This window comes from Arthrobacter sp. NPDC056727, assembly GCF_042790555.1.
Classification (GTDB): domain Bacteria; phylum Actinomycetota; class Actinomycetes; order Actinomycetales; family Micrococcaceae; genus Arthrobacter.
Genome location: NZ_JBHTZA010000008.1, coordinates 60986 through 118656, shown reverse-complemented (window position 1 = coordinate 118656; position 57671 = coordinate 60986). Strand labels below are relative to the sequence as shown.

Sequence of the window (57671 nt, the reverse complement as noted above, 5' to 3'; positions counted from 1 at the left end):
AGCCCGCTGCATAGCCGTCGCCCGCGAAGATGTGCTGGAAATAACCCGTCCGGTACCGCGGCGGAATCAGCGGATGCGCCACGCCTGCCGCGGCCAGCGCCTTCGCTTCGAACTCGAGGGCGTCCTCCGGTACGCCGTCCGCCTCCAGGACATGCCAGGCCAGATCCAGCAGCGCCGCGCCGAGGTACTCCGTGGTGGCGAACCCCTCGCCCCACAGGCGGGACTCGTTGAGCCGGTCGACGACGTCCTGGGCCAGGGGCTCCCCGGTGGCGTGGTGGCGGGCGTAGTTGGCCAGCACCTCCGGCCACATGATCCACATTTCGTTGACCTGGGACGGGTACTCCACGAAATCCCGCGGCACCGACGTGCCGGAGAAGCGTGGGTAGGTGACGGAGGAGAACAGTCCGTGCAGGGCGTGACCGAACTCGTGGAAAGCGGTGCGCACCTCGTCCAGGGTGAGCAGCGTGGGCTCACCCGCGGGCGGCTTGGAGATGTTCAGGTTGTTGATGACCACGGGCTTGGTGCCCAGCAACGCCGACTGGTCCACCAGCGAATTCATCCACGCGCCGCCCCGCTTGGTTTCGCGGGTGTAGTAGTCGCCCAGGAACAGCCCCAGCTCTGTTCCGTCCGCTTCCCGGACTTCCCAGATCCGGACGTCCCCGTGGTAGCCGGAGAGGTCCGTGCGCTCATGGAACGTGATGCCGAAGAGCGAGGTGGCCGCGAAGAACACGCCGTCTGTCAGCACGCGGTCCAGTTCAAAGTACGGCCGGAGGGCCTGTTCGTCCACGGTGTACCGGTCCCGCCGCACCTTGGTGGAGTAGTACGCCCAGTCCCAGGCCTCCAGCGGGTGTCCGGCGCTCTCGGCCAAGGCGGCCGCCTCGGCGTCCGCGTTCCGGACAGCGGCCGGTGCCAGCCGGTTCAGCATGGACCGGACAGCGCCGAAATCCGGAGCGGTCTGCCGGTCCACCACCAGCTCGGCGTAGTTCGCGAATCCCAGCAGCGCGGCCTTTTCGCCCCGGAGCCTGACCATGGATTTCACGAGGTCCAGGACGTCCAGGTCACCGCCGGAGCTGCCGCGGGCCACGGACGCTTCGAAGAGCCTCCGGCGCACGTCCCGATTGTCCAGTGCGGCCAGGGCTGGCTGGTTGCTGGGCTGGATGAGCGTCAGGAGGAACTTGCCCTCGTGCCCGGCCACGCGGGCTGCTTCCGCGGCGCTGGCAATCTCGTCCTCGGGGAGGCCGGCGAGGTCGTTTGCGTTGTCCAGCAGCAGCGCTGCGGACTTCATGGCCTCCTTGACGCGCTGCCCGAAGTCCGTGCCCAGCCGGGACAGCTCGGCGTTCAGGGACCGCAGCCGGTCCTGGCCGGCGTCGTCCAGCTGGATGCCCGACTGGCGGAACTCCTTGAGGTATTCCTCCACAAGCCTGGCCGACTCTGCCTCCAGGCCGGCGGTGTCCACGGCGGCGAACCGCTCGTACAGCGCCCGGTTGAGGTAGACGGCATCCTGATGGGCGGCGAAACGGGGCGAGAGCTCGGTCTCCAGCTTCCTGATGGCCTCGGACGCGTCGGCCGAAACCAGGGTGAAGAAGGACGCCGCCGCGCGGTCCAGCAGCCGTCCGGACTTCTCCATGGCCAGTACGGTGTTCCCGAAGGTGGCCGGTTCGGGGTTGTCCACGATGGCCTGGATCTCCGCCAGATGTTCGGTGAGCCCGGCGTCAACCGCCTCGGCGTAATGGGCGTCGTCGATGTCGGCAAACGGCGGCAGCCCAAAGGGCAGGGTGCTGGGGGACAGGAGAGGATTGGTCATGAAGCAACCCTTTCATGCAGCCCAATACTGCACAATGCCCGGAAGCCGCTGCCTAGCGCGGGCGGCGGGCCGCGTGCTCCCGGGCCAGGACGGCGTAGCGGTCATCCGGCTCACCGGGTGTGAAGGTGCCGTACTTGCGTTCGACGGCGGTCCGGATCAGAAAGTCGGCAAGGGCCGGGTTCTTGGGCAGCAGGGAACCGTGCAGGTAGCTGGCCACGATGTTGCGGTATCGTGCGCCCTCGTGGCCGTCGCTGCTGTTGTTGCCCGTGCCCTTCGCCACCATCCCCAGCGGTTCGACGCCGGGGCCCAGGGTGGTCTGGCCGCTGTGGTTTTCGTAGCCCAGCACCTCGCCGAACTCCGCGGTGGTGACCCTGACGTTGCCGATCAGCCGCTCATCCGTGCCGTGGGTCTCCACGTCCAGAACTCCGATGCCCGGAATGACCGGACCGGAGCGGGTCTTGAAGAAGCGGCCAAAGAGCTGGTAGAGACCGCAGATGAGGAGCATCGGCGTGCCGTCCTCGGCCATCCCCTTGAGAAGGCCCGCCCGGGACTGCAGGTCGTCCTGGATGACGAGCTGGCCGCTGTCCTGCCCGCCGCCGCCCAGGATGATGTCCACGCTGTCCGGGAACTCGTCACCCACGTTGTATTCGAGCAGTTCGGGCGTGTAGCCGTGCCATTTCAGGCGCTGCTGGATCACCAGGGCGTTGCCCCAGTCGCCGTAGATGTTCATGTCCCGGGGGTACAGCTGCAGGACCCGGATGGTGCCCTTTGGTGCGGCAGTTCCGGCGGCCGAATCGGGGGTCAAGAGACCACCTCCACTGTGGTGATTTTGGACAGCTCACGGCGGATTGCGAGCATCGCGGTGTAGGTGCAGAAGACGCGCTTCGGCTTGCCCTTCCCCTTGCGGATGAAGTCGGCCAGCGCCGCCGGGATGTCGGTGTCCGCCGCCCCGATCCGCACCTCGTCGTACTGCAGCCGCAGGGCCATGTCGTACGCCCGGGAGCCGGTCAGCTGGTCCACGCCTTCGGCCCGCAGCGAGTCGAAGTCCACGTCCCACAGCCAGGACATGTCGCGGCCGTCCGCGTAGTTGTCGTTGATGGCGATCATGGTGGCGTAGCCGCCCGAGGGGAAGGACTTCAGGCCCAGCCGGAAGCCGCTCGGGTTCTTGACCAGCACCAGGTCCAGCGGGAGCCCGTCCACGGTGAGGCTTTCGCCGCGTCCGAACGCGGGGGCCACCTCGGACAGTGCCTTCAGCAGGGTTCCGTGGTCCGCCGTGGCAGCGCCGCCGCCGCAGATGCTGCGGGCCAGGGCCAGCGCGGCCGCTGCGTTGAAAATGTTGTAGACGCCGCGCAGCTTCATCCCAGTGGTGACCGTGACGCCGTCGTACTCAAAATCGGCGTCATCGGCACCCACCCGGCGGAGGACGACGTCGGCTTCCGGACGTTCCGGCACCGCAGGTGCGGGGCTGCCGGGCCCGGCGCGGAGTTCATCGTCGCTGGGGAAGGTGCCCAGCAGGGAATCATCGAGGCCAAAGTAGAGGACCTCGGGGCCGTGCAGCGTATCGGCGATCCGGGCCACCCGCGGGTCCTCGCGGTTCAGGACGACGGTCCCCGTGGTCTTGGAGGCGATGTGCTGAAGGAGCTGGGCGGTCTTGTCGATCTCCCCGAAGCGGTCCAGCTGATCGCGGAGCACGTTCAGCAGGAGGCTGTAGCGCGGAGGGACACGGTTGACGAAGTGCACGGCGTGGGCCTCGTCCAGTTCCAGTACGGCGACGTCGGCGTCGAGCCGTCCGCGCCAGTCAACGTCGCCGAGCAGGGCGGCGGCCACACCCCGGGTGAAGTTGCTTCCCGTGCGGTTGGTGAACACCTTCAGGCCCTGGCTCTCCAGCAGCTCCACCACCATCTTGGTGGTGGTCGTCTTGCCGTTGGTGCCGCTGACCACGGCCACGCCGTGGGGAAGGGTGGACAGGGTCCGCTGCATGAAGCCGGGATCGATTTTTTCGACCACCAGGCCGGGGAATGCAGAGCCTCCGCCCCTGAGCCGGGAAACCCGGCGGACGAACTTGCCGAGCGGAACGCTGAGGGAAAACATGCTCTGTAATATATCCCAGCAGCGGCATGCAATGCGGCGGGCGGCAGCCGGCGGGGACGGAGGCACGCGCCCGGGACACTATGCTGTTTAGATGACCAACTCCCTTTCCAGCGCCCTTCCGCGCCCGGCCGGCGTGTCCGAAAAACCCGGTGCCGGCCTGCGCATCGGCGTTCTGGCGCTCCAGGGCGACTTCCGTGAGCACCTCCGCGCGGTTGAGGCTGCCGGTGCCGCCGGCGTCGGTGTCCGACGCCCCGCGGAGCTTGACGGACTTGACGGGCTCATCATTCCCGGCGGCGAGTCGACGGCCATCGACAAGCTTGCCCGTGCCTTCGACCTCGCCGGGCCGCTGCGCCAGCGCATCGCCGACGGCCTCCCGGTGTACGGCTCCTGCGCGGGCATGATCCTGCTGGCGCATGACATCGCCGACCCCGCTGCCGACCTCGCCGGCAATCCCCAGCAGACGTTCGGCGGCCTGGACATCACAGTGCGCCGCAACGCGTTCGGACGGCAGCGCGAGTCCTTCGAAACCGACCTCGACTTCAAGGGCCTGGAGTTCAGCGCCACCGAGCACGGCGTGGCGCCGGTTCACGCAGTGTTCATCCGCGGGCCCTGGGTTGAACGCGTGGGACCGGGCGTTGAGATCCTGGCCCAGGTGGAGCCTGCCGACCCGGAGCACGCCTCCCACGCGGCCGATCTGCAGGGGACGGCTAGAATTGTTGCAGTGCGTTCAGGCCAGCTGCTGGCCACCTCCTTCCACCCGGAAGTGACGGGGGAGAAGCGCGTGCATGAACTTTTTATCCGCATGATCAGAGGAGAAGCGTAAAGCATGTCAGGCCACTCCAAATGGGCAACGACCAAGCACAAGAAGGCCATCATCGATAGCCGCCGCGCAAAGTCGTTCGCCAAGCTGATCAAGAACATCGAAGTCGCGGCCCGCATGGGTGGCCCCGACCTCGCCGGCAACCCCGGACTCGAACTGGCCGTCACCAAGGCCAAGAAGACCTCCGTTCCCAACGACAACATCGACCGCGCCATCAAGCGCGGCGCCGGGCTCACCGGTGAAGTGGTTGACTACACGGAGATCATGTACGAATGCCGCGGGCCGCAGGGCTCTGCGCTGCTGATCGAGTGCCTTACCGACAACAAGAACCGCGCGGCATCCGAGGTCAGGCTTGCCATCTCCCGCAACGGCGGCACCATCGCCGACCCCGGCTCCGTGAGCTACCTGTTCACCCGCAAGGGCGTTGTGACGCTGCCCAAGAACGACCTCACCGAGGACGACGTCCTCATGGCGGTGCTCGACGCCGGCGCCGAAGAGGTCAAGGACAACGGGGACACCTTCGAGATCCACTCGGACCCGAAGGACCTGCAGGCCGTCCGCGACGCGCTCAAGGAAGCCGGCATCGAGTACGACACCGACGAGGCCGAGTTCGTGCCCTCAATGGAGGTGCCGCTGGACCTTGACGCCGCGAAGAAGTTCATGAAGCTCGTGGACGCCCTCGAGGACCTCGACGACGTCCAGAACGTGTACAGCAACGCTGACCTCAGCGACGAAGTTCAGGCAGCCCTGGAAGCCGAGTGATTTCCCGCGTAGCGTGCCGGGGCAGTTACACGTGACGCTGCGCGTACTGGGCATTGACCCCGGGCTGACCCGCTGCGGCATAGGCGTCGTCGACGTCGAAAAGAACCGCCGGGCCACCATGGTTGCCGTTGGCGTCGTGGGAACGTCCGCGGAGGAGACGCTCGACCAGCGGCTGCTGGTGATCGCCCTCGCCGTCGACGAGTGGCTCGACCGCTATGAGCCGGACGTACTCGCGGTGGAACGTGTGTTCTCGCAAATGAACGTCAGCACCGTCATGGGCGTGGCGCAGGCCTCCGGAGTCGTCATCGCCGCCGCTGCCCGGCGCGGCATCCCCGTGGCGCTGCACACGCCATCGGAGGTGAAGGCGGCGGTGACGGGCAGTGGTTCCTCGAACAAGGAAGCGGTCACCAAGCTCGTCACCAAGATCCTGCGGCTGGACGCTCCGCCGCGCCCCGCGGACGCGGCGGACGCCCTGGCCCTTGCCATTACGCACGCCTGGCGGGCCGGCAGCGGTGCGTCGACGGCCACCAGCGGTGCTGGCCCCACCCGCGGTTCAGGCGGCCAGTCACTGACGCCCGCGCAGCGCGCCTGGGCCGAGGCGGAGGCCAAGGCGCGCCGTGCACGCTGAATGTCGCAGGGCCTTGCTAGGGTATTCGTAGATATGTTCGGATAGTCGGTTTTTGCCGGCGCAAATTCAGGAGCCCCGGCCTTGATTAGTTTTCTCCGCGGAACCGTGGCGCACGTCGGACTGTCCACCGCCGTCATCGACCTCAACGGCGCCGGCATGAGCGTGCAGGCAACTCCCCAGACGCTCAGCAAGCTGCGGACCGGCGAGGAGGGGAAGCTTTTCACGTCCCTCATCGTCCGGGAGGACTCCCTGACCCTGTTTGGTTTCGCGAACGACGACGAGCGGGAAGTTTTCGACGTTCTGCTCAGTGTCAGCGGTGTGGGCCCGCGGCTCGCCCTGGCCGTCCTTGCCGTGCACGATCCGGAAGCGATCCGCGTGGCCGCGCACACCGAGGACAGCAAGACCTTCACCAAGGTCCCTGGCATCGGCCCCAAGGTGGCCGGCCGCATCGTCCTGGAACTCGCCGGCAAACTCGTCCCGCACGGCACGTCCGCGCCGTTGGGGGCTCCGGCGGCTTCTGCCGAAGAGCTCTGGAAGCCGCAGGTGGTGGCCGCCATGACCAGCCTGGGCTGGTCTGAAAAGGACGCGTCGGGCAGCATCGACAAGGCCCTGGCGGACGCGCCGGACCTCGCCGGCGAGGGCAACGTTGCCGAGATCCTTCGCACCACGCTGCGCTGGCTCGGCCAGGACGGCGCCCGGGCGGGCAACAGGGTAGGCAGCCGTGGCTGAGCCGTCCCTGGTCGCCGGAGGAGAGGAGCCGGAGGAGCGGGCCATTGAGGCGGCGCTCCGGCCCAAGAACCTTGACGACTTCGTGGGCCAGCACAGGGTCCGCAAGCAGCTTTCCCTGGTGCTGAAGGCTTCCCGGATGCGCGGGCGCAGCGCGGACCACGTGCTCTTTTCCGGTCCTCCGGGACTGGGCAAGACCACCCTCGCCATGATTGTCGCCTCGGAGATGAACGCTCCGCTGCGGATCAGCAGCGGCCCGGCCATCCAGCACGCCGGTGACCTCGCAGCGATTCTCTCCTCGCTCTCCGAGGGTGAAGTCCTTTTCCTCGATGAAATCCACCGGATGTCCCGCCCGGCCGAGGAAATGCTCTACATGGCCATGGAGGACTTCCGCGTGGACATCGTGGTGGGCAAGGGAGCCGGTGCCACGGCCATTCCGCTGGAACTGCCGCCCTTCACACTCGTGGGAGCCACCACGCGTGCCGGGCTCCTGCCCGGGCCGCTCCGGGACCGGTTCGGGTTCACCGGCCACCTGGAGTTTTACTCGGTGGAGGAGCTGGAGCTCGTGCTGCGCCGGTCTGCCGGCCTCCTCGACCTGAAGGTGAACTCGGCCGGATTCACTGAAATCGCCGGCCGGTCCCGCGGCACGCCCCGCATTGCCAACCGGTTGCTGCGGCGGGTCCGGGACTGGGCGCTGGTGCACGGCATAGAACAGATCGACGCCCGCTCCGCTTCGGCCGCGCTGGACATGTACGAAGTGGACAAGCGCGGTCTGGACCGGCTGGACCGTTCCGTGCTGGAGGCCCTGATCACCAAGTTCGGCGGCGGCCCGGTAGGCCTGTCAACCCTGGCCATCGCCGTGGGGGAGGAGCCCGAGACTGTGGAAACGGTGGCTGAGCCGTATCTGGTCCGGGAAGGGCTGCTGGGCAGGACGCCGAGGGGGCGGATCGCCATGGCCCCGGCATGGACCCACCTCGGACTGGTGGCACCGGCAGGCGTCTTTGGCCAGGAAGCCCTGGACCTTTTCGACGCCGGCCGGGGAGATGAAGAATCGTCATCTGAATGGGTTTCCAGCACCCAATAGCAGCGCCCTCCCAGCTTTTCCCTCTAGACTGGAAAGACGCTCGGCATGTCCGGGCTTTGTTTCCGTGTCCCGCTCCGGCGGGCCGCCCGCGGCCGGTCTCCCGTGTCCGGGCGGGCAGCCCGGGACAAAGCGGACGTTGCTGTCAACCAGCTACGTAAGTACAGAACGGAAAAATCCTCTTGGATCCAATGACAATTCTGCTGTTCGTCATGCTTGGCGTGTTCATCTTCATGATGTTCCGCCGCAACAAGAAGACCCAGCAGCAGCAGGCAAAGCTGCAGTCGGAGTTCGCTCCCGGCGTTGAGGTCATGACCAGCTTCGGGCTGTTCGGCCGCATCGTGTCGATCGATGACGCGGAGAACAAGGTGGTCCTGGAACTGTCGCCGGGCAACCTGGCAACCGTCCACCGCCAGGCCGTAACCAAGATCGTGGAGCCTGCCGCCGAAGCCCACGCTGTTCCCGACGACGCCTCAGCCCTGACCGTCGAGGATTCGCTGGCCCGTGAAGACGAGCTGCCCACGGAAAACAAGGCGGGCACGGCCAACGAGACTCCGGATGAAACGCTCAAGCGCCTCAACGATGAGGGCAAGAAGGACATCTAGTCCGCCGCTTCCGCACAGTACAGCCGCTTCCGCACAGTACAGCTGTCTACGGCTGCGGAGCCGCCGGATGCAACATTCTCGCTCCGGCGGCCCTCCGCAATTAATAGAAAGATAGGCAATGGCACGAACTGGCCGCAATAAACCATCCCTTCGGGTGCTGGTCTGGCTTGGCGTAATCCTGGCTGCCATGACGGCCGTCCTCGCGGGCGGCACGATGTCCGGGGTGGCCAGCTGGAGCCCGAAGCTTGCCCTGGACCTGGAGGGCGGCACCCAGATGATCCTGGCACCCAAGGTTGAGGGTGCCTCGGACATCAACGAGGAGCAGCTGAACCAGGCGGTGGCCATCATCCGCCAGCGTGTGGACGGCTCCGGTGTGGCCGAGGCCGAGATCAGCACGCAGTCCGGCCGCAACGTGGTGGTGAGCCTTCCCGGCACCCCGTCCACGGAGACCCGCAACCTCATCCAGGCCTCCGCGGACATGAACTTCCGCCCCGTCCTGGTCACGGGCGCAGGCGCAGCGGTACCCGCCGCGCAGCGGACACCCGCTGCCCAGCTGCCGAAGCCGACGGCCAAGCCGACGAACGCCAGCGATTCGAACTGGATCACCGCGGACATCCAGAAGCAGTTCGAAGCGCTCGACTGTGACAACCCGGCCCAGGACAAGCAGGAACGTTCCGACCCGGCCAAGCCGCTGGTCACGTGCGAGCCTGCCACAGACCAGACCCCGGCCATCAAGTACATCCTCGGACCCGTCGAGGTTAAGGGCGTGGAGATCCAGGGCTCGACGTTCCAGCTGCAGCAGGGCGCCCAGGGTGCCGTCACCAATGAATGGGCTGTGAACATCCAGTTCAACGCGGAGGGCACGGCCAAGTTCAAGACGGTCACCGAACGCCTCAACCAGTTCTACGTTGCCGCCGGCGGTGAGACCGGCGCCGACCCCAAGTCGCAGTTCGCCATCGTCCTGGACGACCAGGTCATTTCCGCCCCGCGGTCCCAGGCCGTGATCACCGACGGCCGCCCGCAGATCACCGGCGGCTTCACGGAGAAGTCCGCCAAGGCGCTGTCCGACCAGCTGCGGTTCGGTGCCCTGCCCATCAGCTTCGACATCCAGAGCGAGCAGCAGATCTCGGCCACCCTTGGCGGCGAGCAGCTCCGGATGGGTCTGCTCGCGGGCCTGATCGGCCTGCTGCTGGTGGTTGTCTACTCGCTGTTCCAGTACCGCGCGCTCGGTTTTGTCACCATTTTCTCGCTCGTGGTGGCGGGTGCGCTCACCTACCTTGCCATTGCCATTCTCGGCTGGACCGAAAACTACCGGCTGTCCCTCGCCGGCGTCGCCGGCCTCATCGTGGCCATTGGCCAGACAGCTGACTCGTTCATCGTCTACTTCGAACGCATCCGCGATGAGCTCCGCGAAGGCCGTGGCCTGGTGTCGGCAGTGGAGAACGGCTGGAAGCGGGCCAAGCGGACTGTGCTGGCGTCCAAGGCGGTCAACCTCCTGGCCGCACTTGTGCTGTACTTCGTGGCCGTGGGCAACGTGCGGGGCTTTGCCTTCACGCTGGGCCTGACCGCCATCGCCGACCTCATCGTGGTGTTCATGTTCACCCACCCGACCCTGCAGCAGCTGGCCAGGACCCGGTTCTTCGGCGAAGGCCACAGGTTCTCCGGCCTTGACCCGGAGCGCCTCGGCGCGGTTCCGCTCTACCGCGGCGCCGGCAGGCTCCGCAGTCCCGAGGACAAGCCGTCAGTGGTGCGCGCCAAGAACACCGGTGCCGCGGCTGAGGCTGAGCGCCGGATGACCATCGCTGAACGCCGCCGCGCGGAGCAGCAGGAGCAGCTCGCCGGTTCCTCCAAGGGCCCGGCCAAGGAGGGCAAGTAATGTCCAGTTTCGCGAAATTCGGTAACGAGCTCTACACGGGCCAGCGTTCCTACGACTTCGTCGGCGCCAAGAAAATCTGGTTCATCGTGGCCGCCGTCGCGGTTGCGCTGTCCATCCTGATTCCGGCTGTCAAGGGCGGTTTCAACCTGGGCATCGAGTTCCGTGGCGGTTCCGAGTTCACGGTATCCAACGTCAAGACCACCGAATCATCAGTGGGCGAGAAGGCGGTCCACGACGTCGTTCCCGGCAGCGTTCCGCGCGTCGCGAACGTCGCCGGCACCACCATGCGGATCCAGACGGACAAGCTCTCCGACAACGAGACCCTCAAGATCAAGGAAGGCCTCACCAAGGCCTACGGCGTCACCGACAACGAGGTGACCTCCACTTTCGTGGGACCCACCTGGGGCGCCGACGTGACCAAGCAGGCCCTGATCGGCCTCGTGGTCTTCGTGGCCCTGGCGACAGTCCTGATGGCCCTGTACTTCCGGACCTGGAAGATGTCGCTCTCGGCCATCATCGGCATGCTGGTCACGATGTTCATCACCGCCGGTGTCTACGCCCTCAGCGATTTCGAGGTCACGCCGTCGGCGATCATCGGCTTCCTTACGGTGCTCAGCTATTCGCTGTATGACACCGTGGTGGTGTTCGACAAGATCCGTGAGAACACGGCCGACATCGACTCCTCCACGCGCCGTACCTTCGCCGAGGAAGTCAACCTGGCAGTCAACCAGACGCTGGTCCGGTCCATCAACACCATGATGGTTGCCATCCTTCCGGTCGGTGCGATCCTGTTCATCGGGGCCGGGCTGCTGGGTGCCGGAACCCTGCGCGACCTTTCGCTTGCCCTGTTCGTCGGGATCCTGATCGGCACGGCGGCGACGATCTTCATTGCTGCGCCGATGTATGCCTGGCTGCGCCAGGGCGAGGCGCCGCTGGTCAAGCAGGCGCAGCGCGTGAAGCAGCGCCGCGCGGATGTTGCTGCCAAGGCTGCCGCTAACGAGCCGGCGAAAGCCTAAACACACCGCACCAGACCGGATGCCGTCACCGCGACGGCGTCCGGTCTTGCGTTAAGCGCGCTTTTGTCTCGCCGGCCCGCCGGGAGCCGGACGGGAACCCGGTGATGGACGCGGTTATCGGTCGGGTGCGGAGCGGGAATACACTGGGATAATTAAACGGGTCGTGAGGGGTACTTCATTGGAAGAAGGTTCGACGACGGCGCCAACGGCAGCCGGAGGCAACGGTCCGGGCCAGGCACAGCAGACTGGTCTGGTGGCAGGCGGGCGCCCGGGACCGGGCGTGCCCGTGGACAGCTCCGGTGTCCGGCCCACATTCCCGGGCCGGCGTGAGCGCACCAGGTCCCGTTTGGCGCGGCTGACGGGACGAAGCACGGCGACCTACTCGCCCATCCTGGAGCCGCTGCTGCGGACGGTGCGGGCGAACAACCCCAAGGAAGACTTCGACCTCATCCAGCGCGCGTTCGTGGTCGCGGAGCAAAGCCACCGCGGCCAGAAGCGCAAGAGCGGTGACCCGTACATCACGCACCCCGTCGCCGTCGCGACCATCCTCGCCGAGCTGGGACTCAGCGGCACCACGCTCGCGGCGGCGCTGCTCCATGACACCGTGGAGGACACGCCGTACACCCTTGAGGACCTCCGGGCCGACTTCGGTTCCGAAGTGGCCATGCTGGTTGACGGCGTCACCAAACTGGACAAAGTCAGCTTCGGCGAGGCTGCCCAGTCCGAGACCGTCCGCAAGATGGTCGTGGCCATGGCCAAGGACATCCGCGTCCTGATGATCAAACTTGCGGACAGGCTGCACAATGCACGCACCTGGCGGTTCGTCTCGGCGGAGTCGTCGGCCCGCAAGGCCCGGGAAACGCTCGAAATCTTCGCGCCGCTGGCACACCGGCTGGGCATGAACACCATCAAGTGGGAGCTCGAGGACCTGTCCTTCGCGGCGCTCTACCCCAAGGTGTACGAGGAAATCGTGCGCATGGTGGGCGACCGCACCCCGGAGCGCGAGAAGAGCCTCAGCGTGATCCGCAACCAGATCGCCGACGATCTGCGCACGGCACGGATCAAGGCCACGATCACCGGCCGGCCCAAGCACTATTACTCGATCTACCAAAAGATGATCGTCCGGGACAAGGACTTCGACGACATCAACGACCTCATGGGCGTCCGGGTCCTGGTGGACTCGGTCCGCGACTGTTACGCGGCCCTGGGCACCCTGCATTCGCGCTGGAACCCGCTGCCGGGCCGGTTCAAGGACTACATCGCGATGCCGAAGTTCAACATGTACCAGTCCCTTCACACCACGGTTATCGGCCCCGGCGGCAAGCCGGTTGAAATCCAGATCCGCACGCACGAGATGCACCGCCGCGCCGAGTACGGCGTGGCAGCGCACTGGAAGTACAAGGACCAGCCGAACCGGACGGCCACCGGGCCCGGCAGCCCGCGCGACGGCGACATGGGCTGGCTGCGTTCCCTCGTGGACTGGCAGCAGGAGACCTCCGACCCCGGCGAGTTCCTAGACTCCCTCCGGTTCGAGATCAACGCCCGCGAAGTGTTCGTGTTCACGCCCAAGGGCGAGGTCATGGCGCTGCCCGCCGGATCGACTCCGGTGGACTTTGCCTATGCGGTGCACACCGAGGTGGGCCACCGCACCATTGGGGCCCGGGTCAACGGCAAGCTCGTCCCGCTGAACAGCGAGCTCAACCATGGCGACTGGGTGGAGATCTTCACCTCGAAGGCCGAAGGCGCCGGCCCCAGCCAGGACTGGCAGCACTTCGTCAAGAGCGCCCGGGCACGCAACAAGATCCGGCAGTGGTTCAGCAAGGAACGCCGCGAAGAGGCGATCGACCGCGGCAAGGAGCTGCTGACCCGCGCCATGCGCAAGCAGAACCTGCCGCTGCAGCGCCTGATGACCCACGACGCGCTGGCTGCTGTGGCCGAGGACTTCAAATACGTGGACATTGCCGGGCTGTACGCCGGCGTGGGCGACGGACACACTTCGGCGCAGTCCGTCATGGAGAAACTCGTCGAGAGCCTGGGCGGCAACGAAACGCCCGACGACGACCTCACCGAAGTCAGCATCCCCACCCAAGTCAGCAAGGCCCGGTTCTCGGACTCCGGCGTGGTGGTCCGCGGCGTCGGCGACGTCTGGGTGAAGCTGGCCCGCTGCTGCACCCCCGTCCCGCCGGACCCGATCCTCGGCTTCGTGACGCGCGGCTCGGGCGTGTCGGTGCACCGGACGGACTGCACCAACGTGGCCGGACTCAAGGACCAGCCCGACCGCATTGTCGACGTCGACTGGGCGCCGACACAGTCGAGCGTTTTCCTCGTGGAGATCCAGGTGGAGGCGCTGGACCGGAAGTCCCTGCTGTCCGACGTGACGCGGGTGCTGTCCGACAACCACGTGAACATCCTCGCGGCCAGCGTCCACACGTCCACCGACCGCGTGGCCATCTCAAAGTTTGCCTTCGAGATGGGGGACCCGAAGTATCTCAGCCACGTGCTCAGCGCTGTGCGGAGGATCGACGGGGTGTTCGACGTCTACCGGACCACGGGCAACCGCCGGAGAGGCTAGCAGCGCGAGCTTCTCCAGGGCCGCATTCTTGTGCGGCAGGCGGGGCATCGCCTCGACCGCCAGGACCAGGAGCCGGAGCCTGACGTCGAGTTCGGGCTTCTCCAGCAGCAGCCGCAACGCGGGAACTGCCCGCTCGGCGTCCACATGCAGGGCGATGTCCAGTGCTGTCCGGAGCGGACTCGATACCATCAGGCCGCCCAGGCTCACGACGTCGAACGGTCCCAGCCGGACCTCGTGGAGTGTGCAGCCCCGGGTGTTGCGAAGGCTGGAGATCCGGCGTTTGGCGTCCACCAGCAGGGCCAGCCGGTCCGGTTCACGGGCACAGCCATAAATCCAGGCCGCCGTCATCCGTCCCGCCACCACCCGCCGGCGGACCGGTGCCGGCACCCCGTAGGCGGCGGCCCGTGCCCGCAGCTGCGGGGAGGCCGCAGCCCCGGGAACGGTGTAGCCGTGCTGGTAGAGCTGCGTCAGCACACCGTCGGCCGCCATCGACTGAAGTTCGGGCCACGTGAACGGCAACCCCGGCGAATAGAGCTCCAGCAGGTGTACGGGGGAGTCCGGCGGGGAATCTGCTCCCTGGGAAACGGGAGCCTGGGAGAACGGTGCCATTCCGTCATCCTGCCGGACTTGGCATCAACGGGTAAGGCCCCGCCCCGGCTATGTGGATAACCGGAACGGGGCCTGTACTGGCGGTGCCTAGGAGAGTTCGCTCGCCGAACGCTGGATCTGGTCCAGCCACGCCTGGCGGGCTTCCAGGGCTTCCCTGGCCGCCTTGATCTTGCGCTGGTCGCCGGCCTTCTCTGCCTCGGCCAGGTCATCCTTCAGCCCGGCGATGGCGGATTCAAGCTGGCTCAGGGCGCTGTTGGTGCGGGCCTTGGTCTCCGGGTTGGAGCGCTGCCACTTCTCGTCCTCGGCCTGGCGGACTGCATCCTCGATGCGCCGCAGGCCGGCCTCGATCCGGCCCATGTCCGCACGCGGGACCTTGCCTGCCTCTTCCCAACGGTCGTGGATGGCCTGCAGGGCCTTCTTGGCAGCGGCGATGTCCTTGACCGGAAGGATGCCGGAGGCCTCCTCGAGGAGGGCTTCCTTGACCTTGAGGTTGGCCGCGTATTCCTGGTCGATCTCGTCATTGGCGGCCTGGCGGGAGCTGAAGAAGACGTCCTGCGCGGCGCGGAACCGGGCCCACAGGGCATCGTCATCCTTGCGGCTGGCACGCGGGGATGCCTTCCACTCGTCCATCAGCCGGCGGTATTCCCCGGCGGCGAAGCCCCAGTCCGTCGAGGACGACAGGCCCTCGGCCTCGGCAATCAGCTTCTCCTTGGCGGCCTTGGCCGCCGAGTTGTTGCTGTCCAGCTGGGAGAAGTAGGCGCGGCGATGCCGGTCGAAGACGGTCCGGGCGGCGCGGAAACGCTTCCACAGTGCGTCCTCGTTGCTGCGTCCCAGCCGTACGCCGCTCTTCTGCGCGGCCTTCCAGCTCTCAAACAGCTCGTTCATCCGCGCGCTGGACGTTTTCCACTGAACCTGGGCCGGGTCCGTGCCGGAGATCGCTTCGGCCTCGGCCACGATGGCCTCGCGGGCGGCCAGTTCGGCGGCGCGGACGGCGTCGTGCTGGGCCTTTTCCGCCTTCTCAAGCTCGGTGATCTGCGTGGAGAGGGTGTCCAGGCGGCCCTCAGCGGAACGGATGTCACCCACCATGTTCCGCTCGGCGAGCTGCTCTCGCAGGTGCGTCACGGTCTTCTGCATGTCAGTGGTGGGTGCCTTCGAGGCCACACGCTGTTCCAGCAGCACAACCTGGGCGACGACGTCGTCATACTTCCGAGCGAAGTAGGCCAGGGCCTCGTCATTGCTGACGTCCGGGTACTGCCCGACCGGGTGTTCTTCGCCGTCGATGGTCAGGAACACGTGGCCGTCGCCCTCAACGCGGCCCCAGCGGGCGGCTTCGGCCAGCGAGGTGGCGGGCGGTGCCTGCACCGGTGTCACGGTGGCAGCCGGACCGGCCTTGGGCCGGGCAGCAAACGCTGCGGGCGTGGGCGCGGGCCGGGGTGCCGGCGTGGGACGCGGTGACGGTGCGGATTTTTCCTCCGCAGCCTCCGGCTCCGGGCTGGGGGCTTCCTGTGCCGCTTCTTCGGGCTGTGCCGCCTCTTCAGGCTGGGCGGCGGCCGCTGGCTCGCCCGCCTGCGCAGGCTCGGCTGCGTCCACGGACTGTGCTCCATCCACAGATTCGGGGGAAGCCTGGACCTCGGTCACTTCGGCTGCTGTTTCGTCGGATTTCTGACTGTCTGTCACCGCTAAAAGTCTTTCGCTTGGAGGAAAATACTCGTTCATAAGTCGCCCGTGGCCGCTGGCGCCGCAGGGGTTCCTACTTCAGAGAAAACGAGTCTATCGTGACTGCTTGCGCAGGCGCGCCGTCTGTGGCACTTTGGCCGGTCTTAAGACCGGCAGCCGCAATCTTCGTTACGACGTCCAGGCCTGAGGTCACCTTGCCCACGACGGTGTAGCCGCCGGCGGAGTCGGCCGGGATGACGGTGTCCTTGTACACGATGAAGAACTGCGTGCCGTTGCCGTAGGCGTTGTTGCCGGTGCGGGCCACCGCGATTGTGCCGGCCGGGTACTTGTTGTCCGCCGGCGTGTTCTCCAGCGGCCCCCACGTGTAATTGGGGTCGCTCTGGCCGTCGCCGGTCTTGGAGCCGCACTGCAGGACGCCGAAGTTCTCGGCGGTGGTGAGCCGGTGGCAGCTGACGCCCTTGTAGTAGCCCTCGCCGGCCAGGGACTTGAACACCGCGGCTGCCTGCGGGGCCTTGGTGCCGTCCAGCTGCACGCCCAGCGTGCCGCTGTTCAGCTTCAGTGAGCCCGTGAACGTCTTGCCGGCCGCCGTCGCAGGCTTGGGGATGTTCGCGGCGTTGGTCTGCGCGGCCGTCGGAGTGGCGGACGCAGAAGGGGCGGCGGACGGCGTGGCCAGGCCCGCCTCGGCGGCGGCGAATTCCTCTTCGGTCGGGTTCCCGGCGAATACTGTCAGTTGAAGCACGACGGCGAGCAGCACCGCCGCGGCCCCCGCACCTCCCGCTACCAGATTGTCCCGCTTGCGGCGATTCTCCTGGTCACGTCGAAGCTCGCGTTTGGCTTCCATCTGCTGGATGCGCCGCTTGGCTTCGCGTGTTTCGCGTGGACTGGCCGCCACGGGTCCTCCTCATCGATCGGACTGCCGGGCCGGGCAAGCCCCTGAAGGCACCCCCGGCAGCAGATTGGAACTGCGGCAGCCCGCCAGAGCCCGGCCCGCCGCATTAGAGATGCAGGCGCCGAAAGCATAAACTGACTGCCGCACATAAGTTTATGCAGAAGAGGCTGGACTCCCGCCGTTGCCGCCGCCGTTTGATTTAAATGGCGACGCGGAACAGAGCGCAGCGACCCCGGCCTTCGTTTACCTGAGGAGAAACTCCACCATGGCACGCACCGCCTCCCTGTCCGGTTTCCCCGAGTGGCTTCCCGAGGAGCGGCTGGTGGAGCAGCATGTCCTGGACTCGCTGCGGCGCACCTTTGAGCTGCACGGCTTCACCTCGATTGAGACCCGCGCCGTGGAAACCGTGGGGCAGCTGCTCCGCAAGGGCGAGATCGACAAAGAGGTGTACGGCCTGAGCCGGCTGCAGGATGAGGAGGGCGAGGAAGCCAAGGGCAAGCACGACCCGCACGCCCTCGCCCTGCACTTCGACCTGACCGTGCCCTTCGCCCGGTACGTCGTGGAAAACGCCGGCTACCTGGCATTCCCCTTCCGCCGCTACCAGATCCAGAAGGTCTGGCGCGGCGAGCGCCCCCAGGAAGGCCGGGCCCGGGAGTTCACGCAGGCGGACATTGACGTGGTGGGCGACGGCGAGCTGCCCTTCCGCTACGACGTCGAGATTGCGCTGGTCATCGCCGAGGCCCTGGGTGCCCTCCCGATTCCGGAGTTCCGGCTGCGGATCAACAACAGGAAGCTCGCCGAGGGCTTCTACCGCGGCATCGGCCTGACCGACACCGCCGGAGTGCTGCGCAGCATCGACAAGCTGGAAAAGATCGGCCCGGACAAGGTGGCCGAGCTGCTCAAATCCGAGCTCGGCGCCACCGACGAGCAGGCGCAGGCCGCCCTGAAACTGGCCAGCATCCGGACCGAGGACACATCCTTCGTGGCGCAGGTCCGCTCGCTCGGTGTGAGCGACGACCTCCTCGAGGAGGGCCTGAACGAACTCGAACAGGTGATCGAAGCTGCCGTAAAGCGGGTTCCGGGCAAGGTCGTGGCCGACCTGAGCATCGCCCGCGGACTGGACTACTACACCGGCACCGTCGTGGAAACCGTCCTGGTGGGCCACGAGCAGCTCGGCTCGATCTGCTCCGGTGGCCGCTACGACGCCCTCGCCAGCAAGGGCAACCGGAAGTTCCCCGGCGTCGGGCTGTCCATCGGCGTGACCCGCCTCGTCTCGCGCATCCTCAGCCAGGATCTGGCCAAAGCTTCGCGTTCCGTGCCCACGGCGGTGTTCGTGGCGCTCACCTCGGACGAGAGCTGGGGAGAGGCCCAGGATGTGGCCACGGAGCTGCGCAGCCGCGGCATCGCCGCGGAAGTTGCCGCCAAGGCGGAGAAGTTCGGCAAGCAGATCAAGTTCGCGGACCGGCGCGGCATCCCCTTCGTCTGGTTCACGGATGAGGACGGCAAGCACCAGGTGAAGGACATCCGCTCCGGCGAGCAGGTAGACGCTGATCCGGCGACGTGGACGCCGTCGGTCGAGGACATCAATGTCCAGGTCATCGCCGCACCCGCTTCCTGAGCTGCCGGCTTCCTGAGTTAACCCAACCGGCGCTTCCGCGCGCGAAGCACAACAGCGCGCCCGGCCAGTCCGGCGGCCATGACAGCCGCCATGCCGAGTGCCGACGCCGCCGGCAGCGTGAACGCCAGGACCAGGCACCCCGCCAGCCCGGCTGCGTTGAGCCACCTGGGCGCGTGCCGGGGCCGGTCCTGCAGCGTGAACGCGGCGGCGTTCGTCACCGCGTAGTAAAGCAGGACGCCGAAGCTGGAAAAGCCGACCACTGTCAGCACGTCGGTGGTCAGCAGCAACAAAACGACGACGGCGGCCACCGCCAGTTCGGCGGTTACCGGCACCGGATGGCGCCCGCCCGCCCGGGCCAGCGGGCTGGGCAAATCGCGCTCCCGGGCCATCGCCATGGCCGTGCGCCCTACGCCGGTGATGAGGGCCAGCAGTGCACCGAGCGCGGCGGCGGCGGCACCCGCCTGGACAACCGGTGCTCCGGCGGCCAGGCCGGACTGCTTCACGGCGTCGAGCAGCGGCGCCGGGGAGGAGGCAAGGACGTCCACGGGAAGATGTGCCAGCAGCAGCGCCCCCAGCCCCAGGTAGATCACCAGGGCGCCGGCCAGGGCGCCGAGGACCGCGCGCGGAATGACCCGCGCAGGGTCCTTGACCTCCTCGCCGAGGGTGGCAATGCGGGCGTAACCGGCAAAGGCGAAGAACACCAGGCCCGCGGCGGGCAGGACGCCCCATGCGCTTCCCGGCCCAGACACGGCGTTACCGGCCTGCCCCGGCACGGCCCCGCCGTCGGACACGTGCGGTCCCAGGATGCTCGCGGTCGCCACGAAGGCAAGGGTCGCCAGCACCACGGCCAGCAGGATGCGCGTCAGGAAGGCGGTTCGGGTGATGCCCAGCAGGTTCACACCGGTCAGTGCCGCGACTGCGGCGACGGCCACGGGAGTGGCGAAACCCGGTGCAACGTACTGGCCGAAGGTCAGGGCCATGGCCGCGCAGGAGGCCGACTTGCCGGTGACAAAGCCCCAGCCCGCAAGGAAGCCGGGCCACTCGCCGAGTTGCCTCCGGCCGTAGACGTAGGTGCCGCCGCTTTGCGGGTACTTTGCCGCGAGCTGGGCTGAGGCGACGGCATTGCAGTACGCCACGGCCCCGGCCAGGGTAATGGCCACGAGAAGCAGGTTTCCGGCCAGCCGGGCCGCCGGGGCGAAGACGACAAAAACGCCGGCGCCGAGCATCGATCCGAGGCCGATGGCTGTTGCATCGGCCACACCCAGCCTTCGTTGCAGCTGCTGGTGCTTGGTCATGGCAGGGCAGGAACCTTTCAAACGGGTAAACTCGGACGGGATCGTTTCCGCAACGATCGTATTTAAACTTCATTCTGTCTTCCTTCTGAAAGGAATGCTGTGCTGCGCACACATGACCTCGGATCCCTCCGTTCCGAGCACATTGGACAAACCGTAACCCTGGCAGGCTGGGTTGGCCGCCGTCGTGATCACGGTGGTGTCGCATTCGTCGATCTGCGCGACGCCTCGGGCGTGGCGCAGGTGGTGGTCCGCGAGGAAGAGGTCTTCCACGGGCTGCGCAACGAATACGTGCTGCAGGTGACCGGAACGGTCTCCAAGCGCCCGGAAGGCAACGAGAACCCTGCCCTGGCCACGGGCGAGGTGGAGGTCATGGCGGACAAGGTGGTCATCCTCAACACCGCCGACGCGCTGCCCTTCCAGATCGACGAGCACGTCGAGGTCGGCGAGGAGGCCCGGCTCAAGCACCGCTACCTGGACCTGCGCCGTCCCGGCCCCAGCCGCAACATCCGCCTCCGGTCCGAGGCCAACCGCGTGGCCCGCGACCTGCTGCACGAAGAGGGCTTCGTCGAAATCGAGACGCCGACGCTGACGCGTTCGACGCCGGAAGGCGCCCGCGACTTCCTGGTCCCCGCCCGCCTGGCGCCGGGTTCCTGGTACGCGCTGCCGCAGTCGCCGCAGCTGTTCAAGCAGCTCCTGCAGGTGGGCGGCTTCGAGAAGTACTACCAGATCGCCCGCTGCTACCGCGACGAGGACTTCCGCGCCGACCGCCAGCCCGAGTTCACCCAGCTTGACATCGAGGCCAGCTTCGTTGAGCAGGACGACATCATCCGGATCGGCGAAAACATCGTGAAGGCCGTCTGGAACCTGATCGACGTCGAAATCCCGACGCCGATCCAGCGCATCACGTACGCCGACGCCATGGCCCGCTACGGCTCGGACAAGCCCGACCTGCGCTTCGGCCAGGAACTGACCGAGCTGACCGAGTTCTTCAAGGACACCAACTTCGGTGTCTTCAAGGCACCCTACGTCGGCGCCGTCGTCATGCCCGGCGGTGCCTCGCAGGCCCGCCGCGCACTCGATGCCTGGCAGGAATGGGCCAAGCAGCGCGGCGCCAAGGGCCTGGCCTACGTCCTCTACAAGGAGGACGGCGAGCTCGCGGGTCCCGTGGCCAAGAACCTCACCGAGACCGAGCGCGCCGGTCTGGCCGACGCCGTGGGCGCCAAGCCGGGCGACTGCATCTTCTTCGCCGCCGGCGAGAAGACCCCGTCCCGGGCCCTGCTGGGCGCTGCCCGCGTTGAGATCGGGCACCGCACCGGCCTGATCGACCCGAACGCCTGGGCCTTCTGCTGGGTGGTTGACGCACCCATGTTCGAACCTGCAGCCGCCGCGGTCGCGTCGGGCGATGTGGCCGTCGGCGCCGGGCAGTGGACCGCCGTGCACCACGCTTTCACCTCGCCGAAGCCCGAGTTCCTGGACACCTTTGACCAGGACCCGGAGTCCGCGCTCTCCTACGCCTACGATATCGTCTGCAACGGCAACGAGATCGGCGGCGGATCGATCCGTATCCACGAGCGGGACGTCCAGGAGCGCGTCTTCGAGCTCATGGGCCTGGACAAGGCCGATGCCCAGACGAAGTTCGGCTTCCTGCTGGAGGGCTTCAAGTTCGGTGCCCCGCCGCACGGCGGCATCGCGTTCGGCTGGGACCGTGTGGTGGCACTGCTCGCCGGAGTCGACTCCATCCGCGACGTCATCGCCTTCCCGAAGTCCGGCGGCGGGCACGACCCGCTGACCGACGCTCCGGCGCCCATCACCTCGCAGCAGCGCAAGGAGGCCGGCGTCGACTTCAAGCCCGAGGCCAAGAAGCCCGAAGCCAAGAAGGCCGAAGAGAGCTAGGCCGGAGTTGGCCGCATAGGCTGACGCAAAGCTTAACCGGGAGCAGGAGGCTCCCCGGATCTGGACTGCAGATACCGGGGGGCCTCCTGCCGTAGATGAAGGAGTGCCATGGGGGATACCGGGCTGCCCGATGTGGAAGCCGCCATGGATGCGGCATGGCCGGCACCGGACCGCGGGCTGTCCGGCGGCTGGGTGCTTCGCGCCGCCGCCGGTGTGACCCAGCGTGCGAATTCCATCTGGCCGCGGTCGGAGCCTGCGGGAACGCCGGAGGAGCGGCTCGCTGCGCTCCGCGACGCCCGGGCCTGGTACCGCGGCCGCCGGCTGCCGGTGATCTTCCAGGTCTTCGACACTCCCGGCAGCTCCGCCCTGAACGCCGTCCTGGACGAGGAAGGGTTCACCCGGCAATCCGAGACGCTGATCATGGTGCGTGGAGCTGATATGGTCCCAGAGGCCGGCGGGGATTCCCCGGCGGCGCGTGCCGGCGTCGAAATCACAGAGGTTCCCTCGGCGGAATGGCTGGAACTGTGGTGGTCCGTGGATGGCCGCGGCGGCCCCGCGGAGCTGGAAACCGCTAGTGCCATCCTTACAGGGTGCCCGGCCCTGTACGCCCTGGTGAGGGACGACGGCGGCCGGCCGGTCGCCGTCGGACGCCTTGCCGTTGTTACGGGCGGGACAGTTGTTAGCTGGGGCGGGCTGTACTGCATGGCCACCAGGCCCGATGCCCGGCGCCGGGGCCATGCCACGCGGATTCAGCAGGCGCTGTTCCAAGCCGGTGCGGCGCGGGGGCTGGCCGGCTACTGGCTGCTGGTGATGGCGTCAAACACTGCCGCCCGGGAGCTGTACTCCCGGGCAGGGTTCCGTGAAGTGTCCCGTTACTACTACCGGCAGGAGCGGCCGAAGCGGCACCTGACTGGCTGCTGACGCGCCGGATGTTTAACGGTGCTGGAAGGCGGGTTGCTGCGCTTCGGCCTCCCGCCGGCGTGCAATGCCTTCCAGGTATGGCGCGCCGAGCTCCCCGATGGGTGTGCCGGCAGTTTCCCGGGACCAGAACGCGGATCCTGCGGCGATGAGCATGCAGACGGTGCCGAAGACGGCCACCGGCACCCAGCCCCAGGTTCCGGGGCCCAGCAGGAGCCCCGCGATCATCGGGCCAAAGCCGGCGAGGACCAGGCCGAACTGGTTGCCCAGGGCCATGCCGGAGTAGCGGACGGGCGCCGCGAACTGCTCGGCGAAGAACGCCGGCCAGACGCCGTTGAAGCCCGAGTACAGCACCGTCGTGTTCAGGAATGCGGCAAGGAAAACCAGCACGATGTTCCCGGAGGAGAGCGCCAGGAAGTACAGGAAGATCGTGGCCGAGCAGCCGATCGCGGCGGTCAGCAGGAGGGGCCGGCGCCCGATCCGGTCGGACAGCCTGGCCGCGAGCGGCATGGCGAACATGGACAGGCCGATGGCCACGGCGTTGACGGTCAATATGGCGCCCCGGTCGAATCCGGCGCCGGCCGTGGCGTAGGCGAGTCCGAATACCGTGAAGATGGTCTGCATCACGGACATGATGGACATTCCCGCCACCCGAAGCACGTCCGCGGCCTGGAAGCGGAGCACTTCCTTGATCGGCATCGGGGCCACCTGGCGGCGTTCATGGGCCTCCTCGAACACCGGCGTTTCGTCCAGGTGCGTGCGCACCCAGTAGGCGATGGCCAGCACCACGATGGACAGCCAGAACGGGATGCGCCAGCCCCAGCCCATCATGGCGTCCCGGGGCAGCGACGTGACGGGGATGAAGACCAGCGTGGCCAGCACCATGCCGGAGGCGTACCCCGTCATCACGAAGCTGGTGAAGAACCCGCGCCTGCCTTCGGGCGAGTGCTCCAGCGTCAGGGTGGAAGCACCGGCCGATTCCGCGCCGGCCGAGAAGCCCTGCGCCAGCCGGCCCGCCACCAGCAGGATGGGCGCCCAGACGCCGAGCTGGTCGTACGTGGGCAGGAAGCCGATGCCCAGGGACGCCAGGCCCATGATGCCGAGGGTCAGCAGCAGGATCCTCTTGCGTCCCAGCTTGTCGCCGAAGTGGCCCATCACCAGGCCGCCGACGGGCCTGGCCACGTACGCGACGCCGAACGTGGCGAAGGCGCCGATCAGGCCGATGGCGGGGTCCGCGGACGGGAAGAACAGGTGGGGGAACACGAGGGCTGCGGCGGTGCCGTAGATGAAGAAGTCGTAGTACTCCAGCGTGCTGCCGAGGAAGGATGCCAGGGCGGCCTTGCGGGGAGTCTTGCGCGGAACCTGAAGCGGAGCCTGGGGTGATGGGGAAGTGGTCACGGGAATCTCCTTAAGACTGCGGTGTCTCAATGGGGGCCGGGATGGTGTCCGGGAGGTGGAAGTCCACTGCGAGGATCTGCCGGCTGTTGGGGAACGAGTACGCCTTCAGCGGCTCGTGCAGGGGGTGCGTGTTGTACACGGCGATGTCCTCGACGCTGTCGAAGTCGGCCACGATGGCGTAGTCGAAGGAGCGTTCGGTGTTGAGGACGTCCGGGCCGTGGCTGAGGCTGAGCATGCCGGGGATCTTTCCGGCCATGTTGTTGAGTCCGTCAATCCAGGCCTGCCGGTCGGCAGGCGGGAAGCCGGGCTTGAATTTGAAGAGCACGGTGTGGCGGATCATTTCAGGCACCGGCCTCGACAAGCTCGGCCACTGTGGACGTGTACTCAGGGGACTGGCCGGCCAGCATGCGTCCGGCGAGGTACCCCATGGTCATGATGGGACCAAGGGTGGCGCCGGCGCCGGGGTAACCCGCCGCGTAGGCGTTTTCCGTGGTGTTGCCGGCCGCGAACAGGCCCGGGATGGGGCGGTTGTCGACGTCGAGCACGCGGGCCGAGCCGTCGGTGGCCACGCCGCCGTTGGTGCCGAAAGCGCCGTTCACCACCTCCAGCGCGTAGAACGGTCCGGACTCGAGCGGGCCCAGCGAGGGGTTAGGCCATGGGCAGCCGTCATCGCCCCAGTACTTGTCATAGGCGCTTTCGCCACGGCCGAAGTCCGGGTCCTCACCCTGGACTGCGTACTGGTTGAAGCGGGCCACGGTGGCTTCCAGGTTTTCCGCCGGAACGTTGATTTTCGCGGCGAGTTCGGCCAGCGTGGGCGCCTCGATGAGGTAGCCGGGCGTCGGCTGGCCTGCGCGGTGGGCCAGGATGCCGTACCGCTCAAGGTAGCCGTGGTCCACGATCACGTGCGCCGGGGTGTTCAGCGTGCGGTTGGCGGCGGAGTCCCAGGACTGCAGGCTGCGGGCGAGGTCGTTGTAGTTCTGCGACTCGTTGGCGAAGCGGCGGCCGTGGCGGTTCACCATGATGGACCCCGGGCCCTGCCGTTCGAACCGCAGCAGCGTGCCCACCGGCTGGCCGTCACGGGTGTCGCCGGTGACGGACATCGGCGCCCACCAGGCTTCGCGCGTGCCGCGGGTCTGGCCGCCGATACGCTGCGACATCCGCAGCCCGTCGCCGGTGTTCGAGGGCGGCGAGCACATCGTGTACAGCCGGGACGCGAGCATCGAGTCGGCGAGGGCTTTGTCCCATTCGAAGCCGCCGGTGGCCAGCACCACGCCGTCGCGGGCATGGAACGCTTCACCGCTTTCCAGTTCGACGCCGGTCACCCGGCCGCCGTCGGCCAGCAGGCGGTGTCCGCGCGCCCCGGTGACCAGGGCGGCTCCGTCTCGGACCAGGCTGGCGAGCAGCATGGAAACCAGCGCCTGCCCCTTGGCAACGAGACCCTCGTCCTGTCGCCCGGCCAGGTCATCCCACGGGAACTTGGTGAAGGCGCCCCACTCCTCGTATTCCTGCATGGTGAAGGGGGCGCGGCCGTCACTGCGCACGTGCTCCCGCAGGCCGCCCAGCGCTTCGGCGCTGTTGAACAGCTCGGGCTCCACAGTCCGGCCGCCCGCCACGGCCCCGGGCAGGTCCTGCCGGTAGTCGGGGAAGTTGTTGAGGAAGATGAAGCGGACGCCGCACTCGTCCTCGACGAAACGGAGCATCTGGTCGCCGTAATTCAGCGCCGCGTCCAGCAGTTCCTCGCGGCCCCTTCCGCGGGCGACGGCCCGCACGTACTCGGCGGCTGCAGCCTTCGAATCGGAGACTCCGGCCTTCCGTGCATGGTGGTTGTCCGCCACCCACAGCATGCCGCCGGACACAGCGGACGTTCCGCCGAGCAGTCCGCTTTTTTCAAGCACGACGACGGACTTGCCGGCGCGGGCGGCGGTGGCCGCCGCAGTCAGTGCCCCCGCACCGGAACCAACGACGACGACGTCGTAACTGTCCGCGGGGGTGCCGTTGACGAATTTCATGGGGTGTTGCCTTTCAGGAGGAAAGATAAAGGATGCTGCGGCCGGTGCCGCAAAGGGGCAGCGCCGTCAGACAGCGGTGTAGCCGCCGTCGATGACCAGCTCGGAGCCGGTGGTGAAGCGCGATTCGTCCGAGGCCAGGTAGAGCACGCCGTAGGCGATCTCGTCCGGTTCGCCCTGGCGGGGGAGCGGGTTGGAGCCCACCAGCTGCTTGTAGTAGGCCTCGGGACCGATGTCCGACTGTTCGGCAGAGCGGCGGCTCATCCTGGTGTTCATGGACCCGGGATGGATGGAGTTGACGCGGATCCCGTAGCCGCCGTAGGCCGCCGCATCCGACTTACTCAGGAGCCGCACGGCGCCCTTGGTGGCGTGGTACAGGGGCACGTTCCGGCCGCCGGTGAGGCCGTGGATGGAGGAGAAGTTGATGATGCTGCCCGTGCCCTTCTCGATCATGCCCGGCACCACATGCTTGGTCATGAGCCAGACGCCCTTGACGTTAACGTTGAAAATCGTGTCGAAGTCCGCCGTCGTGGCGGTGTGGGACGCTCCTGCCGGGCCGATGATGCCGGCGGCGTTGACCAGGATGCCCGGGGTGCCCAGTTCGTCGCGGACCCGGCGGACGGCATCGGCGACGCTCTCCTCACTGGTGACATCGACGTCGTACTGGCTGACGCCTGAATGGGAAGCGGCGGGGATGCCGGCAACGTCCAGGCTGGCAACCTTCGCCCCGTGTTCGGCAAGGAGGGCGGCGGTGGCGCTGCCCAGGTCGCCGCGGCCTCCGGTGACAATGGCGGTCTTGCCGGCCACCCGGTTCTGGATGGGATTCATGTGGTGCTCCTCGTGGTCCTGCAGCCTCGTCGCTGCTTCCCAGCCAGCGTGGCAGGGGGCCTGTGAGCGGAACCACACGATTACCGATGAACGGCAAAGCCGGCTTTAGTGGCTTTGATCAGTGACTTTGGCGAAGAGTGCCCTTCAGCTCGCCGCGCCAGCCCAGGGCGCGGGAGATCCCGCGCGCCGCGGCCATGAGCACGGGCACCCGGGCCGGCGCGTTCTCCTCGTTGCGCGGCACCACCACGCTGAGCGCGGCGCGGACGGTGTTGCCGGGGCCGAACACGGGAACGGCGATGCCGCTGGATTCCGGCACGATCACCCCGGGCATGGCGGCGAAGCCGCGCTGCCGGATCTCGGCCAGGTGGCGCCGCAGCGCAGCCGGCTCGGTCAGCGTCGTCTCGGTGAACTTGGTGAGGGGCCGGGCGAGGAATGCGTCCTGGTAGGCGGCGGGGGAGTGGGCCAGCAGCACCAGGCCCGAGGACGTGGCGTGGACCGGCAGCCTGCCGGCGATCTTGGTGATGTCCACGATGGTCTTGTCCGAGCCGAGCCGTTCGATGTACAGGACCTCGTCCGAATCGAGGATGCCCAGGGTGGTCGAGTGCTGCACCACCGCCTGGACGTCCTCCATGAACGGCAGGGCTGCTTCCCTCAGGCCCAGCATCTTGGAGCCGCGGGAGGCGAGTTCCCACATGCGGGTGCCGATGTGGATGTCCCCGCCGGGCTCGCGTTCCAGCAGCCGCTCGAGCAGCAGGTCATTGACCAGCCGGTAAGTGGTGGTCACCGGCAGGCCGGTGCGGCGTCCGAGTTCGGCGACGCTCATGGCGGTGTGCCGGTCGTCAAAGGCGCTCACGATCTTCACGAAGCGGCCGATGATCGATTCGCCGGATGCGGAGTTGGCCACTGTTCCTCCTGTCGATTCCCGCTCAATGGTAATCCTGCTCCCGGCCGGCCGGCCCACCGGCTCTACTGGGGGTTTGTCAGTCAAGCGCCTGCCGCCGCAAAGGAGTGGCCTGCAGGCAGAACGGAGCAGGAACCATGGCAGAAACCGCGAAGACAGCGGTCTGTGACGTCCTCGTCATCGGATCGGGTGTGGCCGGGATGGCCGCTGCATTGAAGGCCGCCGCGCAGGGATTGAGTGTGATCGTCGCGGAAAAGGAGCAGTACTTTGGCGGAACCACCGCCATCTCCGCGGGCTGGGCCTGGGTCCCGGGCAACAAGCATGGCGTGGCACAGGGCGATACGCGTGAGGACGCCGAGACCTACCTCAAGCACCTGGCGCCGGAGACGTACAACGAAGCAGGAGTGCGGAACTTCCTGGACACCGTGCCCGAAGCGATTTCCTTCTTCGAGAACGAAACCGAGGTGAAGTTCACCTACCCGGAGAAGGCGCCGGACTACCAGATGGACCTGCCGGGGGCGAAGCTGTCCGGCCGGGCCATCCTGCCGCAGGACGTGGACGCACGGGTTCTCGGGGACAAGCGGCTCCTGATGCAGCCGTACATGAGCTCCTACACAGTCTTCGGCTACATGCCGCAGGTGGGGCCGGACATCAATGAGTTCTTCCACGTGAACCAGTCGGTCAGGTCCTTCATTTATGTCGCGAAGAAACTGCTGCGCACCTGGGCCGACGCGGCCCGCTACAGGCGCCCGGTCCTCCGTTCCAACGGCAACGCCCTGATGACGCGCATGGTCAGGAGCGCCGACGACCTCGGGGTCCGCCTGTGGAAGTCCTCACCGGCGCTGTCCCTCACCAGGGACGACGGCGGCACCGTCACCGGTGCGGTTATCGGCGGAGAGCACTCCGTCACCGTCACCGCACGGGCCGGCGTCATCCTCGCCGCCGGCGGCTTCTCCGGCAACAAAGAACTGCGGCAGCAGTACTTCCCGCACGACGCCGGCGGAGACGACCACTTCACGCCCACCGTGGGCCATGGCGGTGACGCCGCCACGCTGGCCATGCGCGCCGGCGGATACATCGACGACTCCGTCTTCAGCGTTGGCTCCTGGGCGCCGGTGACGGTGTTCAGGTACCTCAGCGGCGCACAGCGGCTCTTTCCGCACCTGCGGGCCATCGGCCTGCCCGGGCTGATCGCCGTCGACCGCCACGGAAAACGCTTTGGCAACGAGGCCCTGAGCTACCACGACTTCGGCGGGGCCATGATCGGGCACAACAAGGGCGAGGACAAAACTTTCGGATACGTGATCGGCGACGCGAAGACCATGCACAAATACGGCATCGGCTATGCCAAGCCCTGGCCCATGCCCCGCGGCTACTTCTACCGGACGGGCTACCTGGTGAAGGGGAACACCCTTGCCGGGCTCGCCGGAAAGCTCGGCATCGATGCCGCCGGCCTGGAATCCACCGTGGCCGGCTTCAACCCGGCGGCGGAACTGGGCGAGGATCCGGCCTTCGGCCGCGGCTCAACCCTCTACAACCACTTCCGCGGCGACCTCGAGCACAAGCCGAACCCCAACCTCGCGCCGGTGGGCAAGGGGCCGTACTACGCTGCGAAGATCCAGATGGGTGACCTCGGCACCTTCGCCGGTCTCGGCGTCAACGAAGACTCCGAGGTGGTCACGGCTGAGGGATCGGTGGTCCCCGGACTGCTGGCGGTGGGCGCAGCCGCGGTGAGCGTCTTCGGCGGCGGGTACCCCGGCTACGGCTCCCACATTGGCCCGGCCCTGGTGTTCGGATACCGTGCCGGACGGGACATCGCCAGGCTCGCGGCGGACCGGACTGGGTCGCGGCCGGCCGCCACGGTGGCTCGCTAGGCGCCGGGCCGGAGAACGCCATGGCCAACTCACCATCGGGTGAATCGGTAATCAGCCGCGTCGTGCGGCTCATGGGCGCCTTCGACCGGAACCTGCCGGCCATGACGCTCTCCGGCCTCGCCCGCCGCGCCGGCCTTCCGCTGACCACCGCGCACAGGCTGGTGGACGACCTGGTGGTCCACGGGCTGATTGAGCGGCTGCCGGACGGGAACCTGTGCTCCGGGATGCGGATGTGGGAACTCGCGGCCAGGGGATCACGCGCGCTGAACCTCCGTGAGCTGGCGCTGCCGTTCATGGAGGATGTCCAGGCAGCCGTCCACCAGCACACCACCCTGGCCGTGCTGGACCACGGGACCGTGCTGTACGTGGAGCGGCTCTCCTCGCCACACTCCAGCCTGGACGCGGCTCACATTGCGCAGCGGATGCCCATCCATGCAGCCTCGTCCGGCCTGGTGCTGCTGGCCTTCTCGCCGCCCGCCGTCCAGGCCGAGGTGCTCTCGAAGCCGTTGACGGCCGTTACTCCAGAGACCCTTACCAACGCCGGACTCATCCGCAGGCACCTGGCTGAGATCAGGCAGCGCGGATACGTGGCACTGCCGGGCATCGGCGTCACCGAATGGACAGGCATCGCCGTGCCCGTTTTCGGGCCCGGAAAGACGGTCGCGGCGGCGCTCAATGCCATCGTGCCCCGGCAGGACGCGGCGGTGCCGCTGATCGTCCCCGCCTTGCTGACAGCTGCGCACGGGATTTCCCGCGCGCTGAAAACCGCCCAGGTGAATTGAGCCCAGCTGAGATGCGCCAGGCCGGAGGGCCGGACCGGGTTTCGCAACCGATGAACGGAAGACCCGTGGGGGCGGGAGCGGCCGATCCCGCACTGTGGAGTGAGAGGCGGATCACACCGGATCACGCCGAAGCCAACCGGAAAGAAGGACGATGATGTCTGCCGCACTGACGGAAACCCTGCCTCCGTATTCGCATGAACTGGACTGGCCCGAGGGCATGGCACCGTTCAAGGTAGTCGACGACGGGACGCAGGGCGATCCGTACGGCCACTATGCGTGGATGCGGGAGAACGCCCCGGTGCTCCGGGCCCATTCACCCGTATCGGACGTCTGGTTCATCTCCCGGTACGACGACGTCCGCCGGGCCATGCGCGCACCGAAAGTCTTCTCCTCGCAGGTTGTTGATCCGGTTCCGCTGACGTTCCTGACGCTGTTCGACGCACCCAACCACACCCGGCTCCGCCAGGTGGTGGCGCAGGCCTTCACACCCAAGGCCATTGCCCGGTTCGAGGACCGCGTGCGGGAGAACGCGGAAAAGTACTTGGCACCGATGCTCGCCGCCGGCGGCGGGGACGCCGTGGACGACTACGCCATCCCGCTGAGCATGTCCACCATCAGCGCCCTGCTCGACGTGCCTGCCGGGGACTTCGAGAGGATGAAGTTCTGGTCAGACGAGACCTTCAGCTACTTCGGCCGGCTGGCCCGCAACGCCCAGGGCACCGGCACTGACGAGCAGAGCACCCTCGAGTTTTTCGCCTACCTCAAGGACACCATGGAACGGCTGTACCGCGAGGAGAGCGGCTCGGTCGGCGGACACATTGCCCGGATGTGGAAGGAAGGGCTGCTCAGCGAAAAGGAAGCCAAGGAACTCTGCGCATTTGTCTTCGTTGCCGGCCATGACACCACCACCATCCTGCTGGCCAACGCGTTCCGGATCTTCAGCGAGCATCCTGGCCTGCTGGGCCGGATCCGCCGGAATCCGGACGACGCGAACCTCTTCGTCGAGGAACTGGCCCGCTACCGCGGCACCGTGCAGCGGGCCAGCCGGATCACGACGGAGGAGGTGGAGGTGGCGGGAGTGACGATTCCCGCCGGGGCCATCGTCCGCCTGCTGCCTGCGGCAGCGAACCGGGACAGCAGCAAGTACCCCGACGGCGAGCGCTTCGACATCGACCGCAATACCGACGGCCACCTCGGCTTCGGACACGGGGTCCACAGCTGCCTCGGCGCGCCTCTGGCCAAACTCGAGGTCCTGGTGACGGTGAAGCTCCTCGCCGAAAAGCTCGGATCGGTCACCTTGGATCCGGACAGGCCCATCGAGTACGTGCGCGGCAACAACCTGACAAACTCGGGCCCGGAGCACCTGCACGTGATGCTGCAGCAGGCCAGCGCAGGGCAGTTCAACGCAGCGCAGACCCAGGCAGGGCAGTCCAATGCGTAACGGGACCGGAACCGGGACTGCAGCTCCGGTGGTCATCATCGGCGCCGGACACTCCGGCGTCGCCGTCGCTGCGGGGCTGCGGGCGAGGGGCTGGGAAGACGGCATTGTGCTGATCGACGCGGAGAACGGGCTTCCCTACGAGCGGCCGCCGCTCTCCAAGGAACTCCTGAAGGACAGTGCGCCCTATGAAGCAGCCGTGCTCCGCAAGGAAAGGTTTTATGCGGACAAAGGCATCGACCGGCTGGCCGGTGTCACCGCAGAATCCATCGACAGGAACGGCCGGACGGTACTGCTGTCCGACGGGACGCGGCAGGCATACCACCGGCTGGTGATCGCCACGGGTTCCCGAGCCCGGCCGCTGACCGTGCCGGGCGCAGGCCTGCCGGGAGTTCGATCGCTGCGGACCCGGGACGATGCCCTTGAACTCAAACGGCTGCTGGTCCCGGGAGCCCGCGTCGCCATCATCGGCGCCGGGTACATCGGGCTGGAAGTGGCCGCCGCGGCGGCAGCGAAAGACTGTGACGTCACGGTGCTCGAATTCCAGGACCGCGTGATGAGCCGGGTAACGTCGGCCCCCGTCTCGCACCACTTCGAGCAGCTCCACGGGCGGCACGGCGTGCGTTTCGTCTTTGGCGCCGCGGTCACGTCGATCGTCGGCGGCCAGGCAATCGTCGGCGGACAAAGGGCCCAAGGCGTGACCGTCGCCGACGGCACAGTCTTTCCTGCCGACGTCGTCCTCGCCGGCATCGGCGTCCTGCCCAACCAGGAGATGGCCGCGGACGCCGGCCTGGACTGCCGGGACGGCATCCTCGTGGACGAGGATGGCCGGACGTCCGATCCGGCCATCTACGCCAGCGGGGACGTTACCAGGTTCACCAGCCCTATCGACGGCGAGAGCCAGCGGCTCGAGTGCATCCAGAACGCACTGGCACAGGCGGACCGGGTAGCCGCCCACATTACCGGCCAGGTGGCCGCCGAGCCGGAGGTTCCCTGGTTCTGGACCGTCCAGCACGGTGTCCGGCTGCAGACCGCCGGAGTCCGCCGCCCGGAGGACCAGGTCATCGTCCGCGGCGAACCGTCGGGCGGGAAATTCTCGGTGGTCTATCTGCGCGACGGCCGGCTCGCCGCAGTTGACACCATCGCCAACCTTTCCGATTTCCGCGCGGCCAAGCGGCTCATAGCCCAGGGCGCCCCGATCGACCCGGCACTGTCCGCCGACCCCGCCATCCCCCTCGCCGACACCATCCCCACTAACCCCGACCATGCAGGCGCTGACCTTGCAGCAGCCCGATCCTAAGGACACCGACATGAGCAACACCGCCGTGAGCAACAACCAACTGACCGTCGTCGACCGCCAGGGCGCCATCCATGACCTTGAATGGGAGCCGGACCAGACCATGATGGAGGCCCTCCGGGACAACGACCTGCCCATCCTGGCCTCATGCGGTGGCACCGCCTCGTGTGCCACGTGCCACGTATTCCTGGAGCAGGAGGTCTTCGACACCCTGGCGGAACGCAGCGAGGACGAACTCGAGCTGCTGGTCGAGGCAGAGAGCTACCGGGAATGCGGCTCGCGGCTCTCGTGCCAGGTGGGCTTCAGCCGGGACCTGGACGGGGCCACGGTCACGCTGGCACCCGAGGACTAGGCCGGTCCGGCTCTACTTCCCCGGCGGGTCCGTCACCGTGACCCGCACCGCGCACGCGTCCGCGGCGGCCTTCTTCAGGACGGCCGCGCGGGGGTCGGGGACATCGAGGTAGGCCAGGCGGGGCAGGTTTGCCCAGGGCCTCAGGGCCGGCAGCACCAGGACTTCGTCGGCCAGGGCACGGTCACCGCCCGGGAGGATGTACTCGAAGGGCCGCCCGGCAAAAACCAGCTTCGCCTGCTCCGCCACCGCCTCCACCATCGCGTCCGCCTGGTTGGCGCGGCGCCGGGCGAACCGCTGCTGCGACTGGCCGCCGGCCGCGGAACGGGACTGCACATACTTGGAGCCGGTCTTGGCGGCGAGGACGATCCCTTCGCTGGCCACCGCCACGCCGTATCCTCCCCGGCGGACCAGGACCAGGCCCACGGTACGTGGCTGGGAAGCCAGGGAAGCCATCCGCTCCACCAGGCCGGATCCGCGGCCCGGCCGGCCGTCGTCGGGCCACGGCGCCTGCAGCAACGCGGTGGCGCCGTCCGCGGCGGCCAGCCGCACGCCGTCGTCGTGGTCCTCAAGCCCCAGGTCACCATGGCTGGCAGCGAACCGTTCAACCCAGCCGGCCAGCCGCGGGCCGGCGACGAATGCGGTCCTGGTGGACGCCGCACGCCCCTGTGCTGGTTGTCCCCGTTCCGGACGGTTCCCTGGCATTGCCGGTTCCCTGCTTTCGTGGCCGGATTTTTCCTGCTGAATCTAGAAGTAGCCTATCTATGTGGATGATCTCTTTGGTTCGGCGGCACAGGACGGCGACGACGACAACGACGACGCCGGCACCTCCGGCGACTCGGCCGGTTCCGGCCAGCCCCGTTCAACCCCGTCCCGTTCCGCCCAGCCGCGCGGCCCCTTGGCCGTCCGGATGCGTCCCCGCACCGTCGACGAGGTGGTGGGCCAGCAGCATCTGCTGGGCCAGGGTTCCCCGCTGCGGCAGCTGGCAGCCGGTGCTGAAGCCGCCGGTCCGGCTGGCCCCAGCTCGCTGATCCTCTGGGGGCCGCCGGGTACCGGCAAGACCACGCTGGCCCACGTGATCGCGCGGGGTCCCGGGCGCAAGTTCGTGGAACTGTCCGCCATCACCGCCGGCGTCAAGGATGTCCGCCGCGTCATGGACGACGCCCTGACCGCCCGTGACCTGTACAAGACCACGACCGTCCTGTTCCTCGACGAGATCCACCGCTTCAACAAGGCACAGCAAGACGCACTGCTGCCCGGTGTCGAAAAGGGCTGGGTGGTGCTGGTGGCGGCAACCACGGAGAACCCATCGTTTTCGGTGGTGTCCCCACTGCTGTCCCGCTCCCTCCTGCTGACGCTCAAGCCGCTCACGGATGCGGACATCGAGGGCCTGCTGGTGCGGGCCGTCGAGGATCCCCGCGGGTTGAATAACGACGTCCGGCTCAGCGACGAGGCCTTGGAACACCTCGTCCGGCTTTCCGGCGGGGACGCCCGCCGGGCGCTGACCGCGCTGGAAGCCGCCGCCGGGGTCGCGTTCGGTGACGCGGACGACGTCGAAAGTTCTGTTAGCGGGGAAAGTGATCCCGGCCGGCCGGTCACCGTTGAGCCGGTCACCGTTGAACTGCGGCACACCGAGCGCGCGCTGGACGCGGCGGCCGTCCGCTACGACCGCGCCGGGGACCAGCACTACGACGTGGCCAGCGCGTTCATCAAGTCCATCCGCGGGTCCGATGTTGACGCGGCCCTGCACTACCTCGCGCGGATGCTGGAGGCGGGGGAGGACCCGCGCTTCGTGGCCCGGCGGATCGTGATCTCGGCCGCGGAGGACGTGGGGATGGCGGACCCGACAGCACTGCAGACGGCGGTGGCCGCGGCGCAGGCGGTGCAGCTGATCGGAATGCCCGAGGGCCGCATCATCCTGGCCGAGGCGGTGGTCCACCTCGCCACGGCGCCGAAGTCCAACGCGGCCTACATGGGCATCAACAGGGCCATCGCGGACGTGCGGGCCGGGCTGGGTGTCGGCATCCCAGCGCACCTGCGCGACGCGCACTACCCAGGGTCCAAGCAGCTCGGCCACGGCGTGGGCTACAAGTACGCGCACGATGCCCCGCATTCGGTGGCCACGCAGCAGTACGCGCCGGACGACCTCGTGGGCCGCGACTACTACGAGCCCACCGCCAACGGGGCAGAGCGGGACATCGCCGTCCGGCTGGAGCGGCTCCGGAAGATCGTCCGGGGCAAGTGACCCACGTGGTAGGATAGATCTTCGTCTGGCAAGGCACGGACGCACAATCCACCGAATTTCCGTTCGACGGGCTGTGCCCTGCGCCCAGTAGCAAAAGGCAGCGGTTGGCCGATGCTCTCCCTCATGGAGGCCAGTAACACTGACACACCGCAGATATTGGAAGGACACAAGTGGCTAACAACACTCGTGCTCGCCGTCAGGCACGCCTCTCGCGTGCACTCGGCATCGCTCTGACCCCCAAGGCCGCCAAGTACATGGAGCGCCGTCCGTACGGCCCCGGTGAGCACGGCCGTGCCCGCAAGAAGCAGGACTCCGACTACGCCGTACGTCTGCGCGAAAAGCAGCGCCTGCGCGCCCAGTACGGCATCCGCGAAGCCCAGATGACCCGTGCCTTCGAAGAAGCACGCCGCACCAAGGGCCTGACCGGTGAAAACCTGATCGAACTGCTCGAAATGCGTCTCGACGCCCTCGTGCTGCGTGCAGGCTTCGCCCGCACCATCGCCCAGGCCCGCCAGCTGGTTGTGCACCGCCACATCCTGGTTGACGGCATCCGCGTTGACCGCCCGTCGTTCCGCGTCGGCGAAGGCCAGCTCGTCCACGTGCACAGCCGCAGCGAGACCATGGTCCCGCTCCAGGTTGCAGCAGCCGGCGCACACCGCGACGTCCTGCCCGCCGTTCCGGCGTACCTGGACGTCAAGCTGGACGCCCTCCAGGCCCGCCTGGTTCGCCGCCCGAAGCGCTCCGAGGTCCCCGTGACCTGCGAAGAGCAGCTCGTCGTCGAATTCTACGCACGCTAAATTCCGGCAGCGTATACAAAGAAGCCCGTGGCAAGCGCCGCGGGCTTCTTTGTATGTAGGGTACTGAGCTTCTATAGAAGGTACTGGGCTTTATAGAAGGTACTGGGCTTTATGTAAGGTACCGGGCTTTGTATGTAAGGTACTGGGGGGACATTTGCGGCTGCGGCACCTTCGCGGCCGCCTGCCCGGTACAGTTCCACGGAGTTTCAAGGAGATGAACGTCTATGTCTGGTGGCGATATTGCCGGCCTGATCGCGGCCGGGGTATTTGCGCTCCTGGTCCTGTTGCTTGCTGTCCCCATCCTCAAGCTCGGACGGGTGTTCGACGAGGTGCGGACATCCATCCGCTCGATCAGCGACGGCGCCACCCCGCTCATGGACGAGGTCACAGCGACGGTATCCACCACCAACCAGCAGCTGAAGAAGGTGGACGGCATTGCCTCCAACGTTTCGGACGCCTCCGCGAACATCTCTGCGCTGTCCTCGCTCGTGGCCGCGACCGTCGGTTCGCCGCTGATCAAGGTGGCCGCGTTCAGCTACGGCGTCCGCTCTGCCCTCGCCACCCGCAAGAAGCCCGCCACCGGCCGCCGCAGCCGCTAACCCGCCCGGAGAACTGAAATGAAACGACTTGTCTGGATGGGAATCGGCGTGGCCATCGGGGTCATCGCGTTCCGCAAGGTCACCGAGGCGCAGTCAGCGCTGGGCCCGGAAGGCCTGAACCGGGCCGTCGGCCGGCTCGCCGATGGCTTCTACGATTTCGCCGACGCCGTCCGCGCGGGCATGCGCGAACGCGAAACGGACCTGCGCAGCGCCCTGGGCGTTGAGTCCCAGGACGTCGCCCGCCGCTAAACGCGCGAGAATTAAAACCTGCAGTGCCGTCCAACACCGGGGCTGCCTCTGAATCAAACTGTCACGCGCCCGCATGCGTGAACCAAGAAGGGTAAGTAATCAGCTCATGAAGTCGCAGGAGATCACAAAGCGCTGGGTGGACTTTTTCGTCAGCAAAGGCCACACGGCGGTTCCCTCCGCATCGCTGGTCTCCAGCGACCCCTCCCTGCTGTTCACGGTTGCCGGCATGGTTCCGTTCATCCCGTACCTGACAGCACGCGAGGAACCGCCCTACACCCGTGCCACCAGCGTCCAGAAGTGCATCCGCACCGGTGACATCGAGGAAGTGGGCAAGACCGCCCGGCACGGCACCTTCTTCCAGATGTGCGGCAACTTCTCCTTTGGCGACTACTTCAAGGAAGACGCCATCAAGTTCGCTTGGGAGCTGCTGACCACCAGCGTTGCCGAGGGCGGGTACGGACTTCCGCCGGAACTGCTCTGGGTGACGGTCTACGAAGAGGACGACGAAGCCGAGGAACTCTGGCTCAAGAACACCGGCGTGCCCGCCGAGCGCATCCAGCGCATGGGCAAGTCGGACAACTACTGGTCCACCGGCCAGCCCGGCCCCGCCGGGCCCTGCTCGGAGATCTACTACGACCGCGGTCCCGCCTACGGCGTCGACGGCGGCCCCATCGCCGACGAGAACCGGTACGTGGAGATCTGGAACCTCGTGTTCATGCAGTACCAGATCGACAACGTCCGTTCGAAGGTCGAGTTCGACATCATGGGTGAGCTGCCCAAGAAGAACATCGACACCGGCCTGGGCATGGAGCGTCTGGCCATGATTCTGCAGGACGTCGAGAACATGTACGAGACCGACCAGGTCCGCCCGGTCATCGACATGGCTGCCAAGCTCTCCGGCAAGGAATACACCTCCGCCGAAACCGAGGACGACCCGCACCACACCGACGACGTCCGCATGCGCGTCGTCGCCGACCACATCCGCTCGGCCCTGATGCTCATCGCCGACGGCGTCACACCCTCCAACGAGGGCCGCGGCTACGTGCTGCGCCGCCTCATCCGCCGGGCGGTCCGCTCCATGCGCCTGCTGGGCGTGGAACAGGCCTGCCTGCCGGACCTGCTGCCCGCCTCGCGTGACGCCATGAAGGGCGTCTACCCTGTCGTTGACACGGACTTCGACCGCATCAGCCGGATCGCCTACGCCGAAGAAAAGGCGTTCCTGCGCACCATCGCCTCCGGCACGGCCCGCCTCGAGGACGCCGTCAACGAGTCCAAGGCCGCAGGCCGCCCCCTCTCCGGCGCCGACGCCTTCACCCTGCACGACACCTACGGCTTCCCGATCGATCTCACGCTCGAAATGGCCGAGGAAGCCGGCCTGAAGGTGGACGAGCCCGGGTTCCGCAAGCTCATGCTCGAACAGCGCCAGCGCGCCCAGGCCGACGCCAAGGGCAAGAAGGGCGGCCACGCCGACCTCTCCGCCTTCCAGGAGCTGCTGGCCGAAGGCGAAACCGTCTTCACCGGTTACACCGACCTCGAGGGCGAGTCCCGGGTCCGCGGCATCCTCAGCGGCGGCAGCAAGGTCTCCCAGGCGGCCACCGGCGACGAAATCGAACTCGTGCTCGCCGAGACCCCGTTCTACGCCGAGGCCGGCGGCCAGGCAGCCGACACCGGGCTGATCACCGGCGACGGCTTCGTCGTCGAGGTCCTGGACGTCCAGCGTCCCATCAAGGGACTGAGCGTGCACAAGGCCATCGTCCGCGAGGGCGAAGTCGCCTCCGACGCACTGGTCCGCGCCGCGGTGGACCGCGAACGCCGCCACGCCGCCGAGCAGGCGCATACCGGCACTCACATCGTGCACGCCGCCCTGCACCAGATCCTCGGCCCGCAGGCCACACAGCGCGGCTCGTTCAACAAGGCCGGGTACCTCCGCTTCGACTTCGCCTGGGGCGAGGGCCTGAGCGCCGCCACCAAGTCCGAGATCGAGGAAGTCTCCAACCTCGCCATCCGGAACAACTTCCACGTGGACACGAAGGTCATGGGGCTCGCGGAGGCCAAGGCGCTTGGCGCCATGGCGCTGTTCGGTGAGAACTACGGCAGCGAAGTCCGGGTTGTGGAAATCGACGGCGCGTGGTCACGCGAGCTATGCGGCGGCACCCACGTGTCCAACACCTCCCTCATCGGCAGCCTCTCCCTGCTCGGCGAGCAGTCCGTCGGGTCGGGAAACCGCCGCGTCGAGGCCTTCGTCGGCATGGACGCCTTCCGCCACCTGGCCGCCGAGCGCGCCCTGGTGACCGAACTCACCGAAATGCTCAAGGTGCCCTCCGGCCAGTTGGCGGACCGCATCTCCGCGACCCTCACCAAGCTGAAGGCCACGGAGAAGGAACTGGAGCGGCTCCGGAAGGAACAGCTTGCGGCCGCTGCCGCCCAGCTTGCCGGAACTGCCGTGGACGCCGCCGGCGTCCGGGTCATCGCGCACGACGCCGGCCAGGTCAGCGGTGCCGACGACATCCGGGGCCTCGCCCTGGACCTGCGCAACCGGCTCGGCTCCGCAGCCTCCACGGTTGCCGTGGCCGGTGTCAGCAACGACCGCCCGGTCATCCTGGTGGCCACCAATGAAGCAGCCCGCGAAGCCGGCGTAAAAGCAGGTGCCCTGGTCCGGCTCGCCGCCGGAATCCTCGGCGGCGGCGGTGGCGGCAAGGACGACGTTGCCCAGGGCGGCGGCACTGACGCCTCCAAGGTCGGCGCCGCACTGACCGCCGTCGTCGATGCTGTCACGAGGCGCTAACAGACCGTGACTTTCTCCGCTGAGCCGCACGTCCACCCCCGGGGCATCAAACTGGGGGTGGACGTGGGGACCGTCCGTGTCGGCGTCGCCATCTGTGACCGGGACGAGATCCTCGCCACACCGCTGAAGACGCTCGACCGCAATCCCAAAAAGAATTCGGACGTCCGGGTGATTGCCGCCCTCGCCGCAGACCGCGGCGCCGTCCAGATTTTTGTGGGCCTGCCACGGACCATGAAAGGCGAGGAACACGCCTCGGCCCGCATGGCCACTGAGTATGCACAGCTGCTGGCTGACGAGCTGGACCGCGCAGGTTCTGACGTGCCGGTACACCTGATCGACGAGCGGCTCAGCACCGTCACTGCCCACCGCAGCCTTCATGAAGCTGGCATGAGCAGCAAAAATCACCGTAAAGTGGTGGATCAGGTTGCGGCTGCTGGAATATTGCAGCACGCCATCGATATGCAAAAAGCCAGGGGAACGGATGTGGGGAGCCGTGTGCGCGCGATTCCCCAAACGGGGCTGTCCGGACACGCCGCAGCAAATACTGCTGCACGGCCTGGCCCGGAAACGGAAACACGATCTTCAGAGGATGGAAAGCTATAGTGAGCCCGGTCAATAGTGACGACTCCTCCGGCGAACCCTTCGCGGACGCCGGACGGCCCCTGACACGCAAGGAGATCCGCGCCCGCGAGAAGGCCATCACCGGCGATGCCGTGCCTGAGCAGGCCTACGAGTCCGGTGAAGAGATGCACGCCGGCGTAGGTGCCTCACGGCAGTCGGAGTCCTCGGCTTCTGGTTCAGGCAATGCCCGTACGACCGCGATACCGGCCCCTCCGGCGGCCGTTCCGGCTGCAGCTGCTGTTCCGGCCGCCGAGCCACTCCCGCCCGAAGAGGTTCCCGAGGTCCCGGCCGTTCCGCCGACCATCCACGACCCCGTCGAGGATGTGGACGCTGCTCATGTGGACGCTGACGCACACGCGGACAGTGCCGTGCACGAGGACCCTGCCGTGCATGGGCATGCGGTCTCTGAGGTCCACGGGGCCCAGCCTGAGGACGCGCCGCACTTCGCCGAATTCGCCCAGGGCCACCATGCTGAGTTTGAGCCCGGCCACCATTACGAGGATGTCCACCCCTACGAAGCGGACCACGGAACGTACGAGGACCACCCGCCCTACGAACAGCAGGCCGTGGGGCACCAGCTCCTCGCCGGCGCCGAAACCGCAGCCACTGTGAACCGGCCCTCCAAGAAGGTCCGGCGGCGGCGCCGCCTGGTGGCGCTTCTGCTGACCCTCGCACTCTTCGTTACAGCCACCGTCGTCGGGGCACAGTTCCTGAAACCGCTGCTCGGAAACGACAAGCAGGCCGACTATCCCGGCCCCGGCACCGGCCAGGTCCGGGTATCTGTTGTTCCGGGCGAAGGCCCGGTGTCCGTTGCAGCCAAGCTCGAGGACGCGAAGGTGGTGGCCAACGCCGACACCTTCATGGCGGCACTGACTGCATCCGGCGGCACGCTCTCACCGGGCGAATACGACTTCAAGCAGGAAATGAAGAACTCCGACGCCGTCTCCGTGCTTCTGAACGAAGGGCAGGCGAAGGTCATGTACTTCGCCCTGAACGCCGGCCTGCGGATCGATGAATCGCTGCAGGCGATCTCCGAGGGCTCGGGTCTGTCCCTCGCCCAGCTGAAGGCACTCAGCGATTCGCCCAAGCAGTTCGGAGTGTCGTCCAAGGCCAAGAACCTCGAAGGGTTCCTCGCGCCGGGGGAGTACCGCTTCCCGCTGGGCACCACCGCCAAGGAGATCCTGACCAAGCTGGTGAAGGCCACCCAGGATGAGCTGAAGGCCCAGGGCGTGACGGATGCCGCCAAGCAGTACGACGTCGTCACCGTTGCCAGCATCGTACAGGCAGAGGGCGGCCAGGCCGAGTACAAGGACGTGGCAGGCGCCATCTACAACCGCCTGAAGCCCACGAACACCGAAACCAACGGCCTGATCCAGTCGGACGCCACGGTCACCTACGGCCTGGGCAAGAAGACCTTCCACATCGACGAGGCCGAAAAAGCCGACAAGTCCAACCCGTACAACACGTACGCCATCCAGGGCCTGCCCGCCGGGCCCATCGGATCGCCGGGTAAGACCGCCATCGACGCGGCGGCCAAGCCGAACAAGAACGATTACCTGTACTGGGTGACCATCAACCTCGACACCAAGGAAACGAAGTTCTCCAAGACGCTGGCCGAGCACAACGGCTACGTCGAGCAGTACAACGCCTGGTGCGAAGCCCACCCGGGCCGTTGCGTATGAGCCTGCGGGCAGCCGTCCTGGGGCACCCCATCGGCCATTCGAAATCACCGGCGCTCCACCTGGCCGCCTATGCGCGCCTCGGAGCGGAGATCGGCTACACCGCCATCGATGTGACCGAGGAGTCGCTGCCGGCGTTCATGGACACCGTCCGGGCCGAGTCCGGCTGGCGGGGTCTGTCCGTCACCATGCCGCTAAAGAAGGCAATGGTGGCCGAGGTGGACGAGGTCCGCGGCGTGGCCCGGGTCTTGGGCGTCATCAATACGGTCGCGTTCGAAGGCGACGGGGCGTCGGCCCGGCGCATTGGCTACAACACCGACGTCGCCGGGATCGTGAACGCCCTCCGCAACGCCGGCGCAGCCGACGGCCCCTCGGCGGTCATCCTTGGCGGCGGCGGAACGGCAGCCGCGGCGGTGGCAGCGCTGCAGGAGCTCGGCGCGGTGTCCGTGGACGTGTACGTCCGGAACACCGCGCGGGCCGCGGAAGCCAAGGCGGCTGCGGGAGGGCTCGGCATGGACATCTCTGTCCACACCCTCGACGGTGCGGTCGAAGCGATGGCCGGTGCCGGCGTCGTAATATCCACACTGCCGCCGCGGGCGGCAGACGGGATGGCGGCCGAACTCGAAGCGCTGGGACGGCGCACCGACGGCGTCCTGCTCGATGTCGCCTACGATCCCTGGCCCAGCCGGATCGCCGCGGCCTGGCACGCCGGCGGCGGAAGAGTGGTCCCCGGCCTTGAAATGCTGCTCTATCAGGCGGTGGAGCAGGTCCGCTACTTTACGGGCCTGCAGGACGCCGGGAGTGACGAAGTCATAGATGTGATGTGCGACGCAGTCGGGGCACCCCGGCGGGTGTCCTGACCGCCAGGCATGGCAGGATGGTTTTTATGTTGCGTTGGTTGACCGCCGGTGAGTCCCATGGCCCGGCACTGGTCGGAATTATCGAAGGCGTCCCCGCAGGTGTTGAACTCACCAGCGGGCAGATCGCCGATGCCCTTGCCCGCCGGCGGCTCGGCTACGGCCGCGGGGCACGGATGAAGTTTGAGCAGGACGTCGTCACGATCCTCGGCGGTGTCCGCCACGGCATCACGCAGGGCGGACCGGTCGCCATCCAGGTGGGCAACACCGAATGGCCCAAATGGGAACAGATCATGTCGGCCGATCCGGTGGACCCCGAGGAGCTGGAGGGGCAGGCCCGCAACGCCCCGCTGACCCGGCCCCGGCCGGGGCATGCGGACTTCACGGGCATGCAGAAATACGGCTTCGACGAGGCCCGTCCCGTGCTTGAACGTGCCAGCGCCCGCGAAACCGCCACGCGTGTAGCGATGGGGACGGTTGCCGCCCAGTTCCTGAAGCACCTGGGCATTGAGCTTGTGAGCCACACGGTGTCCATCGCGAGCGTCACCGTTCCCGAGGGCCGGCCGCTGCCCGTGCCGGCCAACGTGATCGCGCTCGACGCCGATCCGCTCCGCTGCTTCGACCGCGAAACGTCCGATGCCATGGTTGCCGAGGTGGACGCCGCCCACAAGGAAGGCGAAACGCTCGGCGGCGTGGTGGAGGTGCTGGCCTACGGCCTGCCTCCGGGACTCGGCAGCTACGTCCACTGGGACCGCCGCCTGGATTCCCGGCTGGCCGCTGCCCTCATGGGCATCCAGGCCATCAAGGGCGTTGAGGTGGGCGACGGTTTCCTCACCGCCGCGCGCCGCGGCTCCGCCGCGCACGACGAAATCGTCAAGGACGCGGATGGCAGGATCATCCGCACCAGCAACCGCGCCGGAGGCATCGAAGGCGGCATGAGCATCGGCGATGTCCTGCGCGTCCGGGCCGCAATGAAGCCCATCGCCACCGTCCCGCGCGCCCTGAAGACCATCGACATCAGCACCGGCGAGGCTGCGAAGGCTCATCACCAGCGCTCCGACGTCTGTGCGGTTCCGGCTGCCGGCGTGGTGGCCGAGGCCATGGTCGCGCTGGTCCTGGCCGAGGCCGTGACCGAGAAGTTCGGCGGCGACTCCGTGGCCGAGACCGCCCGCAACATCAGGGGCTACCTCGAGAACATTCCGGCGTCGCTGGATACGATCGGACTCTAGTGCCCCGGAGCAATACACCCTGCACCGCGGGGGACCGGCCCATCGTGCTCATCGGGCCCATGGCGGTCGGCAAGTCGGCGATCGGGCAGCAGCTGGCGCAACAGCTGGATGTCCCGTTCGTGGACACCGATGCGGTCATCGTCGAGGGCCACGGTTCCATCGCGGACATCTTCGCCAACCGCGGCGAGCGTGCGTTCCGGGACATCGAAGCCCGGACAGTGGCCCGCCTCATCGAGGCCGCGGCCGCCACCGCCACCGTGGTTTCCCTGGGCGGCGGCTCGGTCCTCGACTCGGGCACCCAGCAGCTGCTGGAACGTTGCACTGTGGTCTACCTGGAGTGCGACGCCGATACCGTCGCCGCCCGGATCGCCAAGAACTCCGGGCGGCCGCTGCTGGCCGGCGACGGCATCCGGCGCTGGAAGGCGCTGTTCGCCACCCGGAAGCCGGTCTATGAACGCCTTGCGGACATTGTGCTCGACGTCCGGCAGGGAACCGTGCCGCAGCTGGGCCTGAAGCTGGAAGCCGCGTTGTGCGACTTCGCGGCCGGCAAGGGCTCCTCCGCCGGCAACGCACCCGACCCCACCACACGCGAGATCAACAAAACCGCGACGACGGCAGCCAGGCAATGCGCGGCCGCGAAACAGGAAGTTGAAAAGTGAGCGAATCAACAGTCATCAAGGTCACCGGCCAGTCGGCCGGGGACAACTACGACGTCGTAGTTGGCCGCGGCTTGCTCGGCACCTTGCCGGGGCTGCTGGGGGAGCGGGTCCGCCGCGTCCTGGTCATCCACCCGCGCGCCCTCCGGCTCACCGGCGACACCGTCCGGGATGAGCTGGCCGCCGCCGGTTTCACCGCCGTCACGGCGGAGATCCCGGACGCCGAGGAAGGCAAGCACATCCAGGTGGCCGCCTTCTGCTGGCAGGTGCTGGGCCAGAATGACTTCACCCGCTCCGATGCCGTGGTCTCCGTCGGCGGCGGCGCTGTCACCGACCTTGCCGGCTTCGTGGCCGCCACCTGGCTGCGCGGCGTCAAGGTCATCCACATGCCCACCAGCCTGCTCGGCATGGTCGACGCGGCCGTCGGCGGCAAGACCGGGATCAACACGGCCGAAGGCAAGAACCTCGTGGGCTCGTTCCACCCGCCCGCGGCCGTCCTCACCGACCTGGACACGCTGAAGACCCTGCCCCGGAACGAGATCATCTCCGGCATGGCCGAGGTCATCAAATGCGGGTTCATCGCCGATCCGGCCATCCTGGAGCTCATTGAGAAGGATCCGGATGCCGCGACGGATCCCGGCTCCGACGCGCTGCGCGAGCTCATCGAACGCGCCGTCGCCGTCAAAGCCCGCGTCGTCTCCGAAGACCTCAAGGAATCCGGACTCCGCGAGATCCTGAACTACGGCCACACCCTGGGCCACGCGATTGAACTCGTGGAACGCTACTCCTGGCGGCACGGCGCCGCCGTCTCGGTGGGCATGATGTTCGCGGCCGAGCTGTCCCGCAGCGTGGGCCGGCTCAGCGACGCCGACGCCGACCGGCACCGCAGCATCCTGGAATCCCTCGGGCTGCCCGTCACGTACCGCCGCGACCGGTGGCAGGGGCTCCTGGACGGCATGCGCCGGGACAAGAAGTCCCGCGGCGACCTCCTCCGTTTCGTGGTCCTCGACGGCATCGCCAAGCCGGGAATCCTGGACGTGCCCGATACGTCCCTGCTCTTTGCCGCCTACCAGGAGATTGCCTCCTGATGCGCGACGACCAGAGCGGAACCATCGAATGGCCCGACGGCGGATTCCCGGGCATCCGGATCAACCCGGACACCCTTCTTCCTGAGATCGTCAGCGAAGAAACCTGCGCCGCCGCGCTCGAGGCGTCCACCGACCCCGCCGAGCAGGTCCTCGTGCTGCTCGTCGAGGGACGCGCCTCCGACGCCGCCGAAGTGCTGGCGGAGGCCCGCTACAGGGATCCCGAGTCGTTCCGGTTGCGGGCCTATGAAGCGGACGTCCTGCGCGTTTCCCACCGCTACGACCGGGCCGTTGAACTCTTCCGGCAGCTCCTGACCGAGGCGCACGGAACGGCCAATGAGGCCCTCGCCTACCAATACCTCGGGCGGATGCACTTTGTGGCAGGGAACATCGGTGCCGCCGTGGAATCCTTCACCCGCGCGCTGGACCTGCGGGTGGCGCAGTCCGCCGATGCTGCCCTCATCTATTCCTCGACGGTGTCGCTGCAGCGGGCCAGGGACGTCTTCGAACTGGCCTCCTGACCGGCCCTTCGGCCGCGGCGCCCGGGCCCCGAAAACCGACCCCGAAAACCGGGGCCCGCCTTATCCGCTAGAATGGTTTCTGGATTTTTGATAAACACACGCTGGCGCGCCGTTCGGCATGCCCGCCTGGCATAAACAGCTGGCAGCCAGAACCAGTCAGACACAACCAGAGGAAACCAGTGGCAACCACAAACGACATCAAGAACGGAACCGTCCTGAAGCTCGAGGGCCAGCTCTGGAACGTTATCGAGTTCCAGCACGTCAAGCCGGGCAAGGGCGGCGCTTTCGTGCGCACCAAGATGCGCAACGTCATGTCCGGCAAGGTCGTTGACAAGACCTTCAACGCCGGCCTCAAGATCGAGACCGCCACTGTGGACCGTCGCGACTACCAGTACCTGTACCAGGACGGCGCCGACTTCGTCTTCATGGACACCTCGGATTACGACCAGATCACCGTGTCCGGCGCCACCGTGGGCGACGCCACCAACTTCATGCTCGAGAACCAGATGGTCAACATTGCCATCCACGAAGGCAACCCGCTCTACATCGAGCTGCCGCCGAGCGTTGTCCTCGAAATCACTTACACCGAGCCGGGCCTGCAGGGCGACCGCTCCTCCGCCGGCACCAAGCCCGCCACCCTGGAGACGGGCTACGAGATCCAGGTGCCGCTGTTCGTCGAGAACAACACCAAGGTCAAGGTCGACACCCGCGACGGCAGCTACCTGGGCCGGGTCAACGACTAGTGAGCGCCCGCGGTAAAGCCCGCAACAGGGCTCTTGAGGTCCTCTTCGAAGCCGAGCAGCGCTCTGTCTCAGCCTTCGACGTGCTGCGTGCGCGCCGCGAGAGGACCGACCAGATCGTCAACCCCTACACCCTCGAGATCGTCGAGGGTGTGGTGTCGATGCAGGCCACCATCGACGAGTTCCTCGAGACCTACTCACAGGGCTGGACACTCGAGCGCATGCCGTCCGTGGACCGCATCATCCTGCGGATCGGCACCTGGGAGCTGCTCTACAACGACGACGTCCCTGACGGTGTTGCCGTCAGTGAGGCCGTCGCCCTGGCCAAGACGCTCTCCACGGATGAGTCGCCGTCGTTCATCAACGGCCTCCTCGGGCGCCTTCAGCAGCTGAAGCCGTCCCTGCTCGCCTGAGCTGACGCCTGAACTGTTTACGCCCGAACAGAAAGCCCCTGCCGGTTGGTGCCGGCAGGGGCTTTCTGCGTCTTGCCCGACAACGGCTCACTGCTGGAGTGCGCCCCGGAGCGCCGCCAGATGGCGCAGCTGCTGCGCCTCGTCCTGCTGGTGCGCGGGTACATCCCGGCCGCTGAGGATCCGCTGCCGGGTGAACGCCAGCCGCGTCGCCGCCCTGACGAACTCCTTCATCTCCTCGCCCCGGTTGTAGGACGCGGCCCAGCGCACCGCCTGGCGCCGGCCGCCCGGGGTGGCCAGCAACTCCACCTCCGCCGGTGCGAACCACCCCGCGGCGGCGTACTCCTGAAGGCGCTGCCGGGTCAGCCGCCTCTCCGCGACCCGCAGCACCACGATGCACACCACGGCAAGCAGGAAGATGGGGACCTGCACCAGCACATACTGGGCCAGGAAGTCCTGGCCCATGCTGTTCCACCTGTTGTGCAGGATCATCGCCGGAACCAGGCCCACAACGAACGCGAAGACCGCCGCGCCCGAATGCCCGCGGCGGGCTGCGAGGCCCATGACCAGGCCGGTGGTGCCGGTGAAAATGGCATGCGCGAACGGCGACATGACCCCGCGGAGGAAGAAGATCTGCACAATGTCGCTGCCTGTGCCGGACTCAGCAATCGCCCGGCCGAAGTAAAGGATGTTCTCGGTGAACGCGAAGCCGCCGGCGATGGTGAAGGCAAACACCACCCCGTCAACCGGGCCGTCGAAGTTGCGCCGGGCGAACAGGAGAAGCAGCAGCAGGCCCAGCGACTTCGCGAACTCCTCCACCACGGGCGCCTGCACGGTGGTCATGAAGTCGCGGAAGGTTGCCCCGTCCGTGGCCGGGGCCGCGAGGGCGAAGACCGGCTGAATGAGCAGCGTCACAGCAATCGACACGGCCGCGCCCCAGGTGAAGGCAAACAGCAGCAGGCGCTTGGGTTCGGGCTCCCAGCGGTCAATGACGGCGACGGCAAACAGCACCGCCGCCAGCGGGATCAGGGACGCCACAAAGCCGATGACGAAACCGGTTCCGCCGGTGGCGTCGAGGAGGAACGGCACCACAAGGAACAGGCTGACGAAGGCAAGAATCCCGCCGCCCACCACCAGTCCCAGGGTCCCTGCCCCGGGGCGGGCGGCAACTGTCGAGGCGGCTTCCGGGATGACCTGGTCCACAGCGCCGCCGCTGTGCCCCGGCGCCGGGCGGTAGTTCTGCGGCTGGACGTGTCCCATCCAGCTCGGATTGGCGGGCTGTCCGTGGAACTCAGGCCCGGGGAACTGCCTCTGCTGCGGGTTCATCGACATAGATACGAGCCTATGCGGCGGGGGAGGGGCAACAAAGCACGCGCCGCCGAGGTGTGACGGAGGACGCCCTCCGCCGGGGCCGGGAGCAGCTGCCCATGTGGTAATTTTGGAAGGCAAATGTTCCTTTTTTAATTCCGTCCCGTGAGGCGGGGAAAGGGGAGACGAGCGATGACTCCTGTCACGCAGGCACCGGTTCCGGCCAGGGTTGTACTCAACCAGGCGGACATTGACCGTGCCCTCACTCGTATCGCCCATGAAATCCTCGAGGCCAACAAGGGCTCCCAGGACCTGGTGCTGCTGGGCATTCCCCGCCGCGGCTACCCGCTTGCCGTCCGGCTCGCCCAGAAAATCGCCGCCGCCGATCCCGCCGTGGACGCCGCAGCCATCGTCGGCCAGCTGGACGTCACCATGTTCCGGGACGATCTCTCGCACCAGCCCACCAGGCCGCCGCACCGCACGCAGCTTCCGCTGACCGGCATCGACAACAAGGTCGTGGTGCTGATCGATGACGTCCTGTACTCCGGCCGGACCATCCGCGCCGCCCTGGACGCCCTCGTGGACCTCGGCCGGCCGCGGATCGTGCGCCTGGCCGTCCTGATTGACCGGGGCCACCGCGAGCTCCCCATCCGCGCCGACCATGTGGGCAAGAACCTGCCCACGTCCTCCGCCGAGAAAGTCCGGGTCCGGCTCGAAGAGACCGACGCCGTCGACGGCCATGCAGTCAACGAAGTGGTCATCGAGGGCGGCGCATGAAACACCTGCTGTCCACCGAAGACCTCAGCCTGGCCAACGCCGTCCGCATCCTCGACACCGCCGAAGAAATGTCGACCGTGGGGGAGCGCGAGGTCAAGAAGCTTCCCGCCCTGCGCGGACGGACCGTGGTGAACCTCTTCTTCGAGGACTCCACCCGGACCCGCATTTCCTTCGAGGCCGCAGCCAAGCGCCTCTCGGCGGACGTCATCAACTTCGCTGCCAAGGGGTCCTCGGTCTCCAAGGGCGAATCGCTCAAGGACACCGCACAGACGCTGTCCGCCATGGGGGCCGACGCCGTCGTGATCCGCCATTGGGCCTCCGGCGCACCGCACCGCCTCGCGGCCACCGACTGGATCGACGCCGCAGTCATCAACGCCGGCGACGGCACCCACGAGCACCCCACCCAGGCGCTACTGGATGCCTTCACGATGCGCCGGCACTGGACCAAACTCTCTGGCCTGCCCTCCGCCGGGGCGGACCTGCGCGGCATGCGCGTCGCCATCGCCGGCGACGTCCTGCACTCCCGGGTGGCGCGGTCCAATGTGTGGCTCCTGCGCACCCTCGGCGCCGACGTCACGCTGGTGGCGCCGCCCACGCTGCTGCCCATCGGCGTCGAACACTGGCCCTGCAGCATCAGCTATGACATGGACGAGACCCTGGAAAAGGGCGTCGACGCGGTCATGATGCTCCGCGTCCAGGGCGAGCGGATGAACGCCTCGTTCTTCCCGTCCACCCGGGAGTACTCCCGCCGCTGGGGCTTTGACGACAACAGGCTCCGCGCCCTGGACAGCCTCGGCCTGAAAGACACCATCATCATGCACCCCGGTCCCATGAACCGGGGCCTGGAAATTTCCGCTGCCGCCGCCGATTCGCCCCGTTCCACCGTGCTCGCGCAGGTGAAGAACGGCGTGTCGATCCGGATGGCCGCCCTGTACCTGCTGCTCTCCGGGGATACCCGTGAACCAGCCGCCGCCACCCTGAAGGAGAGCAACTGATGGCTGAAGAAACCACGTACCTGATCCGCGGTGCCGCGATCCTGGGCGGCGACGCCGAGGACCTGCTCATCCGCGGCGGTGTCATCACGGCCCGGGGCGCTGGCCTGTCGGAAACGGACGCGGCCGACGGCGCCACCGTGATCGACGCCGGCGGCCTCATCGCACTGCCTGGCATGGTCGACGTCCACACGCACCTGCGCGAACCGGGCCGTGAAGACGCCGAGACGGTGGAAACCGGCACCCGCGCCGCCGCCCTGGGCGGCTTTACCGCCGTGCACGCCATGGCCAACAGCACTCCGGTGGCGGACACCGCCGGTGTGGTGGAACAGGTCTACAGCCTGGGCCGTGACGCCGGCTGGGTGGACGTCCGCCCGGTGGGTGCCGTCACCGTGGGGCTCGCCGGCGAGCAGCTGGCCGAGCTCGGTGCGATGGCTGACTCCCGCGCCCGGGTCCGCATGTTCTCCGACGACGGCATCTGCGTCCATGATCCCGTGCTGATGCGCCGCGCCCTCGAGTACGTCAAGGCGTTCGACGGCGTCGTGGCCCAGCACGCGCAGGAACCGCGCCTTACGGCCGGTGCCCAGATGAACGAGGGTGAGGTGTCCGCGGTCCTCGGCCTGACCGGCTGGCCTGCCGTTGCCGAGGAAAGCATCATTGCCCGCGACGTGCTGCTGGCCCAGCACGTCGGTTCACGGCTCCACGTCTGCCACGTCTCCACCGCAGGCTCGGTCGAGATCATCCGCTGGGCCAAGGCGCGCGGCATCAACGTCACGGCCGAGGTGACCCCGCACCACCTGCTGCTCACCGATGAACTGGTCCGCAGCTACGACCCCGTCTACAAGGTCAACCCGCCGCTGCGCACCAACGACGACGTCCAGGCGCTGCGCGCGGCCCTCGCCGACGGCACCATCGACGTCGTCGGCACCGACCACGCCCCGCACCCGAGCGAGCACAAGGAATGCGAATGGGCGCAGGCGGCCATGGGCATGACCGGGCTGGAAACTGCCCTGTCCGTGGTCCAGCACGCCATGATCGAGACCGGGCTGATGACCTGGGCCGACTTCGCCCGCGCCACCTCCACCGCACCCGCCGGCATCGGGCGCCTCACGGACCAGGGCCGGCCGCTCGAGAAGGGCGAACCCGCCAACATCGTCCTCGTGGATCCGGCCGCACGCTGGACCGTCGACCCTTCCGCCATGGCAACCATGGGGCGGAACTCGCCGTTCCGGGGCATGGAACTCCCCGGCAAGGTGGTGGCAACCTTCTTCAAGGGCCACCCCACGGTCCTGGACGGCAAGCTCAACACGCCTTACCGCTACCCCTCCGAGGTGCCGGTTGCCGGCATATCGGGTGCGAACTGATGGAAAAAGTCCTTCCCGGACTTGCGATGCTGGCCATTGTCGCCGTCGTTTTTGTCCTGATCTGGATCGGCTGGCGCAACCGGCTGCGGCGGCAGGCCGGCATTGAACAGCTCCCGGAGGTTCCGGCCGGGCTGGGCGAGCCGCTGCTCTCGGCGGACGGCCAGTATGTGGCCTCCACCACCGCGGGAGACTGGCTGGACAGGGTGGCGGTGCACGGCCTCGGCATCCGCACCAACGCCGAGCTCTCCATCCATCCGGAGGGCGTGCTCCTGGACCGCTCCGGCGCAGGGCCGCTCTTCATCCCGGCGGCTTCGCTGGCCGGCGTCCGGCAGGACAGCGGCATGGCCGGCAAGTTCGTGGAGAAGGACGGCCTGCTGATCCTCAGCTGGATGCTCGGAACCCACGCCCTGGACACCGGCTTCCGCACGCGCCGCGCCGCGGACAAGCCGGCCATCCTCCAACAACTTCAGGAAATGATCTCCCCAAGCCCCCAGGCGGGTGCCCAATAGTGGAAAGTAATAAAGTGACGGAAACCGAAGTGACAGTAAACGCAGGAACTGCGCCGCAGGCCGCAGCCTCCGCCCCCGCCGTCCTGGTGCTCGAAGACGGCCGCATCTTCCGCGGCCGCAGCTACGGCGCACAGGGCACCGCCCTGGGAGAAGCGGTCTTCGCCACCGGCATGACCGGCTACCAGGAGACCATTACCGACCCGTCCTACGCCCGCCAGCTGGTGGTGCAGACGGCCCCGCACATCGGCAACACCGGTGTGAACAGCGAGGACGCCGAATCCCGCCGCATCTGGGTGGCCGGCTACATCGTCCGTGACGCCGCCCGCCGCCCCTCCAACTGGCGGTCTGAGCGCAGCCTGGATGACGAGCTCATTGAGCAGGGCATCGTGGGCATCCAGGGCGTCGACACCCGGGCCATCACCCGGCACCTGCGCGAGCACAAGACCATGCGCGCAGGCATCTTCTCCGGCGGGGCCGCCAACGCCACGGACAAGGAACTCGTCGACGCCGTCCTTGCCAGCGAGCCGATGGAAGGCGCCCGCCTCGCCGAGGAGGTCAGCATCGACGAAGCCTACGTGGTGGAGCCGAAGGACCACGGCTGGGACGGCGACCCGCGCTTCAGCATCGCCGCGATCGACCTTGGCATCAAGGCCATGACGCCGGTGCGCTTCGCCGAACGCGGCGTCCGCGTGCACGTGCTGCCCGCCACAGCCACGATCGACGACGTCAAGGCCGTCAGCCCCGACGGTTTCTTCATGTCCAATGGCCCGGGCGACCCCGCCACGGCGGACAACCAGGTCAAGCTGCTCCGTACTGTCCTGGACGAGAAGCTGCCCTACTTCGGCATCTGCTTCGGCAACCAGATCCTGGGCCGCGCCCTCGGCTTCGGCACCTACAAGCTCCGCTACGGCCACCGCGGCATCAACCAGCCCGTCATGGACCGCCGCACGGGCAAGGTGGAGATCACCTCGCAGAACCACGGCTTCGCCGTCGACGCCCCGCTGGACGGCCCCACCAACGCGCCGGAAGAGCGCTACGGACGGGTCGAGGTCAGCCACGTCAGCCTGAACGACGAGGTCGTTGAAGGACTGGCCTGCCTGGACATCCCGGCCTTCTCCGTCCAGTACCACCCCGAAGCAGCCGCCGGCCCGCACGACGCCGCGTACCTGTTTGACCGCTTCATCGAGCTGATGGAAGGTAGCCGGGACGGCCGCACCGCCAACCTGTCCAAGGAACCGGTGGACGCCCAGCACCCCGCGGAAGCCCGGCAAGACGGTGCCCAGCAGAACACGACTGACAACAAGACTGAGGACAAGAAGTAATGCCCAAGAGAACTGACCTTAAGAGCGTCCTGGTCATCGGTTCCGGCCCGATCGTCATCGGCCAGGCCGCTGAATTCGACTACTCCGGAACGCAGGCCCTTCGCGTCCTCAAGGAGGAAGGCCTGCGCGTCATCCTCGTCAACTCCAACCCGGCCACCATCATGACCGACCCGGAGTTCGCCGACGCCACCTACATCGAGCCCATCACCCCCGAGGTGGTGGAGAAGATCATCGCCAAGGAGCGTCCGGACGCCGTCCTGCCCACTTTGGGCGGACAGACGGCGCTGAACACCGCCATCGCCCTGGACAAGAACGGTGTGCTGGAGAAGTACAACGTGGAACTGATCGGCGCGAACATCGCCGCGATCGAGCTCGGCGAGGACCGCGAGAAGTTCAAGGGCGTCGTGGAGCGCTGTGGCGCCGAGTCCGCCCGCAGCCACATCATCCACACCATGGACGAAGCCCTGAAGGCAGCCGACGACCTCGGCTACCCCATGGTGGTCCGCCCCTCCTTCACCATGGGCGGCCTCGGTTCCGGCCTGGCGTACAACGAAGAGGACCTCCGCCGGATCGTCGGCCAGGGCCTGCAGTACAGCCCCACCAGCGAGGTGCTGCTCGAAGAGAGCATCCTCGGCTGGAAGGAATACGAGCTTGAGATGATGCGGGACAAGAACGACAACGTGGTTGTCGTCTGCTCCATCGAGAACTTCGATCCCGTGGGCGTGCACACCGGCGACTCCATCACCGTTGCCCCGGCGCTGACCCTCACCGACCGCGAATACCAGCGGCTGCGCGACATCTCCATCGCGGTCATCCGTGAAGTCGGCGTGGACACCGGCGGCTGCAACATCCAGTTCGCCATCGATCCGGCCACCGGCCGCGTGGTGGTCATCGAAATGAACCCGCGCGTGTCCCGCTCCTCGGCGCTGGCGTCCAAGGCTACGGGCTTCGCCATCGCCAAGATCGCCACCAAGCTCTCGCTCGGCTACACCCTGGACGAGATCCCGAACGACATCACGCAGAAGACCCCCGCCTCCTTCGAGCCCACGCTCGACTACGTGGTGGTCAAGGTTCCCCGGTTCGCGTTCGAGAAGTTCCCGGCCGCCGACAACACCCTCACCACCACCATGAAGTCCGTGGGCGAGGCCATGGCCATGGGCCGCAACTTCACTGAGGCCCTGCAGAAGGCCCTGCGCTCCCTCGAGCAGAAGGGCTCGCAGCTGGACTTCACCTCGGTTCCGGAGTGGGAAGTGCCGGAGCTGATCGAGAAGGCCAAGCGCCCCACGACGGACCGCCTGCACCAGGTGCAGCGCGCCCTGCTCGGCGGCGCCAGCGTGGAGGAACTCTTCGAGGCCACAAAGATCGATCCCTGGTTCCTGGACCAGCTCCAGCTGCTCAACGAGATCTCCCAGGAGATCCGCCGCTCCGGCGCGCTGACGGAGGACATGCTCCGCAACGCCAAGCGCCACGGCTTCTCCGACGAGCAGATCGGCGCGCTGACGCACAACTCCGAGGCCGTCGTCCGCGGCGTCCGCCAGGCGCTGGGCATCCGCCCGGTCTACAAGACCGTGGACACCTGCGCCGCAGAGTTCGCCGCGTACACGCCGTACCACTACTCGGCCTACGACGAGGAGGACGAGGTTGCGCTGCACTCCAAGCCGTCCATCCTGATCCTCGGCTCCGGGCCCAACCGCATCGGCCAGGGCATCGAGTTCGACTACTCCTGCGTCCACGCCTCCATGGCGCTGCGCAAGGCCGGCTACGAGACCGTCATGGTCAACTGCAACCCGGAAACCGTCTCCACCGACTACGACATCTCCACCCGCCTGTACTTCGAGCCGCTCACCCTTGAGGACGTCCTCGAGGTCATCGCGGCCGAGGAACGCACCGGCGGCGTCATGGGTGTCTTCGTCCAGCTGGGCGGCCAGACCCCGCTGAAGCTTGCCCAGCAGCTGGCCGACGCCGGCGTGCCGATCCTGGGCACCTCGCCCGAGGCGATTGACCTTGCCGAGCACCGAGGCATGTTCGCCCGGGTGCTGGACGAGGCCGGACTGGTCTCCCCGAAGAACGGCACCGCCGTCTCCTTCGAGGACGCCAAGAAGATCGCCGACGAGATCGGCTACCCCGTCCTGGTCCGCCCGTCCTACGTCCTGGGCGGCCGCGGCATGGAGATCGTCTACGACGAGCCGAACCTGTCCCGCTACATCGCCAACGCCACCGAAATCACCGCCGAGCACCCGGTGCTGATCGACCGGTTCCTCGAGGACGCGGTGGAGATCGACGTCGACGCCCTCTTCGACGGCACGGACATGTACCTCGGCGGCATCATGGAGCACATCGAGGAGGCCGGGGTCCACTCCGGTGACTCCGCCTGTGTCCTGCCGCCCATCACCCTGGGCAACAACGTGCTGGAACGCGTCCGCACCGCCACCCGGGCCATCGCCGAAGGCGTGGGCGTCCGCGGGCTCATCAACATCCAGTTCGCGCTGGCCTCCGACGTCCTGTACGTCCTGGAAGCCAACCCGCGCGCGTCCCGGACCGTGCCCTTCGTGTCCAAGGCCACCGGCGTGCAGATGGCCAAGGCAGCCGCACTGATCGGCACCGGCGTGACCATCGGCCAGCTCCGCAGCGCGTACAAGATGCTGCCGGAAACCGGCGACGGCTCCACCCTGCCGCTGGACGCCCCCGTCTCCGTGAAGGAAGCGGTCCTGCCGTTCAGCCGCTTCCGCACCCCGGAAGGCAAGGTCGTGGACTCGCTGCTTGGGCCGGAAATGCGCTCCACCGGCGAGGTCATGGGCATCGACAAGCACTTCGACACCGCCTTCGCCAAGAGCCAGTCGGGCGCCAACAACGCCCTGCCCACCGAAGGCAAGGTCTTCGTGTCCGTGGCCAACCGCGACAAGCGCTCGGTGATCATGGGCGTCAAGCGACTCTCCGACCTCGGCTTCGAGATTGTTTCCACCGGCGGCACCGCCGACGTCCTGCGCCGCAACGGCATCCAGGCCACTCCGGTGCGCAAGGTGGCCGAGGGCAGCAGCGCCGAAGGTGAAGGCACCATCGCCGACCTCGTTGTCGCCGGTGAAATCGACATGGTGTTCAACACCCCGTCCGGCGGCGAGGCCCGCAGCGACGGGTACGAACTCCGCGCCGCCGCCACCTCCATCGGCATCCCC

General features: G+C 67.5%; 50 protein-coding genes and 2 pseudogenes (2 of these 52 running past the window's edge). 38 read left to right on the top strand and 14 right to left on the bottom strand.

Translation table 11 applies throughout. The features are described from left to right. The 3 genes in view from ACFRAH_RS10270 to ACFRAH_RS10260 are tightly spaced (at most 52 nt apart) and all read right to left on the bottom strand, a layout consistent with a single transcriptional unit that may run on beyond the window. A protein-coding gene (locus ACFRAH_RS10270) for a M3 family metallopeptidase (RefSeq protein WP_377990785.1) crosses the window boundary here: on the bottom strand, nt 1-1804 show its 5' portion. It extends 209 nt beyond the left edge of the window; only the first 1804 of its 2013 coding nucleotides appear in the window; its start codon is at nt 1802-1804; the stop codon falls past the left edge of the window. A 52-nt stretch (nt 1805-1856) separates the two neighbouring features. Next, nucleotides 1857-2609 carry a type 1 glutamine amidotransferase gene (locus ACFRAH_RS10265; protein ID WP_377990784.1) on the bottom strand — a complete coding sequence of 251 codons (753 nt, stop codon included), beginning with the start codon at nt 2607-2609 and terminating at the stop codon, nt 1857-1859. Continuing rightward, the gene (locus tag ACFRAH_RS10260) at nt 2606-3895 is read right to left on the bottom strand and encodes a MurT ligase domain-containing protein (protein WP_377990783.1); all 1290 of its coding nucleotides are present in this window, start codon (nt 3893-3895) and stop codon (nt 2606-2608) included. Before ACFRAH_RS10260 ends, ACFRAH_RS10265 begins: the two co-directional genes overlap by 4 nt. 91 nt (nt 3896-3986) lie before the next feature. Between ACFRAH_RS10260 and pdxT the strand changes: the two genes are divergently transcribed. From pdxT to ACFRAH_RS10215, 9 genes are all read left to right on the top strand, one after another. Further along, nucleotides 3987-4718 (top strand): pyridoxal 5'-phosphate synthase glutaminase subunit PdxT, encoded by a 732-nt coding sequence (gene pdxT, locus ACFRAH_RS10255; protein ID WP_377990782.1) that lies wholly within the window; start codon nt 3987-3989, stop codon nt 4716-4718. 3 nt (nt 4719-4721) lie between these two features. Further along, on the top strand, nt 4722-5477 hold the full coding sequence (locus ACFRAH_RS10250; protein ID WP_377990781.1) for a YebC/PmpR family DNA-binding transcriptional regulator: 756 nt from the start codon (nt 4722-4724) through the stop codon (nt 5475-5477). A 31-nt stretch (nt 5478-5508) separates the two neighbouring features. Further along, nucleotides 5509-6105, top strand: a complete 597-nt coding sequence (gene ruvC / locus ACFRAH_RS10245; protein WP_377990780.1) for a crossover junction endodeoxyribonuclease RuvC — start codon at nt 5509-5511, stop codon at nt 6103-6105. An 81-nt stretch (nt 6106-6186) separates the two neighbouring features. Continuing rightward, complete coding sequence (ruvA, locus tag ACFRAH_RS10240) at nt 6187-6834, top strand: Holliday junction branch migration protein RuvA (protein ID WP_377990779.1); 648 nt, start codon at nt 6187-6189, stop codon at nt 6832-6834. Further along, on the top strand, nt 6827-7915 hold the full coding sequence (gene ruvB, locus ACFRAH_RS10235) for a Holliday junction branch migration DNA helicase RuvB (RefSeq protein ID WP_377990778.1): 1089 nt from the start codon (nt 6827-6829) through the stop codon (nt 7913-7915). The genes ruvA and ruvB overlap by 8 nt, the downstream gene beginning before the upstream one ends. 188 nt (nt 7916-8103) lie before the next feature. Beyond that, complete coding sequence (yajC, locus tag ACFRAH_RS10230) at nt 8104-8517, top strand: preprotein translocase subunit YajC (protein WP_377990777.1); 414 nt, start codon at nt 8104-8106, stop codon at nt 8515-8517. Between the two features lie 118 nt (nt 8518-8635). Next, entirely contained in the window at nt 8636-10393 is a 1758-nt protein-coding gene (secD, locus tag ACFRAH_RS10225) for a protein translocase subunit SecD (protein ID WP_377990776.1), read from the top strand. Beyond that, nucleotides 10393-11409 carry a protein translocase subunit SecF gene (gene secF, locus ACFRAH_RS10220; protein ID WP_377990775.1) on the top strand — a complete coding sequence of 339 codons (1017 nt, stop codon included), beginning with the start codon at nt 10393-10395 and terminating at the stop codon, nt 11407-11409. Before secD ends, secF begins: the two co-directional genes overlap by 1 nt. A 178-nt stretch (nt 11410-11587) precedes the next feature. Continuing rightward, nucleotides 11588-13981, top strand: coding sequence for a RelA/SpoT family protein (locus ACFRAH_RS10215; protein ID WP_377990873.1), 2394 nt, complete (start codon nt 11588-11590; stop codon nt 13979-13981). Here ACFRAH_RS10215 and ACFRAH_RS10210 read toward each other — a convergent pair. The 3 genes from ACFRAH_RS10210 to ACFRAH_RS10200 form a co-directional block, all read right to left on the bottom strand. Next, nucleotides 13862-14590, bottom strand: a complete 729-nt coding sequence (locus ACFRAH_RS10210; RefSeq protein ID WP_377990774.1) for a hypothetical protein — start codon at nt 14588-14590, stop codon at nt 13862-13864. The genes ACFRAH_RS10215 and ACFRAH_RS10210 overlap by 120 nt on opposite strands. An 87-nt stretch (nt 14591-14677) precedes the next feature. After that, on the bottom strand, nt 14678-16267 hold the full coding sequence (locus tag ACFRAH_RS10205) for a DUF349 domain-containing protein (RefSeq protein ID WP_377990773.1): 1590 nt from the start codon (nt 16265-16267) through the stop codon (nt 14678-14680). Nucleotides 16268-16340: 73 nt separating this feature from the next. After that, nucleotides 16341-17159, bottom strand: coding sequence for a peptidylprolyl isomerase (locus tag ACFRAH_RS10200; RefSeq protein WP_377990772.1), 819 nt, complete (start codon nt 17157-17159; stop codon nt 16341-16343). Nucleotides 17160-17421: 262 nt separating this feature from the next. Between ACFRAH_RS10200 and hisS the strand changes: the two genes are divergently transcribed. Next, entirely contained in the window at nt 17422-18774 is a 1353-nt protein-coding gene (gene hisS / locus ACFRAH_RS10195; RefSeq protein WP_377990771.1) for a histidine--tRNA ligase, read from the top strand. Between the two features lie 17 nt (nt 18775-18791). On the opposite strand, the gene ACFRAH_RS10190 is transcribed toward hisS, so the two are convergent. Beyond that, on the bottom strand, nt 18792-20069 hold the full coding sequence (locus ACFRAH_RS10190) for an APC family permease (RefSeq protein ID WP_377990770.1): 1278 nt from the start codon (nt 20067-20069) through the stop codon (nt 18792-18794). Nucleotides 20070-20168: 99 nt separating this feature from the next. On the opposite strand from ACFRAH_RS10190, the gene aspS reads away from it, so the two are divergent. Both aspS and ACFRAH_RS10180 read left to right on the top strand, forming a co-directional pair. Further along, nucleotides 20169-21962 (top strand): aspartate--tRNA ligase, encoded by a 1794-nt coding sequence (aspS, locus tag ACFRAH_RS10185; RefSeq protein ID WP_377990769.1) that lies wholly within the window; start codon nt 20169-20171, stop codon nt 21960-21962. Nucleotides 21963-22070: 108 nt separating this feature from the next. Continuing rightward, on the top strand, nt 22071-22883 hold the full coding sequence (locus tag ACFRAH_RS10180; protein WP_377990768.1) for a GNAT family N-acetyltransferase: 813 nt from the start codon (nt 22071-22073) through the stop codon (nt 22881-22883). 12 nt (nt 22884-22895) lie between these two features. Here the strand turns inward: ACFRAH_RS10180 and ACFRAH_RS10175 are convergent, their stop codons facing one another. The 5 genes from ACFRAH_RS10175 to ACFRAH_RS10155 all read right to left on the bottom strand — a co-directional run bounded on the left by ACFRAH_RS10175 (nt 22896) and on the right by ACFRAH_RS10155 (nt 28016). Continuing rightward, nucleotides 22896-24278, bottom strand: a complete 1383-nt coding sequence (locus ACFRAH_RS10175; protein ID WP_377990767.1) for an MFS transporter — start codon at nt 24276-24278, stop codon at nt 22896-22898. Nucleotides 24279-24288: 10 nt separating this feature from the next. Further along, complete coding sequence (locus ACFRAH_RS10170; protein WP_377990766.1) at nt 24289-24618, bottom strand: Dabb family protein; 330 nt, start codon at nt 24616-24618, stop codon at nt 24289-24291. Between the two features lies 1 nt (nt 24619). Continuing rightward, nucleotides 24620-26287, bottom strand: coding sequence for an FAD-dependent oxidoreductase (locus ACFRAH_RS10165; protein WP_377990765.1), 1668 nt, complete (start codon nt 26285-26287; stop codon nt 24620-24622). Between the two features lie 66 nt (nt 26288-26353). Beyond that, nucleotides 26354-27112 (bottom strand): SDR family NAD(P)-dependent oxidoreductase, encoded by a 759-nt coding sequence (locus ACFRAH_RS10160; protein ID WP_377990764.1) that lies wholly within the window; start codon nt 27110-27112, stop codon nt 26354-26356. A 118-nt stretch (nt 27113-27230) separates the two neighbouring features. Next, complete coding sequence (locus tag ACFRAH_RS10155) at nt 27231-28016, bottom strand: IclR family transcriptional regulator (protein ID WP_377990763.1); 786 nt, start codon at nt 28014-28016, stop codon at nt 27231-27233. A gap of 134 nt (nt 28017-28150) precedes the next feature. Here ACFRAH_RS10155 and ACFRAH_RS10150 point away from each other — a divergent pair, with 134 nt between their 5' ends. The 6 genes and pseudogenes from ACFRAH_RS10150 to ACFRAH_RS10125 all read left to right on the top strand — a co-directional run bounded on the left by ACFRAH_RS10150 (nt 28151) and on the right by ACFRAH_RS10125 (nt 33756). After that, nucleotides 28151-29887 carry an FAD-dependent oxidoreductase gene (locus ACFRAH_RS10150; protein WP_377990762.1) on the top strand — a complete coding sequence of 579 codons (1737 nt, stop codon included), beginning with the start codon at nt 28151-28153 and terminating at the stop codon, nt 29885-29887. A 20-nt stretch (nt 29888-29907) separates the two neighbouring features. Further along, nucleotides 29908-30075: pseudogene (locus ACFRAH_RS10145) on the top strand (helix-turn-helix domain-containing protein); the annotation flags it as partial. A gap of 36 nt (nt 30076-30111) precedes the next feature. Continuing rightward, a pseudogene (locus tag ACFRAH_RS10140) lies at nt 30112-30627 on the top strand (IclR family transcriptional regulator); the annotation flags it as partial. Between the two features lie 193 nt (nt 30628-30820). After that, entirely contained in the window at nt 30821-32110 is a 1290-nt protein-coding gene (locus ACFRAH_RS10135) for a cytochrome P450 (RefSeq protein ID WP_377990761.1), read from the top strand. Continuing rightward, complete coding sequence (locus tag ACFRAH_RS10130; RefSeq protein WP_377990760.1) at nt 32103-33407, top strand: NAD(P)/FAD-dependent oxidoreductase; 1305 nt, start codon at nt 32103-32105, stop codon at nt 33405-33407. The genes ACFRAH_RS10135 and ACFRAH_RS10130 overlap by 8 nt, the downstream gene beginning before the upstream one ends. A gap of 10 nt (nt 33408-33417) precedes the next feature. Beyond that, a complete protein-coding gene (locus tag ACFRAH_RS10125; protein WP_377990759.1) occupies nt 33418-33756 on the top strand; it encodes a 2Fe-2S iron-sulfur cluster-binding protein in 339 nt (112 codons plus the stop codon). A 12-nt stretch (nt 33757-33768) separates the two neighbouring features. On the opposite strand, the gene ACFRAH_RS10120 is transcribed toward ACFRAH_RS10125, so the two are convergent. Beyond that, nucleotides 33769-34458 carry an acVLRF1 family peptidyl-tRNA hydrolase gene (locus ACFRAH_RS10120; protein ID WP_377990758.1) on the bottom strand — a complete coding sequence of 230 codons (690 nt, stop codon included), beginning with the start codon at nt 34456-34458 and terminating at the stop codon, nt 33769-33771. A 61-nt stretch (nt 34459-34519) separates the two neighbouring features. Here ACFRAH_RS10120 and ACFRAH_RS10115 point away from each other — a divergent pair, with 61 nt between their 5' ends. From ACFRAH_RS10115 to nusB, 14 genes are all read left to right on the top strand, one after another. Then, nucleotides 34520-35998 (top strand): replication-associated recombination protein A, encoded by a 1479-nt coding sequence (locus ACFRAH_RS10115; protein WP_377990757.1) that lies wholly within the window; start codon nt 34520-34522, stop codon nt 35996-35998. A 170-nt stretch (nt 35999-36168) separates the two neighbouring features. After that, nucleotides 36169-36795, top strand: coding sequence for a 30S ribosomal protein S4 (rpsD, locus tag ACFRAH_RS10110; protein ID WP_377990756.1), 627 nt, complete (start codon nt 36169-36171; stop codon nt 36793-36795). 224 nt (nt 36796-37019) lie between these two features. Further along, nucleotides 37020-37394, top strand: a complete 375-nt coding sequence (locus tag ACFRAH_RS10105; protein ID WP_331572816.1) for a DUF948 domain-containing protein — start codon at nt 37020-37022, stop codon at nt 37392-37394. Between the two features lie 18 nt (nt 37395-37412). Continuing rightward, a complete protein-coding gene (locus ACFRAH_RS10100; RefSeq protein ID WP_377990755.1) occupies nt 37413-37643 on the top strand; it encodes a DUF6167 family protein in 231 nt (76 codons plus the stop codon). Nucleotides 37644-37749: 106 nt separating this feature from the next. Further along, nucleotides 37750-40428 carry an alanine--tRNA ligase gene (alaS, locus tag ACFRAH_RS10095; protein WP_377990754.1) on the top strand — a complete coding sequence of 893 codons (2679 nt, stop codon included), beginning with the start codon at nt 37750-37752 and terminating at the stop codon, nt 40426-40428. A gap of 6 nt (nt 40429-40434) precedes the next feature. Next, on the top strand, nt 40435-41031 hold the full coding sequence (ruvX, locus tag ACFRAH_RS10090) for a Holliday junction resolvase RuvX (RefSeq protein WP_377990753.1): 597 nt from the start codon (nt 40435-40437) through the stop codon (nt 41029-41031). Beyond that, complete coding sequence (gene mltG, locus ACFRAH_RS10085) at nt 41031-42731, top strand: endolytic transglycosylase MltG (RefSeq protein WP_377990752.1); 1701 nt, start codon at nt 41031-41033, stop codon at nt 42729-42731. The genes ruvX and mltG overlap by 1 nt, the downstream gene beginning before the upstream one ends. After that, a complete protein-coding gene (locus ACFRAH_RS10080) occupies nt 42728-43588 on the top strand; it encodes a shikimate dehydrogenase (protein ID WP_377990751.1) in 861 nt (286 codons plus the stop codon). Before mltG ends, ACFRAH_RS10080 begins: the two co-directional genes overlap by 4 nt. Before the next feature lie 26 nt (nt 43589-43614). Beyond that, on the top strand, nt 43615-44814 hold the full coding sequence (aroC, locus tag ACFRAH_RS10075; RefSeq protein ID WP_377990750.1) for a chorismate synthase: 1200 nt from the start codon (nt 43615-43617) through the stop codon (nt 44812-44814). Next, nucleotides 44814-45473, top strand: coding sequence for a shikimate kinase (locus tag ACFRAH_RS10070; protein WP_377990749.1), 660 nt, complete (start codon nt 44814-44816; stop codon nt 45471-45473). The genes aroC and ACFRAH_RS10070 overlap by 1 nt, the downstream gene beginning before the upstream one ends. Continuing rightward, nucleotides 45470-46558, top strand: a complete 1089-nt coding sequence (gene aroB / locus ACFRAH_RS10065) for a 3-dehydroquinate synthase (RefSeq protein ID WP_377990748.1) — start codon at nt 45470-45472, stop codon at nt 46556-46558. Before ACFRAH_RS10070 ends, aroB begins: the two co-directional genes overlap by 4 nt. Then, nucleotides 46558-47076: a tetratricopeptide repeat protein gene (locus ACFRAH_RS10060; protein ID WP_377990747.1), complete on the top strand. Its 519-nt coding sequence runs from the start codon at nt 46558-46560 to the stop codon at nt 47074-47076. The genes aroB and ACFRAH_RS10060 overlap by 1 nt, the downstream gene beginning before the upstream one ends. Nucleotides 47077-47255: 179 nt before the next feature. Next, entirely contained in the window at nt 47256-47819 is a 564-nt protein-coding gene (gene efp / locus ACFRAH_RS10055) for an elongation factor P (protein WP_102972375.1), read from the top strand. Next, entirely contained in the window at nt 47819-48229 is a 411-nt protein-coding gene (gene nusB, locus ACFRAH_RS10050; protein WP_003800750.1) for a transcription antitermination factor NusB, read from the top strand. The genes efp and nusB overlap by 1 nt, the downstream gene beginning before the upstream one ends. A gap of 87 nt (nt 48230-48316) precedes the next feature. On the opposite strand, the gene ACFRAH_RS10045 is transcribed toward nusB, so the two are convergent. After that, on the bottom strand, nt 48317-49558 hold the full coding sequence (locus ACFRAH_RS10045) for a PrsW family intramembrane metalloprotease (protein ID WP_377990746.1): 1242 nt from the start codon (nt 49556-49558) through the stop codon (nt 48317-48319). 168 nt (nt 49559-49726) lie between these two features. Here ACFRAH_RS10045 and pyrR point away from each other — a divergent pair, with 168 nt between their 5' ends. The 6 genes in view from pyrR to carB are tightly spaced (at most 14 nt apart) and all read left to right on the top strand, a layout consistent with a single transcriptional unit that may run on beyond the window. Beyond that, nucleotides 49727-50311, top strand: a complete 585-nt coding sequence (gene pyrR, locus ACFRAH_RS10040) for a bifunctional pyr operon transcriptional regulator/uracil phosphoribosyltransferase PyrR (RefSeq protein WP_377990745.1) — start codon at nt 49727-49729, stop codon at nt 50309-50311. After that, complete coding sequence (locus ACFRAH_RS10035; RefSeq protein WP_377990744.1) at nt 50308-51306, top strand: aspartate carbamoyltransferase catalytic subunit; 999 nt, start codon at nt 50308-50310, stop codon at nt 51304-51306. Before pyrR ends, ACFRAH_RS10035 begins: the two co-directional genes overlap by 4 nt. After that, the gene (locus tag ACFRAH_RS10030; protein WP_377990743.1) at nt 51306-52667 is read left to right on the top strand and encodes a dihydroorotase; all 1362 of its coding nucleotides are present in this window, start codon (nt 51306-51308) and stop codon (nt 52665-52667) included. Before ACFRAH_RS10035 ends, ACFRAH_RS10030 begins: the two co-directional genes overlap by 1 nt. Next, nucleotides 52667-53176: a hypothetical protein gene (locus tag ACFRAH_RS10025; protein WP_377990742.1), complete on the top strand. Its 510-nt coding sequence runs from the start codon at nt 52667-52669 to the stop codon at nt 53174-53176. The genes ACFRAH_RS10030 and ACFRAH_RS10025 overlap by 1 nt, the downstream gene beginning before the upstream one ends. Before the next feature lie 14 nt (nt 53177-53190). Beyond that, a complete protein-coding gene (gene carA / locus ACFRAH_RS10020; RefSeq protein ID WP_377990741.1) occupies nt 53191-54498 on the top strand; it encodes a glutamine-hydrolyzing carbamoyl-phosphate synthase small subunit in 1308 nt (435 codons plus the stop codon). After that, nucleotides 54498-57671, top strand: partial view of a carbamoyl-phosphate synthase large subunit gene (carB, locus tag ACFRAH_RS10015; RefSeq protein WP_377990740.1) — the 5' portion only. It continues 171 nt past the right edge of the window; 3174 of the gene's 3345 nt are visible here — the first part of the coding sequence; it begins with the start codon at nt 54498-54500; the stop codon falls past the right edge of the window. Before carA ends, carB begins: the two co-directional genes overlap by 1 nt.

Excerpts from the sequence above, each read along its gene's own strand:
- pyrR (WP_377990745.1), top strand. The coding sequence starts at position 49,727 with ATGACTCCTGTCACGCAGGCACCGGTTCCGGCCAGGGTTGTACTCAAC.
- ACFRAH_RS10100 (WP_377990755.1), top strand. The coding sequence starts at position 37,413 with ATGAAACGACTTGTCTGGATGGGAATCGGCGTGGCCATCGGGGTCATC.
- ACFRAH_RS10160 (WP_377990764.1), bottom strand. The coding sequence starts at position 27,112 with ATGAATCCCATCCAGAACCGGGTGGCCGGCAAGACCGCCATTGTCACC.
- pdxT (WP_377990782.1), top strand. The coding sequence starts at position 3,987 with ATGACCAACTCCCTTTCCAGCGCCCTTCCGCGCCCGGCCGGCGTGTCC.
- hisS (WP_377990771.1), top strand. The coding sequence starts at position 17,422 with ATGGCACGCACCGCCTCCCTGTCCGGTTTCCCCGAGTGGCTTCCCGAG.
- ACFRAH_RS10025 (WP_377990742.1), top strand. The coding sequence starts at position 52,667 with ATGGAAAAAGTCCTTCCCGGACTTGCGATGCTGGCCATTGTCGCCGTC.
- ACFRAH_RS10030 (WP_377990743.1), top strand. The coding sequence starts at position 51,306 with ATGGCTGAAGAAACCACGTACCTGATCCGCGGTGCCGCGATCCTGGGC.
- ACFRAH_RS10035 (WP_377990744.1), top strand. The coding sequence starts at position 50,308 with ATGAAACACCTGCTGTCCACCGAAGACCTCAGCCTGGCCAACGCCGTC.
- ACFRAH_RS10120 (WP_377990758.1), bottom strand. The coding sequence starts at position 34,458 with ATGCCAGGGAACCGTCCGGAACGGGGACAACCAGCACAGGGGCGTGCG.
- ACFRAH_RS10180 (WP_377990768.1), top strand. The coding sequence starts at position 22,071 with ATGGGGGATACCGGGCTGCCCGATGTGGAAGCCGCCATGGATGCGGCA.
- ACFRAH_RS10105 (WP_331572816.1), top strand. The coding sequence starts at position 37,020 with ATGTCTGGTGGCGATATTGCCGGCCTGATCGCGGCCGGGGTATTTGCG.
- ACFRAH_RS10045 (WP_377990746.1), bottom strand. The coding sequence starts at position 49,558 with ATGTCGATGAACCCGCAGCAGAGGCAGTTCCCCGGGCCTGAGTTCCAC.
- ACFRAH_RS10125 (WP_377990759.1), top strand. The coding sequence starts at position 33,418 with ATGAGCAACACCGCCGTGAGCAACAACCAACTGACCGTCGTCGACCGC.
- ACFRAH_RS10165 (WP_377990765.1), bottom strand. The coding sequence starts at position 26,287 with ATGAAATTCGTCAACGGCACCCCCGCGGACAGTTACGACGTCGTCGTC.
- ACFRAH_RS10210 (WP_377990774.1), bottom strand. The coding sequence starts at position 14,590 with ATGGCACCGTTCTCCCAGGCTCCCGTTTCCCAGGGAGCAGATTCCCCG.
- secD (WP_377990776.1), top strand. The coding sequence starts at position 8,636 with ATGGCACGAACTGGCCGCAATAAACCATCCCTTCGGGTGCTGGTCTGG.
- ACFRAH_RS10150 (WP_377990762.1), top strand. The coding sequence starts at position 28,151 with ATGGCAGAAACCGCGAAGACAGCGGTCTGTGACGTCCTCGTCATCGGA.
- ACFRAH_RS10130 (WP_377990760.1), top strand. The coding sequence starts at position 32,103 with ATGCGTAACGGGACCGGAACCGGGACTGCAGCTCCGGTGGTCATCATC.
- ACFRAH_RS10190 (WP_377990770.1), bottom strand. The coding sequence starts at position 20,069 with ATGACCAAGCACCAGCAGCTGCAACGAAGGCTGGGTGTGGCCGATGCA.
- yajC (WP_377990777.1), top strand. The coding sequence starts at position 8,104 with ATGACAATTCTGCTGTTCGTCATGCTTGGCGTGTTCATCTTCATGATG.
- aroC (WP_377990750.1), top strand. The coding sequence starts at position 43,615 with ATGTTGCGTTGGTTGACCGCCGGTGAGTCCCATGGCCCGGCACTGGTC.
- ACFRAH_RS10135 (WP_377990761.1), top strand. The coding sequence starts at position 30,821 with ATGATGTCTGCCGCACTGACGGAAACCCTGCCTCCGTATTCGCATGAA.
- secF (WP_377990775.1), top strand. The coding sequence starts at position 10,393 with ATGTCCAGTTTCGCGAAATTCGGTAACGAGCTCTACACGGGCCAGCGT.
- ACFRAH_RS10260 (WP_377990783.1), bottom strand. The coding sequence starts at position 3,895 with ATGTTTTCCCTCAGCGTTCCGCTCGGCAAGTTCGTCCGCCGGGTTTCC.
- ACFRAH_RS10250 (WP_377990781.1), top strand. The coding sequence starts at position 4,722 with ATGTCAGGCCACTCCAAATGGGCAACGACCAAGCACAAGAAGGCCATC.
- ACFRAH_RS10080 (WP_377990751.1), top strand. The coding sequence starts at position 42,728 with ATGAGCCTGCGGGCAGCCGTCCTGGGGCACCCCATCGGCCATTCGAAA.
- ACFRAH_RS10060 (WP_377990747.1), top strand. The coding sequence starts at position 46,558 with ATGCGCGACGACCAGAGCGGAACCATCGAATGGCCCGACGGCGGATTC.
- alaS (WP_377990754.1), top strand. The coding sequence starts at position 37,750 with ATGAAGTCGCAGGAGATCACAAAGCGCTGGGTGGACTTTTTCGTCAGC.
- ACFRAH_RS10170 (WP_377990766.1), bottom strand. The coding sequence starts at position 24,618 with ATGATCCGCCACACCGTGCTCTTCAAATTCAAGCCCGGCTTCCCGCCT.